The sequence below is a fragment of the Lysinibacillus zambalensis genome (assembly GCF_040183165.1).
GTDB classification, from domain to species: domain Bacteria; phylum Bacillota; class Bacilli; order Bacillales_A; family Planococcaceae; genus Lysinibacillus; species Lysinibacillus zambalensis.
Genome location: NZ_JBEGDG010000004.1, coordinates 115,344 through 173,014 on the forward strand (window position 1 = coordinate 115,344; position 57,671 = coordinate 173,014).

General features: G+C 37.0%; 51 protein-coding genes and 1 riboswitch (1 of these 52 only partly in view). Of the genes, 39 read left to right on the forward strand and 12 right to left on the reverse strand.

The window, feature by feature from the left end; translation table 11 throughout:
• Nucleotides 1-169 precede the first annotated feature (169 nt).
• Nucleotides 170-772 (reverse strand): 30S ribosomal protein S4, encoded by a 603-nt coding sequence (gene rpsD / locus ABNX05_RS07685; RefSeq protein WP_134021933.1) that lies wholly within the window; start codon nt 770-772, stop codon nt 170-172.
• A gap of 459 nt (nt 773-1,231) precedes the next feature.
• Between rpsD and ABNX05_RS07690 the strand changes: the two genes are divergently transcribed.
• Nucleotides 1,232-3,109, forward strand: coding sequence for a sensor domain-containing diguanylate cyclase (locus ABNX05_RS07690; RefSeq protein ID WP_349659186.1), 1,878 nt, complete (start codon nt 1,232-1,234; stop codon nt 3,107-3,109).
• Nucleotides 3,110-3,295: 186 nt separating this feature from the next.
• Here ABNX05_RS07690 and ABNX05_RS07695 read toward each other — a convergent pair whose 3' ends face one another.
• Together ABNX05_RS07695 and hisJ are read right to left on the reverse strand one after the other, a co-directional pair.
• On the reverse strand, nt 3,296-3,775 hold the full coding sequence (locus ABNX05_RS07695) for a GAF domain-containing protein (RefSeq protein ID WP_349659187.1): 480 nt from the start codon (nt 3,773-3,775) through the stop codon (nt 3,296-3,298).
• 20 nt (nt 3,776-3,795) lie between these two features.
• On the reverse strand, nt 3,796-4,593 hold the full coding sequence (gene hisJ / locus ABNX05_RS07700) for a histidinol-phosphatase HisJ (protein WP_349659188.1): 798 nt from the start codon (nt 4,591-4,593) through the stop codon (nt 3,796-3,798).
• 189 nt (nt 4,594-4,782) lie between these two features.
• Here hisJ and ezrA point away from each other — a divergent pair, with 189 nt between their 5' ends.
• The 5 genes from ezrA to ABNX05_RS07725 all read left to right on the forward strand — a co-directional run bounded on the left by ezrA (nt 4,783) and on the right by ABNX05_RS07725 (nt 10,503).
• On the forward strand, nt 4,783-6,483 hold the full coding sequence (gene ezrA / locus ABNX05_RS07705; RefSeq protein WP_349659189.1) for a septation ring formation regulator EzrA: 1,701 nt from the start codon (nt 4,783-4,785) through the stop codon (nt 6,481-6,483).
• A gap of 206 nt (nt 6,484-6,689) precedes the next feature.
• Nucleotides 6,690-7,163 carry a GNAT family N-acetyltransferase gene (locus ABNX05_RS07710; RefSeq protein WP_349659190.1) on the forward strand — a complete coding sequence of 158 codons (474 nt, stop codon included), beginning with the start codon at nt 6,690-6,692 and terminating at the stop codon, nt 7,161-7,163.
• Nucleotides 7,164-7,773: 610 nt separating this feature from the next.
• The gene (locus ABNX05_RS07715) at nt 7,774-8,928 is read left to right on the forward strand and encodes a cysteine desulfurase family protein (protein ID WP_349659191.1); all 1,155 of its coding nucleotides are present in this window, start codon (nt 7,774-7,776) and stop codon (nt 8,926-8,928) included.
• 2 nt (nt 8,929-8,930) lie between these two features.
• Nucleotides 8,931-10,139: a tRNA uracil 4-sulfurtransferase ThiI gene (gene thiI, locus ABNX05_RS07720; RefSeq protein WP_349659192.1), complete on the forward strand. Its 1,209-nt coding sequence runs from the start codon at nt 8,931-8,933 to the stop codon at nt 10,137-10,139.
• A gap of 148 nt (nt 10,140-10,287) precedes the next feature.
• Complete coding sequence (locus ABNX05_RS07725; RefSeq protein ID WP_079561613.1) at nt 10,288-10,503, forward strand: alpha/beta-type small acid-soluble spore protein; 216 nt, start codon at nt 10,288-10,290, stop codon at nt 10,501-10,503.
• Between the two features lie 148 nt (nt 10,504-10,651).
• On the opposite strand, the gene thiE is transcribed toward ABNX05_RS07725, so the two are convergent.
• From thiE to thiM, 3 genes are read right to left on the reverse strand one after another with little or no spacing between them, the layout of a single operon-like run.
• Entirely contained in the window at nt 10,652-11,284 is a 633-nt protein-coding gene (gene thiE, locus ABNX05_RS07730) for a thiamine phosphate synthase (RefSeq protein WP_349659193.1), read from the reverse strand.
• Nucleotides 11,274-12,098, reverse strand: a complete 825-nt coding sequence (gene thiD, locus ABNX05_RS07735) for a bifunctional hydroxymethylpyrimidine kinase/phosphomethylpyrimidine kinase (protein WP_349659194.1) — start codon at nt 12,096-12,098, stop codon at nt 11,274-11,276. Before thiD ends, thiE begins: the two co-directional genes overlap by 11 nt.
• Nucleotides 12,098-12,853: a hydroxyethylthiazole kinase gene (thiM, locus tag ABNX05_RS07740; protein WP_349659195.1), complete on the reverse strand. Its 756-nt coding sequence runs from the start codon at nt 12,851-12,853 to the stop codon at nt 12,098-12,100. Before thiM ends, thiD begins: the two co-directional genes overlap by 1 nt.
• A gap of 85 nt (nt 12,854-12,938) precedes the next feature.
• Nucleotides 12,939-13,037, reverse strand: a riboswitch (TPP riboswitch).
• A 243-nt stretch (nt 13,038-13,280) separates the two neighbouring features.
• Here thiM and mbcS point away from each other — a divergent pair.
• The 5 genes from mbcS (at nt 13,281) to ABNX05_RS07765 (ending at nt 18,479) form a co-directional block, all read left to right on the forward strand.
• A complete protein-coding gene (gene mbcS / locus ABNX05_RS07745) occupies nt 13,281-14,870 on the forward strand; it encodes an acyl-CoA synthetase MbcS (RefSeq protein WP_349659196.1) in 1,590 nt (529 codons plus the stop codon).
• 204 nt (nt 14,871-15,074) lie between these two features.
• Nucleotides 15,075-16,088: a signal peptide peptidase SppA gene (sppA, locus tag ABNX05_RS07750; protein ID WP_349659197.1), complete on the forward strand. Its 1,014-nt coding sequence runs from the start codon at nt 15,075-15,077 to the stop codon at nt 16,086-16,088.
• Nucleotides 16,089-16,100: 12 nt separating this feature from the next.
• Nucleotides 16,101-16,718 carry an RDD family protein gene (locus ABNX05_RS07755; RefSeq protein WP_349659198.1) on the forward strand — a complete coding sequence of 206 codons (618 nt, stop codon included), beginning with the start codon at nt 16,101-16,103 and terminating at the stop codon, nt 16,716-16,718.
• Between the two features lie 238 nt (nt 16,719-16,956).
• On the forward strand, nt 16,957-17,460 hold the full coding sequence (gene tpx, locus ABNX05_RS07760; protein ID WP_349659199.1) for a thiol peroxidase: 504 nt from the start codon (nt 16,957-16,959) through the stop codon (nt 17,458-17,460).
• 89 nt (nt 17,461-17,549) lie between these two features.
• Nucleotides 17,550-18,479: a class I SAM-dependent methyltransferase gene (locus ABNX05_RS07765; RefSeq protein WP_349659200.1), complete on the forward strand. Its 930-nt coding sequence runs from the start codon at nt 17,550-17,552 to the stop codon at nt 18,477-18,479.
• A 755-nt stretch (nt 18,480-19,234) separates the two neighbouring features.
• Here ABNX05_RS07765 and ABNX05_RS07770 read toward each other — a convergent pair.
• Nucleotides 19,235-19,684 carry a universal stress protein gene (locus ABNX05_RS07770; protein ID WP_079561606.1) on the reverse strand — a complete coding sequence of 150 codons (450 nt, stop codon included), beginning with the start codon at nt 19,682-19,684 and terminating at the stop codon, nt 19,235-19,237.
• A 436-nt stretch (nt 19,685-20,120) separates the two neighbouring features.
• Between ABNX05_RS07770 and ald the strand changes: the two genes are divergently transcribed.
• Nucleotides 20,121-21,236: an alanine dehydrogenase gene (gene ald / locus ABNX05_RS07775; protein ID WP_349659201.1), complete on the forward strand. Its 1,116-nt coding sequence runs from the start codon at nt 20,121-20,123 to the stop codon at nt 21,234-21,236.
• A 57-nt stretch (nt 21,237-21,293) separates the two neighbouring features.
• Here ald and ABNX05_RS07780 read toward each other — a convergent pair whose 3' ends face one another.
• Nucleotides 21,294-22,382 (reverse strand): M24 family metallopeptidase, encoded by a 1,089-nt coding sequence (locus tag ABNX05_RS07780; RefSeq protein ID WP_349659202.1) that lies wholly within the window; start codon nt 22,380-22,382, stop codon nt 21,294-21,296.
• A 160-nt stretch (nt 22,383-22,542) separates the two neighbouring features.
• Between ABNX05_RS07780 and ABNX05_RS07785 the strand changes: the two genes are divergently transcribed.
• The 3 genes from ABNX05_RS07785 (at nt 22,543) to ABNX05_RS07795 (ending at nt 24,798) form a co-directional block, all read left to right on the forward strand.
• Nucleotides 22,543-22,665 (forward strand): hypothetical protein, encoded by a 123-nt coding sequence (locus ABNX05_RS07785; protein ID WP_349659203.1) that lies wholly within the window; start codon nt 22,543-22,545, stop codon nt 22,663-22,665.
• A complete protein-coding gene (locus tag ABNX05_RS07790; RefSeq protein ID WP_349659204.1) occupies nt 22,655-23,338 on the forward strand; it encodes a metal-dependent hydrolase in 684 nt (227 codons plus the stop codon). Before ABNX05_RS07785 ends, ABNX05_RS07790 begins: the two co-directional genes overlap by 11 nt.
• Nucleotides 23,339-23,490: 152 nt before the next feature.
• Nucleotides 23,491-24,798, forward strand: coding sequence for a DRTGG domain-containing protein (locus tag ABNX05_RS07795; protein ID WP_079561602.1), 1,308 nt, complete (start codon nt 23,491-23,493; stop codon nt 24,796-24,798).
• Between the two features lie 400 nt (nt 24,799-25,198).
• Here ABNX05_RS07795 and ABNX05_RS07800 read toward each other — a convergent pair whose 3' ends face one another.
• Nucleotides 25,199-25,504: a YtpI family protein gene (locus tag ABNX05_RS07800; protein ID WP_349659205.1), complete on the reverse strand. Its 306-nt coding sequence runs from the start codon at nt 25,502-25,504 to the stop codon at nt 25,199-25,201.
• A gap of 90 nt (nt 25,505-25,594) precedes the next feature.
• Between ABNX05_RS07800 and ABNX05_RS07805 the strand changes: the two genes are divergently transcribed.
• On the forward strand, nt 25,595-26,539 hold the full coding sequence (locus ABNX05_RS07805) for a DHH family phosphoesterase (protein WP_349659206.1): 945 nt from the start codon (nt 25,595-25,597) through the stop codon (nt 26,537-26,539).
• On the opposite strand, the gene ABNX05_RS07810 is transcribed toward ABNX05_RS07805, so the two are convergent.
• A complete protein-coding gene (locus ABNX05_RS07810) occupies nt 26,533-26,793 on the reverse strand; it encodes a hypothetical protein (protein ID WP_349659207.1) in 261 nt (86 codons plus the stop codon). The two genes, ABNX05_RS07805 and ABNX05_RS07810, sit on opposite strands and share 7 nt — an antisense overlap.
• 209 nt (nt 26,794-27,002) lie before the next feature.
• Here ABNX05_RS07810 and dnaE point away from each other — a divergent pair, with 209 nt between their 5' ends.
• From dnaE to ABNX05_RS07855, 9 genes are all read left to right on the forward strand, one after another.
• On the forward strand, nt 27,003-28,973 hold the full coding sequence (gene dnaE, locus ABNX05_RS07815) for a DNA polymerase III subunit alpha (protein ID WP_349659208.1): 1,971 nt from the start codon (nt 27,003-27,005) through the stop codon (nt 28,971-28,973).
• A 751-nt stretch (nt 28,974-29,724) separates the two neighbouring features.
• Complete coding sequence (ltrA, locus tag ABNX05_RS07820) at nt 29,725-31,578, forward strand: group II intron reverse transcriptase/maturase (protein WP_349659310.1); 1,854 nt, start codon at nt 29,725-29,727, stop codon at nt 31,576-31,578.
• Nucleotides 31,579-31,685: 107 nt separating this feature from the next.
• Nucleotides 31,686-32,864, forward strand: coding sequence for a helix-hairpin-helix domain-containing protein (locus ABNX05_RS07825; RefSeq protein WP_349659209.1), 1,179 nt, complete (start codon nt 31,686-31,688; stop codon nt 32,862-32,864).
• A 176-nt stretch (nt 32,865-33,040) separates the two neighbouring features.
• Nucleotides 33,041-33,682, forward strand: coding sequence for a FadR/GntR family transcriptional regulator (locus ABNX05_RS07830; RefSeq protein WP_197144690.1), 642 nt, complete (start codon nt 33,041-33,043; stop codon nt 33,680-33,682).
• A gap of 21 nt (nt 33,683-33,703) precedes the next feature.
• Entirely contained in the window at nt 33,704-34,552 is an 849-nt protein-coding gene (accD, locus tag ABNX05_RS07835; RefSeq protein WP_349659210.1) for an acetyl-CoA carboxylase, carboxyltransferase subunit beta, read from the forward strand.
• Entirely contained in the window at nt 34,545-35,501 is a 957-nt protein-coding gene (locus tag ABNX05_RS07840; protein ID WP_349659211.1) for an acetyl-CoA carboxylase carboxyltransferase subunit alpha, read from the forward strand. The genes accD and ABNX05_RS07840 overlap by 8 nt, the downstream gene beginning before the upstream one ends.
• Nucleotides 35,502-35,767: 266 nt before the next feature.
• Complete coding sequence (pfkA, locus tag ABNX05_RS07845; protein WP_349659212.1) at nt 35,768-36,727, forward strand: 6-phosphofructokinase; 960 nt, start codon at nt 35,768-35,770, stop codon at nt 36,725-36,727.
• Nucleotides 36,728-36,755: 28 nt separating this feature from the next.
• Nucleotides 36,756-38,516: a pyruvate kinase gene (pyk, locus tag ABNX05_RS07850; RefSeq protein ID WP_349659213.1), complete on the forward strand. Its 1,761-nt coding sequence runs from the start codon at nt 36,756-36,758 to the stop codon at nt 38,514-38,516.
• Between the two features lie 296 nt (nt 38,517-38,812).
• Nucleotides 38,813-39,202, forward strand: coding sequence for an FxsA family protein (locus ABNX05_RS07855; RefSeq protein ID WP_079561593.1), 390 nt, complete (start codon nt 38,813-38,815; stop codon nt 39,200-39,202).
• On the opposite strand, the gene ABNX05_RS07860 is transcribed toward ABNX05_RS07855, so the two are convergent.
• Nucleotides 39,186-40,151, reverse strand: coding sequence for an AI-2E family transporter (locus tag ABNX05_RS07860; RefSeq protein WP_432760130.1), 966 nt, complete (start codon nt 40,149-40,151; stop codon nt 39,186-39,188). The two genes, ABNX05_RS07855 and ABNX05_RS07860, sit on opposite strands and share 17 nt — an antisense overlap.
• Before the next feature lie 253 nt (nt 40,152-40,404).
• Between ABNX05_RS07860 and citZ the strand changes: the two genes are divergently transcribed.
• The 4 genes from citZ (at nt 40,405) to ABNX05_RS07880 (ending at nt 44,978) form a co-directional block, all read left to right on the forward strand.
• The gene (gene citZ / locus ABNX05_RS07865) at nt 40,405-41,520 is read left to right on the forward strand and encodes a citrate synthase (protein WP_079561591.1); all 1,116 of its coding nucleotides are present in this window, start codon (nt 40,405-40,407) and stop codon (nt 41,518-41,520) included.
• A gap of 80 nt (nt 41,521-41,600) precedes the next feature.
• Nucleotides 41,601-42,863, forward strand: coding sequence for an NADP-dependent isocitrate dehydrogenase (gene icd, locus ABNX05_RS07870; RefSeq protein ID WP_349659215.1), 1,263 nt, complete (start codon nt 41,601-41,603; stop codon nt 42,861-42,863).
• Nucleotides 42,864-43,179: 316 nt separating this feature from the next.
• Nucleotides 43,180-44,118: a malate dehydrogenase gene (gene mdh / locus ABNX05_RS07875; protein WP_349659216.1), complete on the forward strand. Its 939-nt coding sequence runs from the start codon at nt 43,180-43,182 to the stop codon at nt 44,116-44,118.
• Nucleotides 44,119-44,393: 275 nt separating this feature from the next.
• Nucleotides 44,394-44,978: an SMI1/KNR4 family protein gene (locus ABNX05_RS07880; protein ID WP_349659217.1), complete on the forward strand. Its 585-nt coding sequence runs from the start codon at nt 44,394-44,396 to the stop codon at nt 44,976-44,978.
• Between the two features lie 317 nt (nt 44,979-45,295).
• Here ABNX05_RS07880 and ABNX05_RS07885 read toward each other — a convergent pair whose 3' ends face one another.
• Nucleotides 45,296-46,120 carry an MBL fold metallo-hydrolase gene (locus ABNX05_RS07885; protein WP_349659218.1) on the reverse strand — a complete coding sequence of 275 codons (825 nt, stop codon included), beginning with the start codon at nt 46,118-46,120 and terminating at the stop codon, nt 45,296-45,298.
• 443 nt (nt 46,121-46,563) lie between these two features.
• On the opposite strand from ABNX05_RS07885, the gene ABNX05_RS07890 reads away from it, so the two are divergent.
• From ABNX05_RS07890 to mutM, 10 genes are all read left to right on the forward strand, one after another.
• Nucleotides 46,564-47,004: a MaoC/PaaZ C-terminal domain-containing protein gene (locus tag ABNX05_RS07890; protein WP_349659311.1), complete on the forward strand. Its 441-nt coding sequence runs from the start codon at nt 46,564-46,566 to the stop codon at nt 47,002-47,004.
• A 52-nt stretch (nt 47,005-47,056) separates the two neighbouring features.
• Complete coding sequence (locus tag ABNX05_RS07895; protein WP_079561585.1) at nt 47,057-47,773, forward strand: response regulator transcription factor; 717 nt, start codon at nt 47,057-47,059, stop codon at nt 47,771-47,773.
• Nucleotides 47,770-49,305: a two-component system histidine kinase PnpS gene (gene pnpS, locus ABNX05_RS07900; RefSeq protein ID WP_349659219.1), complete on the forward strand. Its 1,536-nt coding sequence runs from the start codon at nt 47,770-47,772 to the stop codon at nt 49,303-49,305. The genes ABNX05_RS07895 and pnpS overlap by 4 nt, the downstream gene beginning before the upstream one ends.
• A gap of 379 nt (nt 49,306-49,684) precedes the next feature.
• Nucleotides 49,685-50,053 carry a CidA/LrgA family holin-like protein gene (locus ABNX05_RS07905; RefSeq protein WP_349659220.1) on the forward strand — a complete coding sequence of 123 codons (369 nt, stop codon included), beginning with the start codon at nt 49,685-49,687 and terminating at the stop codon, nt 50,051-50,053.
• On the forward strand, nt 50,050-50,763 hold the full coding sequence (locus ABNX05_RS07910; RefSeq protein ID WP_349659221.1) for an LrgB family protein: 714 nt from the start codon (nt 50,050-50,052) through the stop codon (nt 50,761-50,763). The genes ABNX05_RS07905 and ABNX05_RS07910 overlap by 4 nt, the downstream gene beginning before the upstream one ends.
• Before the next feature lie 180 nt (nt 50,764-50,943).
• Entirely contained in the window at nt 50,944-51,948 is a 1,005-nt protein-coding gene (gene hflK / locus ABNX05_RS07915) for an FtsH protease activity modulator HflK (RefSeq protein WP_349659222.1), read from the forward strand.
• Nucleotides 51,948-52,958, forward strand: coding sequence for a protease modulator HflC (gene hflC, locus ABNX05_RS07920; RefSeq protein ID WP_349659223.1), 1,011 nt, complete (start codon nt 51,948-51,950; stop codon nt 52,956-52,958). The genes hflK and hflC overlap by 1 nt, the downstream gene beginning before the upstream one ends.
• 659 nt (nt 52,959-53,617) lie before the next feature.
• Nucleotides 53,618-54,049, forward strand: coding sequence for a DNA polymerase I (locus ABNX05_RS07925; RefSeq protein ID WP_349659224.1), 432 nt, complete (start codon nt 53,618-53,620; stop codon nt 54,047-54,049).
• A 207-nt stretch (nt 54,050-54,256) separates the two neighbouring features.
• Complete coding sequence (gene polA, locus ABNX05_RS07930; RefSeq protein WP_349659225.1) at nt 54,257-56,884, forward strand: DNA polymerase I; 2,628 nt, start codon at nt 54,257-54,259, stop codon at nt 56,882-56,884.
• A gap of 12 nt (nt 56,885-56,896) precedes the next feature.
• Nucleotides 56,897-57,671, forward strand: the 5' portion of a protein-coding gene (gene mutM / locus ABNX05_RS07935) for a bifunctional DNA-formamidopyrimidine glycosylase/DNA-(apurinic or apyrimidinic site) lyase (protein ID WP_349659226.1). Its footprint extends 98 nt past the window's final position; the window shows 775 of its 873 coding nt (coding positions 1-775); the start codon lies at nt 56,897-56,899; its stop codon lies off the right edge, out of view.

Below are 57,671 nucleotides of genomic sequence, written 5' to 3' on the forward strand. Positions count from 1 at the left end.
AATGTATAACCATGAGTATGCTCCAGTCATGCGGACACTAAAATAACCCTAACCAAAAGGGGTTATATATTTAATTGCAAAGTTTTACAAAAGAAAAAAGCCTTGGAATCCTTGAATTAACAAGGTTTCTAAGGCTTTTTGTGTTGTTGCTAAATGCAACGAAGTTTTATTAACGAGAGTAGAACTCTACGATGAATGCTTCGTTGATTTCAGCTGATAATTCAGAACGCTCTGGAAGGCGAGTGAATGTACCTTCTTTTTTGTCAGCGTCAAATGTTAAGTAGTCAGGTACGAAGTTGTTTACTTCGATTGCTTCTGTTACTACAGCAAGGTTTTGAGATTTTTCACGAAGAGAAATCGTTTGACCTGGTTTTACGCTGTATGAAGGGATATCAACGCGTTTGCCATCTACTAAGATGTGGCCGTGGTTTACTAATTGACGAGATCCACGACGAGTACGAGCTAAACCTAAACGGTAAACTAGGTTGTCAAGGCGAGTTTCAAGAAGAACCATGAAGTTTTCACCGTGAACACCTTTCATTTTACCAGCGCGGTCGAATAGAGTACGGAATTGACGTTCGTTCATGCCGTACATGTGACGAAGTTTTTGTTTTTCTTGAAGTTGTAAACCGTATTCTGATAATTTTTTACGTTGGTTTGGACCGTGTTGACCTGGTGCGTAAGGGCGTTTTTCGATTTCTTTACCTGTACCGCTTAGTGAGATACCAAGACGACGTGATAATTTCCAAGATGGACCTGTATAACGAGACATATTGTTGTCTCCTCCTTTAAATTTGGTTTTTTTGTTGTAAAACAAAAACCAGTAGTACCCATTCTTATACGCATTTTATTTTCATGTATTTTCGCCTATGCAGCCGTTAGGTTACACAATACACCATCTATTTGAATCTGTTTAGTTATCCTAAATAAAATAGAGGAATAAAATACAGTAATAAGCTCATACCACTGCTGCGTTTATTTTACACAAATTTCATTGTAACTGCTTATTACATAGACGTCAATTATAACACAAACTATTTTCAAAAAAAGAACTATAGTAAATATTTCCTTTCAGGACACAGTGCGAAATTTTGGAATAGTTAATGATACAGTGTGCGGTGTAAAATGTAAAAGTAAAGCAGAATAACATAGTCAAAATGACACAAATTATGTATAATATACAATAAGTTAATAGTAATTGATTTGTACGTTATATAGAAAAGGTGATTTCATGACAGACCATTTACAAACGCTAAAATATATAAAATCAGATGTTTTGAGCATTTGGGTGAGTTCTAAAGAACAAACTGGTTTAAATGAGTATTTTCACCCATTAGAACAGTGTCTAAAGAAGCGTTTTGGGATTGTAAATATGGCATTCCTCAGTTTTGAAGGTAATTCTTTAATACCTGTAGAAGAGATGGCTACTTTAACAATTGAAACGAAACTAAATGCTGTGTCATGGTTAATGATTGAAGCTAGTTTTTATCAACAGAGAATGGTGGAAATTCCTTATATACTGAAAGAAAAAGAAGCCTATTCGAAGATGACAGATATGGTTCTTTTCCAAGTAGAAGGCAAAAATCCAATAGGTGTGCTACTTGTAGAGGCAACAGATGCTTGGACAGACTTTATGACTTCTAATTACGGAGAAGAAAGTATAGAAACGCTTACGAAAGTTCTTCAGTTGATGAGAGAAAATTATGAAGTAAAAGTGAATGAAGATCAATATAGAAAATTGTATAACATGACAGATTTATTTCATTCAACAATGGATATTGATTTAATTTTAGAAAACGTCTTAAAAAATATTAAGGATAATTTCCCCGAATTTAATGTGGAGCTTATACTATCGAATGATCAAGACCGCCATACGACTATCGATATTAAGCTTTTTGATTACTTATCTGAAAGGCCTGCGACTATTGAGGCTTTTGTCTCAGGAGAGCTGACGACGGAGCTTGCTAGCGATTTGAATTGCCGAGTTTTAAACGCCCCTATTAAAGGAAGACAAGCTATTTATGGCATTTTACAAGTAAGTGCACCTACAACGTATCTTTTTTCAACGACTGAAAAAGATTTTGTACGAATGCTAGCGCAAACATCAGGAAATGCGCTTGAAAATGCAAAATTATATCATCAGTCACATCGCCTTGTGAGTGATTTGCAACTCATCAATGAAACATCACATCGTTTAAATATGAGGATAGGCATTAATGAAATGTTACTTTTCCTTCAAAAGCAGTTAATGAAATCATTTCAACCAATGGAAGTTTGTTTCGCTTTTAAGCATAATGACACATTTGAAGTGACGGATGCTAGTACGGCCTTATTTAATACAGAAAAGGGTCAAACATTTATAAAACATGTTGAACAACATTTTAAAAGTACCAACGATCCACTATTTATTGCAGATTTCAGCCGTTTAACCCCTACTCATATTGAATATCGTTCAATTATGGCAATCCCGATTTTAATGGAAGAAAAAATTAATGGCTTTAGTATTGTGTTACACAAGGAGCCATATTTCTTTTCGTTTGATAGCTTTAAGTTAATGCAATCATTAATTCATCACTCTTCTTTAGCAATTGCAAACTCAATATTACGACACCAACTCCAGGAAATGGTAGATTTAGATCATTTAACAAAATTGTATGCAAGAAGTTATTTAGACAAGTATGTAGAAAAGTCACTTATTAATGATCAATCAGGGATGTTCCTACTCATTGATATAGATAATTTCAAACGTGTGAATGATACGTATGGTCATCAAATTGGTGATAAGATTCTTATGCAAATTGCGGTGCAGTTAAAAGAAATGATTGGGGCTCGTGGTATTTGTGCACGCTGGGGTGGAGAGGAAATGTCTGTGTATGTTCCGAATATTGATGAGAAAGAAGCAATCGAATTGGCTGAAGAAATTGTTGCAGTAATTCCAAATACAACAGATCCTCGGGTGACAATTTCAGCAGGTCTCATAACGTGGGATGAACTGTATCGTCCAGCGTTCCAATCTGTTTTCCTGCATGCAGATACAGCGCTCTATGAAGCGAAAAATAGTGGTAAAAATCGATTTTGTATGCATGATCGACCGTATAAAATAAATTAATAACTCGCTCCTAAAATTAGGGATGACATCTCGGTGGAGGGTGGACAACTCTTTCGGAATTGTGGCTCATCGGACGCCACAAGGAAAGTGCTTAGAATGAAAATCGACTTCACGAAATAAAACGTTAGTCATCTTTTTACAATGAAATACCCTGAAATGATAATAAATCATTTCAGGGTATTTTTTTTATAAATGGGAGAGTAAGGTTTCTACGAATAACTCTAATCCATCTTGATCTTCCTTAGAAAAGCGATTAACGATTGGACTATCGATATCAAGAACACCGATGACCTCTCCTTCTTTTTTCAAGGGAATCACGATTTCGGATTGAGAAGCGGCGTCGCAGGCAATATGGCCAGGGAAGTCGTGTACGTCTTTTACGACCATTGTTTCTTCTTTACTTACTGCTGTTCCACATACACCACGTCCAATTGGTATTCTGACGCATGCAGGTAAGCCTTGGAATGGCCCTAATACAAGTTGATCTCCTTGTAATACATAAAAACCAACCCAGTTAATGTTCGGCAGAAACTGATTTAGTAATGCAGAAGCGTTACTTAAATTAGCAATGCGATCACTTTCTCCTGTAAGTAGGGCATCTAATTGTTTGGCCAACGTATTATATTGCTCGGCAATTGGCCCTTCATAATTGATTTGAGAAAACATAAAAGCACCTCGTTTGAAAATTATTTTTTGGGATATATAACATTATAATGTTGATGCAAATCAGCAACAGTATGAGCATCTGAACCGAAAACAACTGGAAGCCCAATAGATTTACTATAATTTATGAAGGAAAATGGTGGATAAGTTTCCTGACAATGTGTTTTACTTAATCCAGCGCTATTTAAATCTAGCTCATAACCTTCTTCCTTCATTACATCTAAAACTTTTCGAATCTGCGCAGAATCATCAATCTTCACCGTATGTGCTAATTGGAATTTGTGAATAAGTGAAGGATGCCCAATGCGCTTAGGCTTGTATTGTCCTAAATCTGCTTTAATGGATTGTAGGACGGTATCGTAATATAAATTATACACTTGTTCAATAGAGCCGACTTTCTTTGAAAAAGACATGAAACTTTCTGGAGAAAAGTCTATGCATTCAAAGGTATTGTCCCATTGTAAAAAATGAACTGATAAAATAGAGTCATCTAAAAAGTGTCCGTATGTATCAAGAAATTGACGAGTTTCTTGTTCAAAGCCTTGAATATAGTCGACCTCTAGACCTATATGAATGCGAATGTCTTGTGCGTACTCTTTTTGAAGGCATTGTAATTCTTCAAAATAAGGCATTAAAAATTCTGGATTCATACCACTGTCTTGCTGTGGTGTAGGGTCTACAAAATTCAATGGTAATGGTGCATGTTCTGTAAAGCTAAGATCTGTGAAATCATGAGAGATTGCTTTTTCTATATACTGCTTAAATGAATCAGAGGTACCATGTGGACAATATGGGCTATGAACATGGCCGTCCCATTTCATAAATACCACTCCTTTATATTTTTGGATAATACACCTATATTTGTGCATATTGTTCAAAAATTAAGTTATTGTTATTCTTAAAAGGCGTAATTACATAAAAAACACTCAAATTTTAGTACAAAAGGCGATAACATAGTATATAATAAATACAACTAGCCAATTCGTTTATTGTAGAATAGGAGGCTTACGATGGAGTATATCATCATTCCAGTTATCCTACTATTAATTTTAGCGATAGTAGGATTTATGATGCGACGAAAACATACAACAATCATTGCTAAACTTGAAAATGAAAAATCACAAATACAAAACAATCCCATAAATGAGGAAATTTCAAAAGTTAAATCTTTAAACATGAACGGTGAAACGGAAGAAATGTTTGAACGATGGCGTAATAGTTGGGATGAAGTCATCGATGTACATATGACAAAAATTGATTCACTTTTATTTGATGCAGAGGATCAAATCAATAGACTTCGTTTTAATAAAGCAACATTAATTGAACGTGAGATAGAAGATTACATTAAAAAATGTGAGCAAGATAAAGATAAAATTTTAGAAGAACTAAATGAATTAATTGGCAGCGAAGAAAAAAATCGTATTGAAATTGAACAATTAAAAGAATACTATCGCTCTGCACGTAAAACATTGTTAGCGCACCAACATTCATTTGGGGTAGCATTACTAGCTCTGGAGAAAAAACTGGAGACGTTTGTTCAAAAGTTTGAGGAATTCGATGTGTTAACGAGTGAAGGGAATTATTTGCAGGCGCGGGAAATTGTTATTGGTTTAAACCAAGAATCACAACAGACATTTGAATATATCAATGATGTCCCATCAATTTTGACTGAATTGCAAGTGAAGCTTCCAGGCGCGGTACAAGAATTACGAAGTGGCCAGCGTGAAATGGAAGATCAATCTTATTATTTACAACATTTAGAGCTAACTGAAGAGCTTAATAAATTTGAAGAAGAATTTGTAACATTAAAAAGTGAGTTAGCAGAGCTTAACTTAAATGTTGTTAAACCACGTGTTACGGATATAAATGAAGAAATTGATCATTTTTATGATCTTCTTGAAAAAGAGGTTATTGCTAAAAATTATGTTGACCAAAATTGTGATCGTTTACTAAGCTCAATCACCAATGTTATTAGTTCAACAAGATTAGTAAGTGATGAAGCAACCTTTGTGCAGCAAAGTTATCGCTTAAATGAAAAAGATGCTGAAATTCCAAAAGCTGCATTAAAGCAATTAGAAGCTTTACAACGTCGCTATGACTTATTGGCGATGCGTGTTAGAGAGGAAAAATCTGCATATTCAAGTTTGCAGGAAGAATTGATTGAAATTAGTGATGAGCTAGAACGGATTCATGAGGAGCAAGGTCATTTGTCGAATACGATGAAGAAGCTACGAATTGATGAAAACAAGGCTCGCACGCAAGTAGAAAGCTTAAAGAAAACATTACAAGAAACAGATCGTCTTTTGAATAAGGCTAATATTCCGGGTATCCCTGAAGAGATGGATGCCCGTCTCGATGAGGCAGCAGAGCATATTTATTTAGTTATGCAAAGCCTGCAAGAGGTGCCTCTCAACATGGGAACAGTTCATAATAATTTAAATGCCGCAACACTTTGTGTAGAAGATGTAAAAGCGAAGTCGCATGAATTAATTGAAAATGTAATGCTGATTGAGCGCATTATTCAGTACGGTAATCGTCATCGTGCAACAAATCCAAAATTGAATTCTCGTTTAAAAGAAGCAGAAGGATCTTTCAATCAATTCCGTTATTCCAAAGCATTAGAAGAGGCTGGAACAGCAGTTGAAGAAATGGAGCCTGGTGCTTTAAAGCGAATTCAAGAACTTGTGGCAGAAGAAACAATGTCAAAATAGTCAAGTATAATAAGAAATTACAGCAGCTGTCTAAAAGGTATAGTATTACTTTTTAGACAGCTTTTTATTAAGGTGCGAAGTAAGCGCCCTGCCGGAATGGAAATCAACCCCTCGTCGTAGATATAAAAGCTAAAGATGGAACATCAAATGAGGAGGAAACTTTAATTATTTTTGATTAGAAATGATGAAAAATAGAGGTGTTAAACATGCAATTTTATAGTCGGAAAATGAATGAAATGTATGCGACTGAAATATTAAATTGGAAATATGAAGAACCATATGATTTTTACAACAATGAACTTTGCGACGAATCTCTAAAAGAATTTCTTGAAAGTCCGTATTATTCTATTGTCAATGATCAAGAAGAGCTAGTCGGTTACTTCTGTACAGGAACATCTGCACAAGTACCAAAAGGACATGACTATGGTGTATATATAGATGAATGTATTGATGTTGGAATAGGAATGAAGCCCGAGTTAACAGGAAAAGGTTATGGTGCAGAGTTTTTTTCATTTGTTTTAAATCATCTACAAAATCTACAACAAGAAAAAAATTGTCCTCTTCGTTTAACAGTAGCTACCTTTAATACAAGAGCCATTCACCTATATGAAAAATTAGGCTTTAAAAAAGTCATGGATTTCACAGCTTCAACTGAATTTATAACAATGAGGAAAGGTTAAAAATAAGCGGGTTGGACTTTTGCATTGTTGGGCTCTATTATAGCGTGGAGTTGATTTCCGCTCCGATTGGGGGCTTTGTTGCTGTCGCTTCGCTTGCGCACAGTTAAAACATTTGTTGCTGTCGCTTCGCTTTCGCACAGATAAAACAATTGCTGCCGCTACGTTAGCACTACGCTTTCGCACAGAAAACATCCGCTTCGCTCCAGGGTCTCGGGCCATTAGGATGTTGGTCACGAAGGCGTTATCACAGGATGTGATGCTTTTAGCCTTCGTTCCTCTAAATCGCTAATCCCCAAGGAGTCTTCCAATCTCCGCTATTCAAATTACATATTTTTCAAATAATATGTCATCCAAAACTGTGAAATCACTTGTATGATACATTATCGTATTGAAGGAGGATTTTATCATAATAAATCCTAGTCATTTTTTATACTAAGGAAACGATCATAGCAAGTCTTTAAGATGCCACTCTATAAAGGGTGGTTTTTCACATTAAAAGCAAACAAATAAGTGATTAAATTAGGATAATTGTTAAAGTTAGTAGTCAATCGCTGAAGATTGCGTTATGATAAATATCGTTAAATCAACGTTTTGAAAGTGTGTGATAATAATGGAAGTTAATACAATTTATTTAGACAACAGTGCAACAACAAAACCTATAAAAGAGGTTATGCAAGCATTTATGGTAGTGAATGAGCAGTATTATGCTAATCCTGCTTCCATTCATGCAATGGGTGTTGAATCAAACGAATTATTAATGCGTGCACGTGAGCAAGTAGCAGATATTTTGCATACAGAAGCAAAAAATGTGCTATTTACATCAGGTGGTACTGAATCCAATAACACGGCTATATTTGGTTTAGCACGTAGCAACACACATAAAGGAAATCATATTCTAACAACTGAAATTGAACATCCATCTGTCCTAGAATCTGTGAAGCAGCTTGAGCAAGACGGTTTTGATGTGGAATACTTGCAAGTAGATGAAAACGGAGTTATTTCTTTAGAGGAGCTTCGCACAAAAGTGCGGAAGGATACCATTTTAGTAAGTATGATGCATGTAAATAATGAAATGGGTGCAATTCAACCGATTTTTGAAGCTGCAAAAATTATTCATGAATCGAGTCGTGCAGCTTTTCACGTAGACGCTATTCAAAGCTTCGGGAAGTTACCGATATCATTTAACGATGACGATGGTCCAGACTGTATTTCAATTTCTGGTCATAAAATTCATGGCTTTAAAGGTTCGGGTGTACTCGCATTCCGTAAAAAAATGAAATGGCAACCGTATGCACTTGGCGGAGGGCAGGAATTTGGTTTGCGTAGCGGAACAGTAGCTGTACCGCAAGCTGTAGCATTATCAAAAGCAGCCCGGATAGCGATAGAGACGATGAATGACCGTGCAAAAAAATATCGTCAATGGTATGAAGAAATATGCACTCAATTACGTGGATATGGAGATGAAGTGCATATTTTATCAACACCAAAAGGAGCAGCACATATTTTATCTTTTAGTATTCGCGACTTAAAAGGTGAAGTCATTATCAATGCATTGCAAAAACGCAATGTAATTGTATCGACATCGAGTGCATGTTCATCGAAACAGACAAAAACAAGTCATGTTGTTGAAGCTCTAAATATCGATGAGCATTTTAAAAATGGTGTTATTCGTATAAGCTTTGGCGCGCATGTAACAGATGAAGATATTGTAAAGTTTAAACAAGTATTAGATGAAGTATTGACGGAACTTAAAGGAGAATTTTAAAAATGATTTGGAAAGAAATTTTAATTCGATATGGAGAGCTTTCTACAAAAGGCCGCAACAAGATGGATTTTATTCGTCGTTTAAGAGAGAACATTCGTCATGCGTTTGCGGATTTAGGACATTTACACATTCGCACAGAGCGTGATCGAATGTTTATAGCCATTCAAGATGAAGCACAAATGGACGTACTATTAAAAGGATTACCTAAAATTTTTGGTATTCAATCATTTAGTCCCGTGGCTGCATGTGAAAAAGATATCGAAGCCATGAAAAAACTAGCCATAACAATTATGGATACATTTAAAAATGAACAGCTTACATTTAAAGTAGAAGTAAAGCGCACAGATAAAACATTCCCGTTAGAATCACATGCCATTCAACGCGAAATTGGTGGTTATGTATTACCACAATATCAAAATTTATCTGTAAAGGTGAAGAAGCCTGATATCGAACTTCGTGTAGAGGTGCGTCATGATGCAACATATATGATGGCACAAGTTATTCCGGGTGCAGGTGGAATGCCTGTAGGCTCGAATGGTAAATCTTTATTAATGCTTTCAGGTGGTATCGATAGTCCAGTTGCCGGTTATTTAATGATGAAACGAGGAGTGCGCTTAGAAGCGATTCACTTCTTTAGCCCACCATACACAAGCCAAAACTCATTGGAAAAAGTAAAGGTACTTGCTAATGAATTAACGAAATTCGGAGCGAGTATACGTTTACACGTTATTCCGTTCACTGAAATTCAAGTTCTTATTAAAGAAAAAGTACCATCTAATGTATCGATGACAACTACTCGTCGTATGATGCTAAAAGTGGCTGACAAAGTACGTGAAGACATTGGCGCACTAGCTATTGTTACAGGTGAAAGTCTTGGGCAAGTAGCGAGTCAAACTCTTGAAAGCCTTACAGCTATTAATGCAGTAACGAACACACCGATTTTACGTCCATTAATTTCATCAGATAAATTAGAAATTATCGATATTGCAGAGAAGATTGGCACATACGAAACGTCTATTCAGCCATTTGAAGACTGCTGTACAATTTTTACTCCTGCAAGTCCAAAAACAAAGCCAAAGCTTGAAAAGGTTGAGCATTACGAAAGCTTTTCGGATTTTGATGAGCTCATCGAACGAGCAGTGAAAAACCGTGAAGTTTACATTTTCCCGAAAAAAGAACAAGAAGCCGATAAATTTGCGGATCTTCTATAGAAGAAACTTGCGATTTCATAAGAGCCGACTCAACATTTTGAGTCGGCTTTTTTAGTCTATTTCCTTCTGAGGTACAATTTACCTGAAATATTTTTGTATTAAAAATCTAAAATCGCACATTCTATATTCACAAGGAGGTGAGAAACACATGGCAAACAACAACAACCGCAGTTCAAATCAACTTGCTGTACCTGGTGTAGAGCGCGCACTTGATCAAATGAAATACGAAATTGCACAAGAATTTGGTGTTCAATTAGGAGCTGACGCTTCAGCTCGTGCTAACGGTTCCGTTGGCGGTGAAATCACTAAACGTCTTGTACAAATGGCAGAATCTCAATTAAAAGGTATGCCGAACAACCAATAATTGCTTAATTAGCAATTATTAAAATTAAAACCAGTGACCGTAAAAGGCACTGGTTTTAGTTTGTTTAAAATGTTTATTTTTTATCCCGTATTAAAGGGGCGTAATTAAAAATCCGGATTGAAAGACACCCACTGATTAAAGTTTCACTTTATCCTACAAATGCTTTAAATGTAGAGACTGTATTCGGAATATCCTCACTTTCGCAAATTGCGGAAATAACTGCTATTCCATCTGCACCTGCTTTAAATACCGTATGTGCATTCGAGCAGTTTATGCCTCCAATTGCAACGATAGGCAGCTCTGGATATTGTCTGCGAACTTGTTGTAAAAATTCAGTTCCACTAGGCGGTTTGGCATCACTTTTAGAAGTAGTTGAAAAAATAGGACCAATACCTACATAGTCAGCACCATATTGTAAAGCAGTTTTTAATTCCGCTTGAGAATGAACAGAAACACCTAGTAGTATGTTGCCAATTTTTTCACGTACCATTGACACAGGAAAATCTTCTTGGCCAATATGAACGCCATCTGCTCTAAGTTTTATAGCGAGCTCTACATCATCATTAATAATAAACGGAACATGATACTGTTGACAGAGCTTTTGACATTTACGAGCAAAATTTTCATAGGCTTGTCCAGTAAGGGGATTTGTCCCTTTTTCACGGTATTGAAACATAGTAATTCCGGATTGGAGAGCTTTCTCTAATACGGTTAGTGGCTCCTGATTGAAAACATTACCTGTACCCATAATAAAATATAGCTGTAAATCGTCACGTTTCATGAATGATCACCTCACAGGAATCCTTATACTGTTGATAAGCAAAATGATTTGTTGGACCATGGCCATTCCCAATAGATAAATCATGAGTTATTGCTAATTGAATAAATTTTTTAGCTTCCTCAATTGCCATTTCTATAGGTAGCCCAAGACCAAGAAAAGCAGTTAATGCAGCGGAAAATGTACAGCCTGTACCATGCGTGTTTTTTGTTGCAATACGAGTAGATTGCATAGAAAATGATCGACCATCTTGAAAAAATACATAATCAGTAGCATAACATTTATCCTCTAAATGACCGCCCTTCATAACGACGCATTGAACGCCTGTCTGTAATAAGATCTGGGCTACTTCGTTAATATCTGCTATAGAATTAATTTTTCTTCCGGAAAGGGTTTCGGCCTCAGGAATGTTTGGCGTTACAATTGTTGCTAAAGGTAGCAAATAATTTCGTAATGCCTCAATTGCTTCTTGCTGTAATAAACTCTCGCCACCTTTTGCGATCATAACAGGATCTACAATAAGTGGAATATTTACTTCGGCTAAAATATGTGCAATTGATTGGATGATTTCGGAGGAAAACAACATTCCTGTTTTAATAGCACTAATTGAAAAATCCTCGATTAGCGCTTTCAGTTGTTTTTCAACAAAACTCACTTCAATTGGTAAAACATCCGATACACCCAAAGTATTCTGGGCCGTTAAAGCTGTAATGACAGACGTTCCGAATACTTTTAATTCCTGGAATGTTTTTAAATCAGCTTGTATACCTGCACCGCCGCCACTATCTGAACCGGCAATTGTCGTTACAATATGCATTATTCTTCACCTTCCTTTGAAAGGCGATGTAGTTCATTCAATACAGCAATTTGAAAATCGCCAATGAATCGAGTAGAAGAAGCGGCTTTTTCTGCTAATTTTTTATAAAGCGATAATGTTTCTAGTAATTGGTCAAACGGTTGAGCTCCTGCGGTGAAGGAGGCACAACATAGTGCACTCAATAAGCAACCAGTTCCAGTAACTTCTGTCATTTGCGAATTTCCACCCGTAACCCATTGCTGATGTTTGCCATCAGTAATAAAATCCTTTTCACCGGTCACAATAACAATACAATTGTAAAGTTGGGCTATTTTCTGTGCCTCTAGTTCTATAGAAATTGAACCACTACCACTATCTACTCCTTTTTGTTGCCAGTCTACATTGGCAATTGCTGCAAGTTCTCCGATATTACATCGAATTGCCGCAAATTTAATTTCCTCCAAAAATTGCTGTACTGTTTGTTTCCGGTAAGTCGTTGCACCTGCTGCAACAGGATCTAAAACAACCGGAATGCCAAGAACATTTGCTTTTTTTCCTGCAAGTAACATGGATTCTTTCATTCGCTCATTAAGGGTCCCGATATTGATCAATAAGCCTGAGGCGATTGTGACCATTTCTTCAACTTCATGACCGTCATCAGCCATGACTGGTGAAGCGCCTATTGCTAATAAGCCATTTGCTTGGAAATTAGCAACAACATAATTCGTCATGCAATGAATAAGTGGATTTTGTTTACGAATCGTTTGGAATATCAATTTAAGTCCTCCTCGTTGGATGGACGTAAGCGTGCAAAAAAGGCTCTTTTCGTGCAAAAAACACGTAAAAGAGCCTTTCATCAGTAAGTCGATGTGAATTGCTCCCTACGTCAGTATTAACTAACAGGTTCAAAGGGTCAGGTTTTACCTTCTCAACTCTAAATGAGTCCCCCTGCAATTATGCTTTTAGTTGACCAAAATGTACCATATTATTCATTCGCGTTCAATAGGGAGTTTTTTATTTTCATTCAGCAATTCTGTGCGAAAGCGACGATTACGTCAAGTTGGAATGGATAGAAGTAATACGTGACTGATGCCATATAGCGGGGCATGATAGTTGTCACGACTTTAATGAATTAGAGTGAATTCCATTGAAAATGATAAAAATTGAGTTTTATAATGGGCATAACAAAAGGGGGCAATTGCCATGAAACGAGAAGATTTAATCGCACCAGAATGGTATAACATTTCAGAGGAAATTGAAAAGTATGCACAGGATCCTACCAAAAATGCATTATTAATTTATAGCGAAGACGAGGAAATTCAGTACGTATCATATACAACTTTACTTGAAAAGGCGAATCAGGCAGCACATGTATTTACCTCCCAAGGTTTAAAAAAAGGCGATGTTATTTTAGTCATGGTACCGAGATCAGTGGAAGCATATATCGTATATATTGCAGCTTTGAAGGTAGGGTTAACGATTATTCCTAGTTCAGAAATGCTGAGAACTAAAGATATTGAATATCGAATCAATCATGCCGATGCAAAAGGAGTTGTTGCATTTGAGCCTTATATTGAACAATTTGATAATGTGGGAAATTTACAAGCAATAAAGCAATTTGTCATTGGTCATGCACATGAGCCTTGGCAGCCGTTGCTTGAAAAAATGCAAGGCCAACCAACATCTTATATAAGCTCTACTCCAACTAAGAGTACAGACATTGCATTTTTAGCATATACAAGTGGTACAACAGGCAATCCAAAGGCAGTGGTACATACACATAGCTGGGGTTACGCACACTTGCGAACTACTGCGCCAAATTGGTTAGGTGTTCAAGAGGGTGACATTGTTTGGGCAACAGCAGCTCCAGGCTGGCAAAAGTGGATTTGGAGTCCGTTCCTCGCTACTTTAGGAAGTGGTGCAACAGCATTTGTATACAAAGGTCACTTTGATGCGGCAACTTACTTTGCACTGATTGAAAAATTCAATATTAATATTTTATGTTGCACACCAACCGAATATCGATTTATGGCGAGTCTAGAAAATTTACAAGATTTTAATGTAAGTACAATACATCAGGCTGTGTCAGCAGGTGAACCTTTAAATAGTGAAGTGATAAAAGTATTTTCCGAAGTTTATAATTTACAAGTACGAGATGGCTATGGACAAACAGAGAATACATTACTTGTTGGTACAATGGTAGGGATGGAGTCTAGAATGGGATCAATGGGCAAACCTACTCCGGGTAATACTGTTGAAATTATAAATGATATTGGAAATCCTGTTGCGGTTGGGGAAGTTGGAGATATTGCTGTACACTGCGAAACACCCGCGTTATTTAAAAAATATTTAAACGATCCAGAGCGAACAAATTTACAATTTAGAGGCGATTGGTATATTACCGGAGATCGTGCATACAAAGATAATGACGGTTATTTTTGGTTTGAAGGACGTGGGGATGATGTCATTATTTCTTCTGGGTATACGATTGGTCCATTTGAGGTAGAAGATGCGTTGTTAAAGCATCCGGCTGTGAAAGAAACTGCCGTTGTTGCAAGTCCAGATAAGATTCGTGGAAATATCGTGAAGGCGTTTGTTGTGCTCTGTGAAGGAGAAGTTGGTAATGAAACACTTATAAAAAAACTGCAAAGCCATGTAAAAACTTTAACAGCCCCATATAAATATCCTCGTGCAATTGAATTTGTTACTGAGCTGCCAAAGACTTCATCAGGCAAAATTCGTCGTGTCGAATTACGAGAGCAAGAAAAAATCCATTCTATCACTCATCATTAATTTCCTAGGAAATAATGTCGAAAATCAAAGTTCCTGCTTTTTTATGAACTTTGATTTTTTTTATAATATTAGGTAATGTATTATAGGTTGAATAAGTTAAAGCTTTTGCAAAGTGTTGGAGATCAACTTCGTGTTAAGGCGATAAGCCATATTATTGCAATAAGTATGAAACAAATTAGGATATTCATGAGGAGGCAGAAAAATATGAATGGTAAAAGGTGGGCTGCTTTAATAATTGCAGGTGTGCTTTTAGTATTTTCATTAGGAATGAACACTATTTTTGCAATATTTAAATCAGATTTCTTTAGCAGTTTTGATAGCTTGGTTGCTGGAGACGACTTGACGGTATTAGAAGAGGTAAAAGAAAGCGGCAATATGGATAAACGTATTGCATACTTAAAGGTTGATGGTACGATTCAAGATGTTGGATCAAGCACATTATGGCAACCAATTTCTTATGATCATCAATTTTTCTTAAATCAATTAGATAATATTTTATATGATGAGACTGTGGAAGGTATCGTCTTAAGTGTTAATACACCAGGTGGCGGTGTCAAGGAATCAGCAGAAATATATAAAAAGCTGTTGAAAATTAAAGAAGAGCGACAAATTCCAATCTATGTATCTATGGATTCGATGGCAGCTTCAGGTGGTTATTACATTTCAGCACCTGCAGATAAAATTTTTGCGCAACGCGATACAATTACAGGTTCGATTGGTGTCATTATGCAATCTATTAATTATCAGGCGTTAGCAGAAAAAGTTGGTGTGAAATATGAAACGTTTAAATCTGGTGAACATAAGGATATGCTTAGTCCAATGCGTGAAGTGACACCGGAAGAGCGTGCTATGATGCAAGACATGATTAATGAAACGTATCAAGAATTCGTTAGTATTGTTGCAAATGGACGTAATATGTCTGAACCAGATGTGAAAAAAGTGGCCGATGGTCGAATTCTTAGTGGTAAGAAGGCCCTTGAAGCAGGGTTAGTTGATGAGATTGGTGATGAGGAAGCAACAATTACTGCATTGCGTAAAGACTTTGGTTTAGAGGACGCAGAATTATTCGAGTATACATATGATGTGGGTGGCTGGCAATCATATGTTGGGATGAAAATTGGATCCATATTTGGTCCATCAGCAGAGGAAAAAATGCTGATGAAAATTATGGCGGACTATAAAGCACCTAAAATGATGTACTTATATGGCGAATACTAAGGAGGGAGTACAATGACAAACAATGAGATTGTTATGCAAGGGTCACCCTCTATGGAGAATGCTCACCTAATGGATGAGCCAATTACGAATAAGATTTATGCATTAAAAACGGCAGGCTTTTGGATACGTTTTTGGGCATTTTTAATAGATGGATTAATAATTTCAGCAGTAGGTGGGATTCTCGTTAACCCAATTTTTTATTTAATGGATTGGTCATTATCTGAAACAGTGTGGTATACACCAATTTCGATTATATCCGCTATTCTCTATTACAGTTATTTCGTATTAATGACGAGATTTTTTGGGCAAACATTAGGGAAAATGATATTTGGATTACGTGTTATTTCATTAAAACATGAGAATCTGACTTGGTCAGATGTATTATTCCGTGATTGGATCGGGCGCATCATCAACACCGTTTTTATGCCACTTTATATTCTTGTAGGCATCTTACCGAACAATCAAGGTTTACACGATTACTTCGCAGATACAACAGTTGTTCATGAAAAAATATATATAGAAAAAAATATTGTGGAACCTCCTTTGCCAATCAAAGAGGAAAAGACTGAACCAGTATCTTTAGAGGAAAAATCAGAACTTGAAAAGCTAGAAGAAAAAAACGAAGAATAATGGTTAGAGCTGTCTCATTGCAGAGGCAGCTCTTTAATTTGGTTGATTCATCATTAGTTAGTTGGGAAATCAACCCTACATTATGGTGATGAACTTGGAAAAAGGTGCAACGTTAAGTAAATATGGCTGAATAGGTGTGAAAGATTTTTCGAAACTATTTTTGATAAGCTGTCTCAGTTGCAATTAATTCCCTCCATTTAGTAATATTAAGTACATATGATGATTAGGAGGCGTTTACATGGCACAAGTAACATTTAAAAATGGTCCAGTAACACTTGTTGGGAACGAAGTAAAGGTTGGAGATCAAGCACCAGATTTCACTATATTAGCGAATGACCTGTCACCTGTTACATTAAAAGATTCAGAGGGTAAAATTCGTTTATTTAGCGTTGTACCATCATTAGATACTGGTGTATGCGATGCACAAACACGTCGTTTTAATGAAGCAGCAGCTGACTTAGGTGATAATGTAGTAATCTATACAGTATCTGTTGACCTTCCATTCGCTCAAAAACGTTGGTGTGGTGCAGCGGGTATTGATGCAGTTCAAACAGTTTCAGATCACCGTGACCTATCATTTGGTGAAGCATATGGTGTCTATATTCAAGAGTTACGTCTTCTAACACGCGCAGTATTTGTTGTGGATGCAAATGACAAAGTGACATATGTGGAATATGTTCCTGAAGCAACAGACCATCCAAACTATGAAGCGGCAATTGCGGCTGTCAAAGCACTAGCATAATTTATTGATTTTAGGCTAAGATATTACTAGACAAAGGAGCTGTGACAAGTTTTTGTCACGGCTCTTTTCTGCGTGAAAGGAAGTTGTGTATGGAAAATATCGAGAAGTTGTTTGGTATGCTAAATGAACATGCTGAAAAGATAGAAAAAGAACATAATATTACATTGCTTGAGGGTATTCTAGATGGCTTAGAGGCATGGCTAGATGGGGAAGTTGATTTTTCACAAGAAGGTGCTACAAAGGAAGATGTGCGCAAAGCAATTCAAATTGCTGTTTTAAAGGGAATGCGAAAAGGCTCTCAGCCGAATCATCAGATGACACCAGATACTCTTGGGTTATTAGTTGGTTATTTTGTGGAGCAACTATTTGCAGAACGTCTAAAAACCGAAAAAATTTCGATTTTAGATCCAGCAGTAGGTACAGGGAATTTACTCCTAACAGTTATGAACTTATTAGACGAGAAAATAGAGGCAACAGGTGTAGAGGTTGATGAACTACTTATTCGTATAGCTGCTGCAACAGCTGATTTGACAGAGCAGCCTGTTTCCTTATACCGTCAAGATGCGTTACAAGATTTATTAGTAAGTCCTGCAGATGCTATTGTTTGTGATTTACCCGTAGGATATTATCCGAATGAAGATATCGCATTAGACTATGAGCTGTGCCCTTCAGAAGGGTTGAGCTATGCGCATCATTTATTTATTGAGCAATCCATTAACTACACGAAGGATGGAGGCTATTTATTTTTCCTTGCACCAACGCATCTCTTTGAATCTGAGCAATCGAAACAACTGCATAAATACATTCAAAAGCACGCTTGGATTCAAGCAATTATTCAATTGCCAGATACAATGTTCGCCAATAAAGCACTAGAAAAGAGCATTGTCATTTTACAAAAGCAAGGTAATGATTTCAAAGCTCCAAAAGAGGTGCTATTAGCAAAAGTACCAAATATGCAAAATAAACAAGCTCTAGCTATGTTCTTTGAAAAAGTAAAGATGTGGCAAGAAGGGAAATAAGTAAAAAAAGGTATCCGAAATTGGATACCTTTTTGTTTGTTGAAAAAAATAAATATAAAATAATGAGTATCAATATAATTGTTGGTTTCACTTCGAGTCGCCGCAAAAACGAGAGGGTTGATTTCCGTTCCGACTGGACGCTTTGTTGCTGTCGCTTTGCTTTCGCACAGTTAAAACATTTGTTGCTGCAGCTACGCTTTCGCTACAGAAAACATTTGTTGCTGTCGCTTTGCTTTCGCACAGAGCAGAGCTTCCTGGGGGCGTCCAATGAGCCGCTTGGGCCAATAGATGTTTTTTGCGCGAAAGCGTAGTGCTAACGAAGCGGCGGCACCGATGTTGGTCACGAAGGCGTTATCACAGGACGTGATGCTTTTTGCCTCGCTCCTCTATATCGCTGAACCCCGAGGAGTCGCCCAGTCGTAACGAAGATCAACCAATCCACATAGGGTGTATCTTTTGGTATGCACTATAGAATGTTTTAAGTACAAAAGCGAAGTGTTAAAAAACTATATGAGACACTGCCATGTAACACTTTAAAGGAACGTCAAAACTTTCGAATTGCCTTATACAAAAAATAATCAAAACTATCGAAGAATCTTTTGGGTATTTGATTATTTTGGATTTAGATTGTCGACTCACTCCGTGGTGTGGAACCATTGATTTTAGCCTTACGACTCTTTAATCCCATTCACATAATAGTTTTTCAACAAAAGAAAAAGGTATCCAATATTGGATACCTTTTATGTAATACAAAATTAATTTTCAGGTGTGCGGATAACAAGTACGTCACATTTAGCTGAGCGTACAATCGCTTCAGATACTGAACCGATTAGGAAGCGTTCTACTGCATTTAGACCAGTTGCACCACAGATGATTAAGTCTGCGTCTACAATTTTAGAAAGCTCTTTTGTAATGATATTTTTTGGTGAGCCATATTCAATTACAAGGTTAATATTTGTTAAGCCTTCTTCTTCAGCTTGTTTTTTGTAACCATTTAGTAGCTCTTCAGAGAATGCTTGAGCACGCTCTGCAATTGAACGGTCATATGCTTCAATTGCAGCAAAAGAACGTGTATCAATAACATTTACTAAATTTAATACAGCACCATCGTTACGTTTTGCTACGTCAATTGATTTACGGAAAGCGTACTCAGCTTCCTTCGAACCGTCTACTGCAACTACAATGCTTTTATATTTATTAGCCATTTGTATTACCTCCCTGATTTGTATATGTTGATTATACCAAATGATTTTCTAAAGGAAATACTTTCCGGAAGAAAAAATGTGAAAAAATGAAGGCGTTTACAGTTGTTCTGTTTATCATCATAACATAGGGGATTCACATTCCTCTAAGGCGCTGTGAACTCCAAGGAGCTGTACAACCTTCACTCCTATCAACTAATAAAAGGTATATATTTTAATAAATGTCATACTGGAAGAAAGATAAGTGTTGGAAAATCACCACCTTATAGTTAGAAAATTTAATATTATAAAAATATTATTAATTTTTTCTATTGTTATTTTAATTAAAGCATTTTTTGTTTATGTTTGGTAATATGGAAATGCAAGGGGTGCATCAATACATCGAAGAGTATGTAACAAAATGTGCTTATTTTTTAGGTAATGGAAGGGGATAGGGAAGATGAAGATTGGTATTCCAAAAGAGATTAAAAACAATGAAAATCGTGTAGCTATGACACCAGCAGGGGTTGTTACATTAACAAATTCAGGTCATGAAGTGTACATTGAAACTGGAGCAGGTTTAGGCTCAAGCTTTACAGATGCAGACTACGTTGCTGCAGGCGCTCAAATTGTGGATACGGCAAAAGAAGCATGGGCGCAAGAAATGATAATGAAAGTAAAAGAACCTGTAGCGTCAGAATACGATTACTTCTATGAAGGTCAAATCTTATTTACTTATTTACATTTAGCGCCAGAGCTTGAATTAACACAGGCACTTTTAAATAAAAAAGTTGTAGGTATTGCTTATGAAACAGTGCAATTAACAAATGGTTCTTTACCGCTTTTAACACCAATGAGTGAAGTTGCTGGTAAAATGGCAACGCAAATTGGTGCTCAATTCTTAGAAAAAAACCATGAAGGTAAAGGTATTTTACTAGGCGGCGTATCAGGTGTACCACGTGGTAAAGTTACAGTGATCGGTGGCGGTATAGCTGGAACAAACGCGGCGAAAATAGCTGTCGGAATGGGTGCTGATGTAACGGTAATTGATTTAAGCCCAGAGCGTTTACGTCAATTAGAAGATTTATTTGGCCGTGATGTACAAACATTAATGTCCAATCCGTATAATATTGCAGAATCAGTGAAAAACTCAGATTTAGTAGTTGGAGCCGTTTTAATTCCTGGAGCGAAAGCACCAAAGCTAGTTTCTGAGGAAATGATTCAGTCAATGCAACCAGGCTCAGTAGTAGTCGATATTGCTATTGACCAAGGCGGTATTTTTGAGACATCTGATCGAGTGACGACACATGATAATCCAACTTATGTAAAACATGGAGTTGTGCATTATGCAGTAGCAAATATGCCAGGAGCTGTACCACGTACATCAACAATTGCTTTAACAAATAATACAATTCCTTATGCACTTCAAATTGCTAATAAGGGTTATAGACAAGCATGTGTTGAAAACGCAGCATTAAAATTGGGTGTTAATACTATTGATGGACATCTTGTTTACAAGGCTGTTGCAGATTCTCAAGGTTTGCCATATGTAAATGTTGATGAATTAATCCAATAAGTAAAATAACAAAAGGAAGCACCGTGTTTATGGTTGCTTCCTTTTTCTTGAATAAACTTACAGTACAATCAAGTCTTTCGGGAATTTTGTAAGTATTTCTACCCCGTCTTTTGTTACTACAACATCATCTTCAATACGGACACCTGTCACATCAGACTTATAGATGCCTGGCTCAATTGTGAAGACCATGCCTTCTTCCATAGTCATTTCATTTGCGCCTGTAACAGATGGGAATTCATGTACAGAAATGCCGAGCCCATGACCAAGTCGGTGTGTGAAGTATTCGCCATAGCCTGCTTCAGTAATAGTATCACGAGCAATTTTATCTAAATCCATTGCGCGAACACCTGGCTTCACGGCTGCAATAGCATTTGTGTTAGCAGCTAGTACTGTGTTGTATACTTCCTTTTGTGCTTCACTAGGTTCACCAAAGGCAACTGTACGTGTAATGTCAGAACAATAACCATCGTAAATTACGCCAAGGTCGAATAAGATCATATCGCCTTTTTCTATTTTTCGAGCACCTGGTTTACCATGTGGAGAGGCTGTTTTTGGACCACTCAATACCATTGTCTCAAAGGACATCTTGCAGCCTTTCTCCTGAATAGCACTTTCTATTGCTGTTAAGATTTCCATTTCTGTTTTACCTTCAGCAATTTCTTTACAGCCGATTTCGATAGCATAGTCAGCTAGTGCAGCGGCTTTACGTAATTTTTCTAATTCATTTTCCTCTTTAATTACGCGCATAGCATTGATTTTTTCATCAAGGCGGACGAAACTTGCCTGTGGAAATGATTGTTGTAGGGCTTCTAAACGCTCTACAATAAGTTGACCTTTTTCAATAGCAAACTTTTGTGGATTAACATTACGAGCTTTTATCGCTTGTGCAAGAACTTCCATTGAATTTTCAGTATCTTGGTGGCCGATGACTTCATAAGACCAACCTGCATCCTTCGCATCTGGGATCTCCATTTTTGGACAAATTAAAAAAGGTTCTGCCTCTTTAAAAATCATCACACCTAGCAATCTCTCATGTGGATCACTTTTAAAGCCTGAAACGTAAAAAACATTGTCTGGTGTCGTTACGAAAGCGGCATCAATTTGGTTTTGTTGTAAATAACTTTGAATTTCTTTAACCTTTGACATAAACAGTTCCTCCTCTTGTTGCACTGAAAAATTTCCATGTGCTTGGCTAAAGTAATAGCCTAACCGGGATGAGGCTTCGACTTTTGAGCGATTTATAACTCTAATTCGATGCTTCATTTTTGTACGAATGAATAATTGTCTACCTACAAGTTATACTTTGTTGGGAAAGAATCTATTATTCTCTGTACAAGCATATCAAAAAAAGGGAAAAATCGCATGGATAGCGAATAAAAATGGTGTAGAACAATATGTACCGCAGGGAGGAAACGTAAATGGAAATTAGTTATCATGGACATTCTGTTGTCAAAATTCAATCAAATGGGAAAACAATCTTGATAGATCCATTCATTAACGGGAATGGGCAAACAGATTTAAAGGTTGCTGAGGAAGCACCGGATATAATCTTACTTACACATGGCCATAATGATCATGTTGGTGATACAGTGGAGCTTGCAAAGAAAAAAGATGCACTTGTCATTGCGCCAAATGAGTTAGCCAATTGGATTTCTTGGCAAGGAGTGAAAGTGCACCCGATGCATATAGGGGGAGCCAAGGAATTTGATTTTGGTAAAGTGAAGTTTACGCAAGCTTTCCACGGCTCGTCATATGTAACTGAAAATAACGAAATTATTTATATGGGAATGCCTGCTGGAATTTTACTGTTTATCGAAGGATTAACAATTTATCATGCAGGGGATACAGCTTTGTTTAGTGATATGAAACTAATAGGAGAACGCCATCCTATTGACATTGCATTTTTACCAATTGGTGATAATTTTACGATGGGTCCAGAAGACGCAGCTTGTGCAGTGTCATTTTTGAAGCCGAAAATTGTCGTACCAGTTCATTACAATACATTCCCTCCAATCGAGCAGGATCCACAAATTTTTGCAGATTTAGTGCAAAATGCAGAGGTTCAAATTTTAAAAGCGGGTGAAAAAGTAAACTGTTCCTAATCAGTGACACTGCTGTACTATATGAGTTGGCACCGCGTGCGTAGTTGAAACGGTGGGAAAAGTATAACAAATTCATCACTTTATATTAAATATTTTTATAAAAAATATGGTACACTAAGAGCAGAATTGATGATTGAGAAATAGGTGATATTTTGTCTACAAAACATGAGAGAATTTTACAATACATCGAATCATTACCCGTTGGTGATAAAATTTCAGTACGTCAAATTGCAAAGGAAATGCAGGTGAGTGAAGGAACGGCATACCGTGCTATTAAAGAAGCGGAAAATCGTCGTTTAGTAAGCTCTATTGAACGTGTTGGAACAATTCGTATTGAGAAGAAAAAGAAAGAAAATATTGAGCGATTAACCTTCGCAGAAATCGTAAATATTGTAGATGGCCAAGTTTTAGGTGGAAAAACAGGTCTACATAAAACGTTAACGAAATTTGTTATTGGTGCCATGCAATTAGAAGATATGATGCGTTATACAGATGCAGGAAGCTTGCTTATCGTTGGTAACCGTTTTAAAGCACATGAAAATGCACTTCGAGCTGGTGCAGCTGTTTTAATCACAGGGGGCTTTGATACAACTGAGGAAAACAAATTACTTGCAGATTCCTTGGACTTACCGATCATTTCAACAAGCTATGATACCTTTACTGTGGCAACAATGATTAACCGCGCAATTTATGACCAATTAATTAAAAAAGATATTTTATTTATTGAAGATATTTTTGTGCCGATGACTGATACTTCTGTTCTTCGAAATGATGAAACAATTCAACATTTCCACAAGCTAAATGAACGAACAACTCATGGTGCATTTCCTGTTGTGACAGCAAACAATAAGCTTGTTGGGATGATTACAGTAAAAGACGTTATCGGTCGCGAAGAAAACGAGTTTATTGAAAAGGTTATGACGAAAAATCCGATTGCTGGATCGATGAAAATGAGTGTTGCTTCTGCAGGACATCGTATGATTTGGGAAGGGATTGACCTGTTACCAATTGTCGATGATGATAATATTTTGCAAGGTGTAATTAGTCGACAAGATGTATTAAAGGCGCTTCAGCTTGCTCAAAGACAACCTCAGCATGGTGAAACGATTGATGATTTAGTGAAAAATGAGATGAAGGTGCTTGGCGATGAAGAATTAATCGTAGAATTTAAAGTAACTCCTCAAATGACAAACCAATACGGGGCAATTTCTTATGGAGCATTTACAACTTTGTTAGCGGAAGTTGGTTCATTCTCATTAAAGCGTCGTAAACGTGGGGATGCAGTTGCCGAAAACATGACGATTTATTTCATCAAGCCTGTGCAAATGGAAAGCACACTTACTGTAAAGCCTCGAATATTAGACATGAGTCGTAAGTTTGTGAAAATGGACTTCGAAGTGTTTAATCAACAAATGCTTGTTGGGAAGGCAATGATGATGTTCCAACTACTGGAGCGTTAAGAAAACAGAAAAAGGGATGGTCTAGGGTAAATGCTAGACCATCCCTTTCGCTTCTTTCTGCGGGTGTCCATCAACTGCAGAAATAGAGGAACTCAGTCTAAGAACGCCACATCCTGTGGCAACGACTAAGTGACCAACTTCATGTTGTTGCTGACGCTTCGCTTTCGCACAGAAAACATTTGTTGGCCTAAAGCCTCTGGCGGATGTCGCGGGATCGGAAGGGAGTTCAATATTAGGATGTTAGCCTAAAATCATCGAATCCATGCGATAAATAACTGACCTGCATCGGTAAAAGCGCCACGTCCTGTGGCATTACCGAAATGACCAACATCGTGTCGGACTTCACGCAGGCCTAAGCACAAAGCCGATTCCAGACACAATTATGCCGAGGTATAATTGATTATTGGTTAATACGGTACTCTTCTTCAACAAATTGACCGTAGTGACGAACCTTTTTAGTATTTTCGACAATAACAAAGATGCCTAAAACGACAAGAATTGCTACAATAATAAATGTAAATAACCCTGGGAATAAATATGCTTGGTTAAAACCAAACAAAAGAATAAATGCACCGAAACTTACATTGGCTTTACTCTTATACCAATTTTTAGCAATTGGTAATGTAGAACGAAACTGTTTTGTTTTAAAATAAAAATAAAACACAAATGATATGATTATTGTAAACACAAATATTAAATTGAGCATAGTAAACCTCCTAGCATAACTAGTCATTATTGTAACGATTATTGAAGAAAAATGCTAACGGTTATTACTATCAAGTTGGGGGAAATAAATTTGAAAAGACAAATCATCGACACAATTGCTTCATATGAAACAATCATTATTCATCGCCATGTGCGACCAGATCCAGACGCTTATGGATCTCAGCAAGGCTTAAAAGAGCTTATTTTAGCAAATTATCCGGAAAAGAAAGTTTTTGCTGTAGGTGAGCATGATGAATCATTATCATTTTTAGCAAATCCCGATGACATTACAGATGAAAAATACGATAATGCCTTAGTTATTGTGACAGATACGGCAAATACAGAACGTGTGGACGATCAACGCTATATAAAAGGTAAAATGATTATTAAAATAGACCATCATCCAAATGACGATGCGTATGGTGATTTACTATGGGTAGATACGAATGCGAGTTCTTGTAGTGAAATGATTTATGAGCTTTTTGAGGAAGGAAAACAAGTAGCCGACTGGATTCTACCAGATGCCTCCGCAAGATTATTATTTGCTGGTATTGTAGGAGATACAGGACGTTTCCAATTCCCTAGCACGACCGCAAAAACGTTTAAAATTGCAGGGGAGCTTATTGCATATGATTTTGATCGAAATCAAATTTTCGATGGAATGTATGAAATGGAGCAAAAGCTATTAAATTTACAGGGCTATATTTATCAAAATTTCAAAATGGATGAGTACGGAGCAGCACATATCAAGCTGACAAAGGAATTGCTAGCAGAATTCAATGTTGTACCGTCAGAGGCGTCCCTGTTAGTTGGCTGTCTTGGAAGTGTGAAAGGTATTTGTGCATGGGTGGTCTTCATTGAAGAGCTCGATCAAATTCGTGTGCGTTTACGCTCAAAAGGCCCTATTATTAACACTTTGGCGAAGGAATTTAATGGTGGTGGACATCCGCTCGCTTCAGGAGCTACAGCCTATTCATGGGAAGAAGCAGAGCGTGTTATAACGAGATTACAAGAAATTTGTAAATCATATCAATAAACATGAAAATTGAGCTCAATCGCTAAATTTTGTGGATGACATTTGTTAAATGTATGCCATATATAAGTTAGTTGATCTTCGTTACGACTGGGCGACTCCTTGGGGATCAGCGATATTGAGGAACGAAGGCTAAAACCATCACATCCTGTGATAACGCCTTCGTGACCAACATCATGCTGTCGCTGCGCTTTCGCAACAAAACCAAAACCCTCTGCTGTCGCTACGTTAGCACTACGCTTTCGCGCAAAAAACATCTGTTGGCCCAAGCGGCTCATCGGACGCCCCTAGGAAGCTCTGCTCTGTGCGAAAGCGAAGCGTCAGCAACAAAGCGCCAGCCGGAACAGAAATCAACCACTCATTATGATTATACAATATTTGGTAATTATTTATAGAGTGTGCTTCTGCCATAATAATAAAGCTTTGAAATTAACATTTTTAAATACCTAGAAAGGAAGGGATTCATTTGACACATGTATATACGAAAATGCATACGAGTGCGGATTTATTGCAAAGTACGATTCGGCTTGAACAATTGATCCCTTTTTTACAAGAGCAAAATACTCAGGCCTGTGCAATCGTCAATTCAAAATTGTACGGGCTTTTGCCTTTTTGTAAAGCATTGCAGCAAGCGAATATTCATGCTGTATTAGGGCTCTCGATAAACGTACAGTGGCAAGATAGAAAAGTTCCACTTGTGCTGTATGCTCAGACGCAAGAAGGCTACCAGCATCTTTTAAAGATTAGTAGTGCAGTTTCGATAAGAGAGGATAATATGCTTCCGTGGAAATGGCTTGAAGGATATGCGGCGGGCTGTGTGGCATTACTTTCTTCGGATGATTTAGTAGAAACTGAGGATTGGACAGAAGTAGCAAGTGCTTTAAACAAGGTATTTGGCAATCATTTATTTATGGGGATCGCAAGACCAGCAGGAATGAAAGCCGAAAAAGAAGAAACGTTTGTGACGTGGTGTGAAACTATGAATATAACGCTAGTTGCCTCTCACAGCTGTTATTTTTTACGACCAGAAGATCATTTCGCCTTTGAGGTTGCAAGAGCGATAGATTCAGGTGAAAAGCATACAGACGCAATGCGATCAGCTCATTTACAAGGATATTTCGCTCCGACAGAAGAGGAATGGCGAAGCTGGTTTGCTGATCATCCAGAATGGCTTGCATCTAGTGCAACGATGCTAGCGAGCTGTACGGCGGAAATTCCTGAAATGCACGTACAAATGCCTAAGTTTCCTGTTCCTACAGGTGAAACAGCCGAAAGCTTGCTTGTAAAAGAGACTTTTGCAGGATTGGCAGAACGATTAAAGCAAGAAGAGATTCCTAAAGTTTATCAGGAGCGACTTCAATACGAGCTTGAGATTATTTGTTCAATGGGCTTTGCAGATTATTTTTTAATTGTTGCAGACTTTATGCACTTTGCTAAAGAAAATCGTATTTTAACAGGCCCTGGTCGTGGTTCATCAGCAAGTTCTCTTGTAGCTTATAGCTTATCTATTACGCAAGTAGATCCATTAGTTTACGGCTTATTATTCGAACGATTTTTAAACCCGGAACGTGTTACACTGCCTGATATCGATATCGACTTTGTCGACAGTAAAAGACAAAAAGTAATCCATTATGTTGCTCAGAAATATGGCAAGGCAAATGTGGCGCAAATTATTACGTTTGGCACTTTATCTGCAAAGGCAGTAGCTAGAGATGTGGCGCGTGTTTTTGGTTTTGACGCTGAAACGTTAGAGAAAATCTCGAAAATGATTCCAAATAAACCAGGAATAACATTGCAAAAAGCAGTGGCCGAATCACAAGGCTTACAAGGCTGGTTAGCTGAGGATGAAAAACATCGTCGCTGGTTAGAGGTGGCGTTAAAACTTGAAGGCGTGCCAAGAAATTCTTCCACTCATGCGGCAGGAATTGTGCTGTCACCTTCACCATTAGTTAATACGATACCGATTGAAGAAGGGCATGATGGAATTTATTGTACGCAATGGCCGATGGGAGATATAGAAGCTTGTGGACTTGTCAAAATGGATTTTTTAGGGTTGCGCAACCTAACAATTTTAGAGCAAGTGCGTTGGTCAATTTATAAAGCTGGTGGTCCTTGGATAGAGTTTGAGCTTATACCGATGCAAGATGAAAAAACATTTCAACTTCTTCAAATGGGAGATACATTAGGGATTTTCCAATTAGAATCGGAAGGTATGAAGCAAGCTTTACGTGATATTCAACCAACCCATTTTTTAGATATAGTAGCAGTCAATGCGTTGTATCGCCCTGGTCCAATGGATTTTATTCCGATGTATGCTAGACGGAAAGCGGGAAGGGAATCGGTTACTATGCCTCATCCGGCATTAGAGCCCATTTTACGAGAGACATTTGGTGTCATAGTTTATCAAGAACAAATCAGTGTGACACGTTCTGCATAAGGATACGTAATATCCGAAAAGCAGCATGCCTCTCATGTGAGGTAGAGAACTTATAATCTGAGGTTTGGAATGAAGGAGTAACGCCCGGAAACAAACCCTTTAATACTCCAACATGTGAATAAGGTTTAGGAGCCTTATTGATATGAAGCTTGGGGAAGTCGGCAGAAGTTAGCCTAAGTCTCGAAACAATTAAAGTAAGATTGGTACAAAAAGGCTAGAGCCTACCTGTTTGAAAAGATTGGAATAAAGATATGGAAAAATGATATGCCGGAAGTCTATAAAATACCCATGGTGAGAATGTTTATATAACTGACGAACTTCTGAATGTAAGTGTCTAGAGTTCTAAGTAGTCGAAAGGCTATTCCCATATAAAGGTGGGGCTAGTGAGGTAAAGTAAGAGTTGATTTTATGAAATACCTTATGATGTTATAGGCATCATCCAGCTAGCAGGCATAAAGGAAGCACCTAAAGGTATATGTACAGATAGGATTATAGGAACGTGGTAAGCTTGGAACGTTGAGGAAGCCTAATTCCAATGAAGCGTTAATAAGGAAAGTCTCATTTGATATAACTTATATTTTATCCAAGTGAAAGTAGTGCCACAGTACCAATGAAACCATGATAATAAATGGTGGAGGGATAGGCACAAGTCATATCAATTAAAAGGAAAAGTTATAACAGGATATTCAAAGGTTCGAGTATGACTAAAAGAGGTAATCCACTTCTGCAAAGGAGGGAGCCGACTTTGACAATGCAAAGCAATAAGACTTTGAAAAATGATTCACTTCGTTACAACGAATACTATGATGTGCAAAATTTGTATGATGAATTATACAGCCACGCAAAAAGCGGAGGTAAATTCTCCAATTTGATGGATAAAATTTTGCACAAGGAAAATATTCTTGTAGCTTACAGAAAGATTAAAACTAATAATGGCAGTCTCACAGCGGGACATAACAAACACACAATAAATGATTTGGAAAAACTAACACCTGATGAGTTAGTGTTGCAAGTCAGAAAAAGATTAGCCAACTATCATCCACACAAAGTTGAACGAGTAATGATACCTAAAGCAAATGGAAAACTAAGACCTTTAGGCATTCCAACAATTGAAGATAGATTAGTACAACAATGTATTAGACAAGTTCTAGAACCGATATGTGAAGCGAAGTTTTATGACTATTCGTTTGGATTCCGACCTAATCGGAGTACGACACACGCTATGGCAAGATGTTATCACCTAATGCAACGCAATAACCTACACTTCGTTGTAGATATTGATATTAAAGGCTTTTTTGATAACGTCAACCATGGAAAGTTAATGAAACAATTATGGCACCTTGGGATTAGAGATAAGACATTATTAAAGCTAATATCTAAGATGTTAAAAGCTGAAATTATCGGGGAAGGAATTCCAACTAAAGGAACACCTCAAGGAGGGATATTATCTCCCCTCCTATCAAACGTTGTACTAAACGAATTAGATTGGTGGATTCACTCACAATGGAATGGGATGAAAACGCGACACAAATACAGTGAAGGTATTAGTGTGAATCGTGCGCTCAAATCAACCAAATTAAAAGAAATGCATATTGTCCGATATGCAGATGATTTTAAAATATTTTGTCGAACACTTAAAGAAGCAAAAAACATTAAAATCGCTGTTACTCAATGGCTTCAAGAACGTTTACATCTTGAAGTGAGTGAAGAGAAGTCTAAAATCGTTAATTTAAAGAAAAAGTATTCCGACTTCCTAGGATTTAAAATGAAAGTTGTTCGCAAAGGGATTAAATGGAGCGCACACAAAGCAAGTTGTAAAGATAAATTTACAGTTAGGTCACATATGAACCAAAAAGCATTTGACCAAACTGTAAACAAAATCAAAACCGCTGTCAAACAAATTCAACATGGTAAACCCAACGAATTGCCGAAAAATATCGGTATTTACAACGCAACAATCGCTGGGCTCCATAATTATTACGATACAGCCACACACATTAGTAAAGACTTTCATAAAGTGGATTACCTTACAATAAAAATTAGGAAAAATCGTTTCAAGGATTTAAAAACAAAAACGGGTACAATAAGTAAATTCATTGAAGAGAAATATGGCGATAGCAAAGGGATTCATTATCTTTGTAAAATGGCAATAATTCCATTAGCAAAGATTTCACATAAAGCCCCAATGCAATTCACCCAAGAAATTTCTAGTTATAGTGAAAGTGGCAGACAACTTATACACAAAAAGTTGAATTCCAATATTGAATTTAAAATTACACTATTAATGAGAAATCCAGTCATGGGTGAAACCGTTGAATATAACGATAATCGTCTCTCTCGTTTCTCAGCCCAAAAAGGTAAATGTGCAGTAACGAAAATGGAATTAGAGGTTAATGAAGTGCATTGTCATCACCAAATACCTAGACACCTAGGTGGGGATGACAAATATAGTAACTTGATAATCGTTCATGAAAAAGTACACCAATTAATACACGTGGTGAAAAACGAAGTGATTGAACGATTAGTTACAGAGTTAAATCTCAACGATGACATGATTAAGAAAGTAAACACATTACGCCGAAAATGTAAATTAGAAACGATTTAATAAATTTTAAAGTCTAAAGAAAAGCATTGGAAATTCTGTTAGATAATAAATTCAATTTTGATATGATGGAACGCCGTATGAGGTGAAAGTCTCATGTACGGTGTGGAGTGGGGGAAAAGCTGGAGATAATATCAAAGGCTTACCTATCACTATTGCAAATTGCCTCGGTGATGGCTGGATTTACGATGGGACAAGCGGATTTATTGCGTCGAGCGGTAAGTAAGAAAAATCGTCAAGTATTAGAAGAGCAACGTACCGCATTTGTAGATGGAGCAATGAAGCAAGGCTTTGACGTCCATGTGGCAGAAGAAGTGTATGCATTAATTGTACGCTTTGCAGACTACGGTTTCCCTAAAAGCCATGCTGTCGCATATAGCGTTATTTCCTACCAAATGGCCTATTTAAAGGCACATTTCCCGCAAAGTTTTTATTCTGCGTTATTATCAAACGCAACAGGAAATGTGGAAAAAATTCTGCAACTTGAGAATGAAGCAAAAGAGAAAGGAATTTCGTTTTACCCGCCATCATTAAAACAAAGTACAAAATTCTTTACTGTTGAGAAGGATGGAATTCGCTACAGCTTATCCGGAATAAAGGGTGTTCCCTATACATTTATAGAAAAAGTATACGCCTTACGCCAGGCGAAGCCAGAAGCATTGGATAATATTTTTGACATGGCAGTTGCATTAAGCGCACAGCATTTTAAACCAAAAGTAATGGAGTCTTTAATTTTTGCAGGGGCTCTCGATTATTTAGATAAAGATCGTGCGGTACTGATAGCGACATTGGAGGCAGCTTTGAAGCATGCAGAACTGCTAAGGCCAACTGAGGATATTGATATTGAATCGACTACTACCTTTAGCTTTGGTAAGCCAAAGTATATGGAAGCGGAAGCGATGCCACAAAAGGAAAAATTGCTACACGAAAAGGAAAGTCTTGGATTTTATATATCAGCCCATCCGGTTACAGAGGAAAGAGCTTTTTGGAATGAAGTAAATAGTACGTGCAGAGAGTTAAAACAAGCGCGTGATGGAACGTATGTCAAAATGATTGGCATGATAGAAGAAGTAAAAAAAATACGCACAAAAAAAGGTGAGCAAATGGCCTTTGTTCAGCTTCAAGATGAGTTTGGAACAGTATCTGTAACCTTATTCCCTCAGGTTTTTCATCTTGTTCAAGGGCTGTTACTTGAAGATGAATTGCTTTACATTGAGGGGACACTTGAAAGACGCTTTGGTAAACCTCAAGTGAAAGTAAAACATGCGCAAGCGACGAAAAGAATATGAAATTGAAGAAAATATTAGAAACTGCATAAATTTTTTATGCAGTTTTTTCTTTACTTTTTAACAGTTATTTTGTAAGCTAGAGTCAATGTTCAAAAGTGGCCAGACCACTTTCGATGTGTTTATGTAGCTACAGAAACAATTACGCCAAGGCGGAATTGATAAGAGGAGTTGATCGTATGGATAAAAAAACCGAACAAAAGAAAGTGTTTTTGGATATCGTCCAACAATTACGACAACTTATTAAAATGGAAGAAATACAGGCTGGAGAAAAACTACCTTCTGAACGAGTCCTTTCAGAGCGTCTAGGTGTCGGGCGATCCTCTGTGAGAGAGGCATTGCGAAGCTTAGAATTGTTAGGTCTTATTGAAACGAAACATGGGGGAGGTACGTTCCTAGCTTCCACACATAAGCATCAGCTCGTAGAAATACTGTCGATGTTTATATTAGAAGATGAAAAATCGAAAAAGGATGTCGAATTAACACGACAAATTCATGAAAAGGAAGCCATTCGCGTAATAAGTTGTACAGGGACTCTGCGAACACTACCGGTGTGGGACAGTTTTTTTGTAAAGCTAGAAATAGAGGATACGATTAATTGTCGAGATGTATTACGAGAAATAATCATCACGGCGGGAAATCGTCTTTCACTAAAAGTCTGGTTTCAGTTAGCAGCTTATGATGGTGACCGTTTAAATCGAAACTCAACAGAAGAAGAAAAATTAATCATTCAAACTATGTTGAAATCGATGCAGCTTGGCTATGAAAAAGAAGCATTAAAAGCTTACGAGCAGTGGATGAAGACTTTACGAAGTAATTAGACAACAAAGGGGGAGTCAAACATGGCAATTCGCAGCATATTTAGTAAAAAGAAAGAAGACGGACAAGAAAAGGGATTTCCGGAAGGACTTATGACAAAATGTCCAGAATGCCGTCACATTCAATTAACGAAAGAATTAGAAAAAAATAACAAAGTATGTACCAAATGTGACCATCATTTCAAAATGACTGCACAGGAGCGCGTAGCATGTTTTTTAGATGAAGGTTCATTTGTTTCAATGGACGATCATTTACAAACAAGTAATCCGCTTAATTTCCCAGCTTATGTTGAAAAAATTTCAGCGGACCAACAAAAAACGGGATTAAACGAAGCAGTACTGACAGGTGTGGGCACCCTTGATGGAGAAGAAATTGTTGTAGCAATTATGGATTCTCATTTCCGTATGGGTTCAATGGGTTCAGTCGTTGGAGAAAAAATCACAAGTGCCGTAGAAAAAGCTACGGAATTACGAGTACCGTTTATTATCTTTACTGCAAGTGGTGGCGCGCGCATGCAAGAAGGCGTACTATCATTAATGCAAATGGCGAAAACGAGTGTGGCATTAAAACGTCATAGTGATCATGGACTATTGTTTATTTCAATACTAACTCATCCTACAACAGGTGGCGTTTCTGCAAGCTTTGCCTCTGTTGGAGATATTAATATTGCGGAGCCACAAGCATTGATTGGCTTTGCTGGTCGTCGAGTAATCGAAGAAACAGTAAGAGAAAAACTACCAAATGATTTCCAAACAGCGGAATTTTTATTAGCACATGGGCAGCTTGATGCAATCTTCCATCGAAAAGATTTACGAAACCAAGTAGCGTTGCTTGTAAAAATGCATACAAAAGGAGGCGTGCAACATGTCTAAAAATTTAGCTTTTGAAGAACCAGTAGTACAATTACGTGAAAAAATTGATGAATTAAAAACGATTGCTACCGAGGCAGATGTAGATATGACAGGCGAAATTGAAAAGCTTGAAACACGTCTAACTCAGCTAGAACAATCTATTTATGCCAATATGAAGCCATGGGATCGTGTACAGGTTGCTAGACATCCAGAACGACCAACAACTTTACAATATATAGAAGCTATGTGTGAAAACTTTATTGAGTTACATGGAGATCGTACGTTTGGTGATGATGCGGCTATTCTTGGAGGGATTGCTCTTTTTGAAGGTCAACCAGTAACAATTGTTGGACACCAACGAGGAAAATCAACGAAAGAAAACATTCGTCGGAATTTTGGTATGCCACACCCTGAAGGATATCGTAAGGCATTACGTTTAATGAAGCAGGCGGAGAAATTTAAACGACCAATTATTTGTTTTATTGATACGAAAGGTGCTTATCCCGGTAAGGCAGCGGAGGAACGTGGTCAAAGTGAAGCGATTGCCAGAAATCTCGTCGAAATGGCAGGCTTAACAGTACCAGTTATTTCAATCGTTATTGGGGAAGGCGGAAGCGGTGGTGCACTTGCATTAGGTGTGGCAAATCGTGTCTTTATGCTAGAAAACTCAACGTACTCTGTAATCTCGCCAGAAGGGGCAGCGTCGATTTTATGGCGTGATGGTAGCCTTGCAAAGCAAGCGGCAGAAGCAATGCGTATAACAGCACCTGACTTAAAAGAGCTTAACGTTATTGATGGAATTATCCCTGAAATAACAGGTGGAGCTCATCGCAATGTAGCAAAGCAAGCACTTTATCTAAAAGAATGTTTAAGCGACACACTAAAAACATTGAATTCTTTAAATGGCGAGCAATTAATTGAAGACCGTTATGAGAAATTCAGAAAGATTGGACAATATACAGAAGCTTAAATCCATTTTTAGGTTTTTGGACATATAAATTTGCTCGTAAAGAGTTAAAAATTGTTTCTTTAAAAAATAAATAACCTAATGATGGGAATTACCAAACACTTTATAAAATTGTTAAATTTAGGATGTTTTTGAATAGAAAGAGTGTGTGAAAGCGCATTCTTTTTATTTTTTATGTAAAAGTTATGTTTTTGTAGCCTCAGAACACTTACATAGTTTGTTTTTTCATGTTAATGTGAATAATAATAGTATCTGCAGGAGGTTCGACAATGAAAAAAATTGCCGTATTAACAAGTGGTGGAGATGCACCAGGAATGAATGCAGCTATTCGTGCGGTCGTTCGTAAGGCAGCATATCATGGAATTGATGTTGTCGGAATTAAGCACGGCTATGATGGCTTAATAAAAGGAAGTATGGAAAATCTTGATTTAGGTTCAGTAGGTGGTATTATTCAACGCGGTGGTACACATTTAAATTCAGCAAGATGTCCTGAATTTAAAGAAGCCGCTGTTCAGCAACGAGGTATAGACAATATGCGTGAAGCTGGTATTGAAGGACTAGTTGTGATTGGCGGAGACGGTTCATACCGTGGAGCTATGGATTTAGTGAAAAAAGGCTTTCCTGTTGTGGGCGTTCCAGGAACTATTGATAATGACGTACCAGGAACCGAGTATACGATAGGATTTGATACTGCGCTAAATACGGTCGTGGAATCCATTGATAAAATCCGCGATACAGCAACTTCTCATGAAAATTCCTTTATCGTTGAGGTAATGGGGCGAGATGCAGGAGACATTGCTTTATGGGCAGGTCTTGCAGCCGGTGCTGAAACAGTTTTAATTCCAGAAGAAGATTATAATTTGGATGATATTGTGGCACGCTTAGACCGTGGTGCAGCGCGTGGGAAAAAGCATAGCATTATTATTGTCGCTGAAGGCGTTATGTCAGGTAGTGAGTTGGCAAAGCTATTATATGAAAAAACAGGAAAAGAGACACGTGTTTCTGTTCTTGGACATATCCAACGCGGTGGTTCACCTACTGCGCGTGATCGTGTTCTAGCGAGTCAATTCGGTGCACATGCAGTTGAATTGCTAATGGAAGGAAAGTCTGGCAGGGCGGTAGGTATTCGTAATCATCAAGTGATTGACTATGATATGCCTGAGGCTTTCGAAAAAAATCATGAGGCAGATGTAAGCTTATATACTTTAATGAAAGAACTATCCATATAATTTGATATAAAAACGGAGTGGGCAGAAAATGAGAAAAACAAAAATCGTATGTACAATTGGTCCAGCAAGTGAGTCACCAGAAGTTTTAGAGAAACTAATTGAAGCAGGTATGAATGTAGCCCGCTTAAACTTTTCGCATGGTTCTCATGAAGAACACGAAGTACGCATTAATTTAATTCGCGAAGTAGCACAAAAATTAGGGAAACCAGTTGGAATTTTGCTGGACACAAAAGGTCCTGAAATTCGTACGCATAATATGAAAAACGGAGAATTGCATTTAGCAGCTGGGCAAGTTATTGATATTTCAATGACGGAAGTTGAAGGAACAGAAACTAGCTTCTCTGTAACGTACGAACGTTTAATCGAGGATGTTGAGCAAAACGCCATTATTTTATTAGATGATGGACTTATTCAACTACGTGTATTAGCAAAAGATATGGAAAAAGGTCTTATTCATACGATTGTTGAAAATGCAGGTGTTTTAAAAAATAAAAAGGGTGTTAACGTGCCGGGCGTTTCTGTACAACTTCCTGGAATTACAGAAAAAGATGCACAGGACATTTTATTCGGTATTAAGCAAGGTGTTGATTTTATTGCAGCCTCGTTCGTTCGTCGAGCAAAGGATGTACTTGAAATTCGAGAATTACTTGAACAAAATGGCGGTAACCACATTCAAATTATCCCGAAAATCGAGAATCAAGAGGGTGTCGATAATATCGATGAAATCATCTTAGTCTCAGATGGATTAATGGTAGCGCGTGGTGATCTTGGTGTAGAAATCCCGGCAGAAGAAGTACCGCTTGTACAAAAGAAATTAATTTTAAAATGTAATCAAGTAGGTAAACCAGTTATTACAGCTACACAAATGCTAGATTCGATGCAACGTAATCCACGTCCGACAAGAGCAGAGGCTAGTGACGTAGCAAACGCAATTATCGATGGTACAGATGCAATTATGCTTTCTGGTGAAACTGCAGCAGGACTATATCCAATAGAGTCTGTACAAACAATGAATAAAATCGCACAGCGTACAGAAAATTCATTAGACTATAAGGCAATCGTCTCTACTCGTAGTCGTGAAAAAGAAGCAAATATGACGGAGGCAATTTCTCAGGCAGTAGCTTACACTTCGATTAACTTAGGTGTAAAGGCCGTACTTGCACCAACAGAAAGTGGTAATACAGCTAGAATGATTGCAAAATATCGCCCAGGTGTACAAATTGTCGCGGTAACGGGTTCTACCAATACAGCTCACGCATTAACACTAGTTTGGGGGGTATTCCCAGTTGTTTGCCAACGTGTTACGACAACAGATGAAATTTTAGAGCTAGCTGTTGATGAAAGCTTGAAACATGGCTTTGTAACGCATGGTGATGCAGTTGTTATTACAGCAGGTGTACCAGTAGGTGAAGCAGGTACTACTAACTTAATGAAGGTACACATCATCGGAGATTTATTAGCTCGTGGTCAAGGAATCGGTAAAGCTTCAGTAGTAGGTAAAACAGTTGTTGCTAAAAATGCAGCAGAGGCACTAGCTTATGATACAGACGGATGCATTATAGTAACGGTTGGTTCAGATCGTGACATGATGCCAGCACTTGAAAATTGTATCGGTCTGATTACGGAAGAGGGCGGGCTTACAAGTCATGCAGCAGTTGTAGGACTAAGCCTTGGCATCCCTGTTATCGTTGGAGTAAAAGAAGCTACTACACTGATTCGTCACGGTCAAGAAATTACAATGGATGCTGAAACGGGAGTTATTTACAAAGGGCATGCAAGTGTTCTTTAATTTCTTTCAGTGGTTGTCCCCGAAAGAAATTAAATCTCCGGTCGATTGTGAACGCAAAATGATGCCGAGACAAAATTGAATCTATAATAAAAAGCTCTAGTGCAACATAGTTGTACTGGAGCTTTTCTAATATTAAAGAAGAAAATAGCATTTTGTGAGCTAATTTTGCTTAGTTTTAACTATAAAAAGAGTAGCTTCGGCTTGTCTTTAAATAGTACCTTTGTTTTTTTATGAAACTTAATGGGCTATAATAACGTATATAAGGTATAGTGTTTTCAGCTAGAAAGGAGAAAAATATGAGAAAAATTTTTCTTGGTTTCATTGTCTATGCATTAGCCGAGTTGGCGTTATTAATAGTAGTTGGTCAAAATATTGGTATTTTAAATACATTACTGCTTATAGTCGCTACGAGCATTATAGGTATTTATGTAGTGAAAAATAAAGGTATGAATTCTGTGCAAAAGGTTAAAAATACGATAGCACGAGGAGAGGCTCCAGGGCCAGCACTAGTTAACACAGTTTTAAATTTCAGTGGTGGTGTACTTCTAGTATTACCAGGTTTTATAACAGATCTTGTTGGTTTATTATTGTTACTGCCTTTTTCTCGCAAAATGTTCCAACCAATCTTTTATTATTGGATGCGGAAAAAAATGAAAAAGGGTCAATTTATCATCGTTCAAAAATAGCATTTTCCTTTAGTTTAACAGCCAAAAATAAAAATACGGGGCTAAGTAAAATGCCGTAAAAACCAAATAATAAAATAGAGGCAGCACTGATGAAAAAGGTGTGGAAAGTCCGTAATTGTAATGTGTTTGACCAAAGCATGGAATCAGCTAGCTGCCTTGTTAATTGAACGAAGAGATATAAAAGTAAAATAGCTACACATAAAAAGGTATTGCCTTTTAAGTAAAAATAAATGCTCATGGGTACAAGAAATACGCCAATCCCAAAGAACGGAAGTACATCTGCAAATGCAACTATAAAAGCTTTGATGATGGCTTGTTCAAATTGAAGAATCATGAAGCCCGCACAAAGGATGAGTAGAGTAATTGTGAATAACTGAAACTCCACATACAAAAAGTAATGAAATAGCTGCATCATTTTAGAAAAATGAGACTGCCACTCATTGCGAAATTTTTTTGGCACATATTGAAAAAACCAATATCGGGATTTGCGAGTTTCCAATAGGGCAAAATAGTAAGCGACAAGGAATATAAATACTTCAATTACATGTTTCATTAATAGTTGGAAAATATTAGCCATGTATAAAAAGATTGAATCGAAAATGGAAAGCGATTTTTCCTTTAAAACTTGGATAAACATTGATTCATATTCGTTGAAAAGTGGGAAATTTTGTAGTGTATCTCGAATTTCAGGGAAGATAAGAATAATGCTGTTTATAGAAATGATAACGAGAAGGAAAATGCAAGTTAGAATAAGTGCTTCCACGATAATTGCTGCTAGCCAATAGGCGATCCTACAATAAGAATGAAGGAATTTTATGATAGGATACGTAGAAAAAGACAAAAAAATCGCAAGGGATACAGGTAATACGAACCACAATATTGTTAAGTAGAATATAAAAAACAAAACACTTATAGTTCTTTCGTATGAAAAATATTTAATATTCCTCATTTTTACAAATTCACCCCGTTTCAATTGATAAATTAATGTCAAAATGCAAAAAAGAATCTCTTTCAGGCGTATATATAATCGCTCATGCACCTTTTTCTTTATTCGGAGGTTTTTCATTCACAAAGCTGTCAAAAATGATTATAATAGCAATTGTAAGCGATTTACTTAATGGTTCATATGAGCAAAAAACGTAAATGCGACCTAATAACTGCATTTACAACTAAAAAATATAAATATGAGGGAGCGATAATTTATGTCAGCAACTAAAGGTTTAGAAGGTATCGTAGCAGCGGAATCTAAAATCAGTTCAATTATCGATGACACACTTACATATGTTGGTTACAACATTGATGATTTAGCAGTGAACGCGTCATTCGAAGAGGTAATTTATTTATTATGGCATACTCGTTTACCAAAAGCAGACGAGCTAGCTGAATTAAAACAACAATTGGCAGACAACATGTCTATTCCGCAAGCAATTGTAGACCAATTCAAAACATACCCACTTTCAACTGTACATCCAATGGCTGCACTACGTACTGCAGTATCTTTACTTGGTGTATTCGATGAAGAAGCGGATGTTATGGATACAGAAGCTAACTATCGTAAAGCTATCCGTTTACAAGCTAAAATTGCAACAGTAGTTACTGCATTTGCGCGTGTTCGTAAAGGTTTAGAGCCAGTTGCTCCAAAACCAGAATTAGGATATGCTGCAAACTTCTTATACATGCTTAAAGGTGAAGAACCAGCAGCAATCGAAGTTGAAGCATTCGACAAAGCGTTAGTATTACATGCTGACCACGAATTAAATGCATCTACTTTCACTGCACGTGTATGTGTAGCTACATTATCAGATGTTTATTCTGGTGTAACTTCAGCTATCGGTGCATTAAAAGGACCACTTCATGGTGGTGCAAATGAGCAAGTTATGAAAATGTTAACTGAAATCGGCTCACTTGAAAACGTTGAATCTTATATTCAAAATAAATTAGATAACAAAGAAAAAATCATGGGCTTCGGTCACCGCGTATACCGCAAAGGCGACCCACGTGCACCACACTTACGTGTAATGTCACAAAAATTAACTGAGCTAACTGGTAAACCAGAGCTTTATGAAATGTCAGTTAAAATCCATGACATGATCGTAGAACAAAAGAAATTACCTGCAAACGTAGACTTCTTCTCTGCGTCAGTGTATGATTCTTTAGGTATTGATCATGACCTATTCACACCAATTTTCGCAGTATCACGTACTTCTGGTTGGGTAGCTCATATTCTTGAGCAATATGCTAACAACCGCCTAATCCGTCCACGTGCAGAGTATGTTGGACCAGGTATGCAAAAATATGTTCCAATCAGCGAGCGCTAATTTGGAAAATATGCTAGAATATTTGGGACTGTGTTAGCTATAACACAGTCCTATGATTATGAATTTAGGAGGCAACATCAATGTCAAACAAAATTGTAGTTGAAAATGGCGTACTTAATGTACCAAACAATCCAGTGATTCCATTCATCGAAGGTGACGGAATCGGTCCTGATATTTGGGCTGCAGCATCACGCGTAATCGACGCAGCAGTAGAAAAAGCTTACAACGGTGAAAAGAAAATCGAATGGTTAGAAGTTTTAGCTGGTGAAAAAGCATTCAACCAAACTGGTGAATGGTTACCACAAGAAACTTTAGACAAAATTAACGAATACCTAATCGCAATCAAAGGTCCTCTTACTACTCCAATCGGTGGTGGTATCCGCTCTCTAAACGTAGCATTACGTCAACAACTTGACCTATATGTATGCTTACGTCCAGTACGTCACTTTGATGGAGTACCTTCTCCAGTTAAACGTCCAGAAGACGTTGATATGGTTATCTTCCGCGAAAACACAGAAGACATCTATGCTGGTATTGAATTCGAATCTGGTTCTGAACAAGCACAAAAAATCATCAACTTCTTACAAACTGAATTTGGTGTTAACAAAATCCGCTTCCCAGAAACTTCTGGTATCGGTGTAAAACCTGTATCTAAAGAAGGTACTGAGCGTTTAGTACGTTCTGCTATCGAATATGCTATTAATCATAAACGCCCATCTGTTACTTTAGTACACAAAGGTAACATCATGAAATTCACTGAAGGTGGATTCAAAAAATGGGGTTATGAATTAGCTGAAAAAGAATTTGCTGATCAAACTTTCACTTGGAACCAATATGATGCTATTAAAGCTGAACAAGGTGAAGAAGCAGCAAACAAAGCACAAGCTGACGCTTTAGCAGCTGGTAAAATCTTAGTTAAAGATTCTATCGCTGATATCTTCTTACAACAAATCTTAACTCGTCCAAATGAGTTCGACGTAGTTGCTACAATGAACTTAAACGGTGACTATATCTCTGATGCATTAGCTGCACAAGTTGGTGGTATCGGTATCGCTCCAGGTGCAAACATTAACTATGTAACTGGACACGCGATCTTCGAAGCTACTCACGGTACAGCTCCAAAATATGCTGGTCAAGATAAAGTAAACCCATCTTCAGTATTACTTTCAGGCGTATTAATGCTTGAGCACTTAGGATGGCAAGAAGCAGCTGACATGGTTACTAAATCTGTAGAGAAAACAATCTCTTCTAAAGTTGTAACTTACGACTTTGCTCGTTTAATGGACGGCGCTAAAGAAGTAAAATGTTCAGAATTCGCTACTGAATTAATCAAAAACCTTTAATTTTCTATTTTAAATAGAAATTATAGTTAAAGCGGATGTTATTCTGCCGATATAATTAGGGTGAAATGTAAATTTCTATTGAACTTAGCTTAATAAAATATTTACGATGAACTTGTTTAATCGAGGGAGGAGAATTTATTCTCCTCCCTTTTTTAAATTCATTCAGCGGGTGTTTAAACACCTGCTGAATGAAGCCTCCGGCCGGATGTCACGGAATCAGAAAGGAGTTCTTTGTGCTTGCACAAAGCTGATTCCTGACGCAATTATGCCGAGGCATAATTGATTATATAACCTAATTTTAAAGGAGCGTATTCGAATGTCTCTGAAACGAAAAAAAATCTCAGTAATCGGTAGTGGTTTTACTGGCGCTACTGCAGCATTTTTAGCAGCTCAAAAAGAACTTGGTGATGTAGTGTTAGTGGATATCCCTCAAGCTGAAAACCCAACAAAAGGTAAAGCTCTAGATATGTGGGAAGCTGCACCAGTGCAAGGCTATGATTCTTATGTTAAAGGTACTTCTAATTATGCGGATACTGCAGATTCTGATGTAGTAATTATCACTGCTGGTGTTGCTCGTAAACCAGGTATGAGCCGTGACGATCTTGTTCAAATTAACCAAGATGTAATGAAAGCTGTTTCCAAAGAAATTGCTAAGTACTCACCAAATGCAACAATCCTTGTTCTTACAAACCCAGTTGATGCAATGACTTACACAGTATTCAAAGAAACTGGTTTCCCTAAAAATCGTGTAATAGGTCAATCAGGTGTACTCGATACGGCTCGTTTCTGTGCGTTTGTAGCTGAAGAACTTAATATCTCCGTAAAAGACATCACAGGTTTTGTTTTAGGTGGGCATGGTGATACAATGGTGCCACTAACTCGCTACTCATTCGCTGGTGGTATTCCATTAGAATCATTAATCCCAGCAGAGCGTCTTGAAGAGATTGTTGACCGTACACGAAAAGGTGGCGCTGAAATCGTTAACCTTCTTGGAAACGGTTCTGCATATTATGCTCCTTCAGCGGCGCTTATTGAAATGGCGGAAGCTATCATTAAAGACCAAAAACGTATACTTCCATCTATTGCATACTTAGAAGGCGAATATGGCTACAATGATTTATACCTAGGTGTTCCGACATTATTAGGTGCAAATGGTGTAGAAAAAATCTTTGAACTTGAATTAACAGACAATGAAAAAGCAGCTTTAGATAAATCGGCAGAAGCAGTCCGCGATGTTATGAAAGTTTTAGCTTAATAAAAGTTTATGAAATCGAGTAGGATTCATTCCTACTCGGTTTTTTTAAGTATTTAGGTATCAAAAAGTAGAGTAAAAATGTACGGACATATGTGCAAGAGTAGAAATATGCTAAAATTATCCTATCAATAAGTACATCGAGGTTTATCTGCCTACATTTGTTTGAACAAAGAGACAAAATAAAGTTTTTGAGAAAAATGAAAAATCCTTCTGTACTGGCAGGCGTATAACCTAACAAATAAATTTTTATATTTTATTATTGGGAGGACGAAATAATGGATATAGTAAATCAATTTTTAAACGGCTTGAGAGGGGCATTATCAACAGAGGAGCTAGAGGAACTAAATACCGCTAGTGGTGCTACAAAAGAAAATATTGAAACGCTAAAGTCAGAATATCCAAATTGTCCAGAATCACTAATCTGTCTACTTGATAATATTGATGGTACATATTGGCGGAAATATGGAGAAAGCGAAATTGCGGTTTGTATTTTGGGTTCAGATGTTGAAGAAGGTAAATATCCTTACTATTTGCTGTCTACACAGCAGATGCTCGAAAGTTCAAAAGAAGAAGAAGACGTCTCTTATCTTTTAGAATATGACGAGGAGGCTGTTGACTCTAAGATAAATCCGGAGGGACTTCTCCCAGGTATGTATATCCATTTTTCAGACTGTATGAATAATGGTGGATCATCGAGACTCTATATTGATTTTAACCCATCAGATGAAGGTGTATGCGGTCAAATAATTCGCTTTTTGCACGACCCTGATGAATATGAGGTGATAGCGAACAGCTTTGATGAGTATTTACAGGATCTTATTGACTGTGGTTTTATTTTTCTGGAAAACGAAGAACAGTAATCTCTTGTATTTTAGATATTAAAAATATTCAACAAACGGGCGACGAATGTTGAAAAGCTTGAATGATGTATCCATTTCATACACTTATTTTACCCAAAAATATATTGTCTGACATAATAGTTTACCAGGCAAAATGATTCGAAGCGTCTCACAGCGAAAAATATAGCAGCTTACGTATTGTTTTATATGAAAATATTAGATATTAGCGTCTTGCATCGTAATGAAATACGATAGCAGGACGCTTTTTGATTCCGCAAAAATTGGAGGCAACAACTTTGAAAATATTAACAGAACACTTCCAATAAAGTGGAGTTAACTTAAGTAGTGAAAAGCTTACCCTCTATAGCATTTATATACCTTACAGCAGAGTTATGAACAGATTGCTTTGCATCTTTTTTCACAATACGGAGAAAAGCATCATATATCCGTTCAAAATGTAAATTCTCTACTTGACTTAAGATTCTTTCCACTGTTTCAACAGGAAGAGGAATGAAATTAGGGAAACTATACATAAATGTTACCCAATTGCGATCAGCCACTACACGAATGATATCTCCAACTAGTAATATGCCTTTTTGTTGATAACCATTTTTCCATTCTAGTACAGTGGCTCCTTTAAAATGACCACCCATACGATAAAGAGTTAACCCATTCTGTAAAGTAAGGGATTCACCAGACCAAAAAATAATCTTGTCACTAGTCCTTGTAACCCATTTTTTATCATCCTCATGAATATAAATAGGTGCGTTAAAAGTTTCTGCCCACTCCACTTGACTTGAATAATAATGAGGATGAGATAATGCGATGGCATCAATTCCCCCTAATCTCTCAATTTTATCAATAGTTTCTTGATCAATATATGAAATACAATCCCATAACAAATTAAAACCCTGTTCTTGAATTAAATAAGTTGTTTGTCCAATTCCAAATGTCGGGCTAGTTGTAATACTGAATAATCCATCTTCTTCAAGATTGAAGTTATTTTTATAGATTTCAGAAGAAATCATTTTGTCCAAAGTTGTCCAAGTTTGCCCATTTACACTGACATATTGTCTTTCTTCTGAACAAATAGTACATTGCTTCGGCTCTTCCATTGATTTTTTATACTGCGCCCCACATGTTTCACAAATATAGTAATTCAAAATTACTCCTCCTTTAAAATCCTTGACCTCAATTCATTACACACCATATATTACCAACGTCATCCAGAAAAGTATTTACAACTTTAGTCTGAACTTCATAATTATGTTAATTAAATAGTTCGTTAATTTTTAGTTCATTCGGCGATTCTCTAATTTAGGAATTTTTGAAATCCGTAAATATGAAGAGGAGATGTCCTTTGTATTTTTTTCAGCTACGCTTTGGAGAATCTGGTCGTTCAACATTCATCGGCTAAATATTAAAAAGAATGGCTACACAATTCTCGATTAAAGACAAAGGACCGATAAACAATGTTGCTGCCGCTTCGCTTTCGCACAGAAAACATTGCTGAATGAAGATAAAATGGTTACTCTGCTTTTCGTTGTACTTTTGGAATAAAATTGATACTATGAAGGTATATGATAGAAAAGGGGTTGGCGTATTTTTGCTTCAAAAAAACAGTAAGCTTGGTCTCTCTATTGATGAAATTACAGTTGGCGAGAAGATTCATATAACCGAAAAGATAGAAGATAAGGATTTATTGCTTTATTTAGGACTTACGAATGATAATAATCCACTTTATATTCAACATGATTATGCTGCAATGACACCTTTTCAAAAGCCAATCGTACCAACAATCATGTTAAATGGCATTATTACTTCAGCTGTGTCAAAGTATATTCCCGGACCAGGTGCACGAATTATTGAGCAACATATAAAATATTTAGGACCGCTCTATCATTATGAATTATTTGATACTCTTTTAGAAGTAACAGAAGTAAATAAATTACAAAATACGATTACAGTATCAGTACACTCATATAATGAGCAAAAGGAACTTGTGATTGAAGGTACTTTACTAGTAACACCACCATTTACTTTATAAACGTCTTGAGATTTGAAATGGGGGTTTCAAATCACTAACGGAGGCATTACACATGACAAAAACGATTTTAGTTGTAGAAGATGAATTTTCTATTGCGACATTATTGAAATATAATTTAGAGCAGGCTGGATATGTTGTCGAAACAGCTGCAGATGGGCAAGAGGGTCTGGATAAGGCAATTGACTTACAGCCAGATTTAATTTTATTAGATTTGATGCTTCCAAGACTTGATGGTATGGAGGTTTGTAAACAAATTCGTCAACAACGTATGAATACACCTATTATTATGCTAACAGCAAAGGATGACGAGTTCGATAAAGTACTTGGTCTAGAGCTAGGAGCAGATGATTATATGACGAAACCCTTTAGTCCACGCGAAGTATTAGCGCGGGTAAAGGCTGTTTTAAGACGTTTTACACAAAATGTAGTGGCTGAAGATAAGAATGGGTCACAAGAGAAAATGTATGAATTTGGACAATTACGTGTTTTTCCAGAGCGTTTTGAAGTGTTTTTACAGGATGAAGCACTGGAATTTACACCAAAAGAATTTGAACTACTCATTTATTTACTTGAAAATAAAAACCGTGTTTTAACACGTGATCAGCTATTAAGTGCTGTATGGAAGTATGACTTTGCTGGCGATACTCGAATTGTAGATGTGCATATAAGCCACCTTCGCGATAAAATCGAGGAAAATAGCCGTAAGCCGATATTCATCAAAACAATTCGCGGCCTTGGCTATAAATTCGAGGAGCCCAAAACGACATGAAATCAATGAGCAATCGCTTATTCTTGACATTCATGCTATTGCTTGGAACGATATTAGCTGTCCTAATGATTGTAATAGGTCAGCTTTTTCCTGTTTATATAGAACAGTACAACGAACAGGCTAATGTAGAGATGCAAGAATCTATTAACCGAGTATTAGACGAACGAATGATTGAACTATCTAAGGAAGATAAAGAGGCACTATATACTGCGCAAAACATTGAGGTAAAAGATTCTTTATTATCGACTGTTCATGCGCGACTTTATGTAGTGCTAGCGATTCTTTTTATCATAGCACTGATGTTAATGGCTATTGTAAGTCGCTATATGATTCGAAATTTCACTGCTCCTATTGATAACGTGACAGATACTGCACTTGAGCTGGCGAAAGGAAATTATCGTGCTCGTGCCCATGAAAATGAGCATGAACGCATGATGCCGCTTAGTCACTCCATCAATATTTTAGCGCGTAATTTACAGGATATTACGACGATTCGTGAGGTAGAAGAGGAACGGCTTAAAACGTTAATTGAAAACATGGGAAGCTCCCTCATGATGATAGGACGTGAAGGAAATATATCCATTGTGAACCGTGTATTTTTAGAGCGTTTCGGTATGCAAATTGACGATGTACAAGGGAAAGTTTTTCGTACAATTGGTTTACCAAAATCACTAGAGCAATTTATTGATCATGTGTTTCTAACGGAAATGCCTTATCGACAACAAATTAAAATGGAGGTCCAACAGGAGCTGTATAATAAGGAAGTGTACGGAGCACCTGTTATAGGGGATCATGGTCGTTGGCTTGGTGTCGTTATCGTTATGCATGATATTACGGAGCTTGTTCGTTTAGAGCAAATTCGTAAGGACTTTGTAGCAAACGTATCTCATGAATTGCGTACACCTATTACATCTATTAAAGGCTTTTCTGAAACATTACTGGATGGTGCGTATAAGGATGAAAAAATGCTCCTATCTTTTTTAGAAATCATTTATAAAGAAAGTAACCGTCTGCAGATGCTTATACAGGATTTACTAGAGTTATCGAAAATTGAACAGCATGGTTTTACCGTTAATATTATGCCGATGGGCTTGCAAGATGTGCTTATACGTGGGGCAGAGCTGACAGGTCCTCGTCTGGATGAAAAAAATATGAGCTTTTATGTTGATATAGAGCGTGATGTTCAAGTTATGGGTGATGCCAATCGCATTATTCAAATTGTCACTAATTTAATTACCAATGCTATTACGTACTCTCCAGAAAATACAACCGTTACGATTCGTTTAAAGGAAAATGAAACGTACGGCATTCTTGAAATAGAAGATCAAGGTATAGGAATTGAAAAACATGAAATTGCTCGTGTCTTTGAACGCTTTTACCGTGTGGATCGTGCGCGAAGCAGGAATTCTGGGGGAACCGGTTTAGGACTTGCTATTGTGAAGCACTTAGTAGAGGCGCACCATGGTCGCATTCAGGTAGAAAGTGAAGTTGGTGTAGGAACAAAAATGATTGTTATGATTCCGAAAAATTAACGAATTCTTTACAATAGCATAATTTTAGATTCACAATGGGGTCTTATACTTGTTAGTAGAAACCCCCCTTATAAAATTGTTAAGACTATAAAATAGCCAAAAAATCTTTATTTAAATATAAATTAGATTTTTTATTTGTTGCTTAATTATCGCCACAATAGTAAGAATCTATTGCCAAACTTTTTGGTAATAGATTCTTTTTCTGTTTTACACGTAACACAAATAGGTGTAAAGTATAGTAGCATAATGTTCAACTAATAAGAAGTGTCTTTTTAGTTGAACCAATCGGGCTTGTACGGTCAGCTAATTAGCACACTTTATCTAGATGTAATCTATATTAGTGAGCGTTACAAGATAAAAAATTGAAAGAAGGATGACCATGAAAATCGTCAAAAGTATCGTGCAAATCGGCTATCTTTATGTAATTTTATTTGTTGGGAATAGTATTGCACGCCTACTTCACTTGCCGATTCCAGGGAGCATAATTGGACTAGTCTTATTGTTTTTACTATTGCAGTTTCATTTTATTAAGCTTGAATGGATTGAGCTAGGTGCAGGTTTATTACTTAGTGAACTATTACTATTTTTCATTCCATCTGCTATCGGAGTAATCGATTATACTGCATTATTCGGTGTGCAAGGTGTGAAAGCTGTGCTTGTAATTGTATTGAGTGCCATCGTTGTTATGTTTGCAACAGGTTTCACAGCACAATTGTTAGGGCAACGAAAGAAAGGTGATACTGCATGAGCTTTTTAACCGCTATAGTAAGTCTACTAGGTACTATCGCAGTTTTTTATATTTGTAAAATGTTTTATAAAAAGTATCAGAAGGAATGGTTATCACCTATATTGATTACACCGTTAGTGGTCATTATCATTTTGTTACTAACGGGTACATCTTATAAATCCTATACTGCAGGAGCCGGTATTTTATCAAATTTACTTGGACCAGCAACAGTTGCATTTGCGGTACCAATTTATAAAAATTTTAATCTATTAAAGAAACATGCTTTTGAAATTTTTCTAAGTATTGCAGTAGGCTCAGCCGTTGCCATTACATCTTCATTTATCATTGCTGTAGTAATTGGTTTAAATAATGAACTTGTGCATAGCTTAGTTCCACGTTCAGTTACGACACCAATAGCAATGGATATTTCCAACATGATTGGTGGCTCTCCTACACTTACCGCTGTTTTCGTTATGGTAACTGGTATTTTAGGGAGTCTAATAGCACCGTTAGTGATTAAAGTATGTCGTTTCCATCGACCATCCTCTAGAGGTCTAATGTTAGGAATGGGGGCGCATGGCACAGGTACTTCTAAAGCATTTGAACTTGGTGAGTTGGAAGGTACTTTTGCAAGTCTGGCCATGATTGTAGCCGCATTAATTAGCATTGTATTATCGACAACCTTTTTCCCAGCGTTTGAACATCTAGTTGTCAATATCCTGTTACCTTAAATGGTAACGGGATATTTTTTTGCGGATTAAAGATAGAGACTGCGCAAAAAAAATGGATGATCTTTACATTGTTCCTTATGTAAAACTGCCTAAAATAAAAAAGTAGTTTATTAAAATATTTTGAAACTTTTAAGTAAGTGTCCCGTATACAATAGTACTAAGTTTAAGGGAGGATTAGACATGAGTGTGAAAAGGTCACTAATGATGGTGGGACTTGGCATTTTCGGCATTGTTGCAATTATTGCGGTATTTACATCGTGGTACACGGTTGATGAATCAGAACAAGCCGTTGTCATTACGTTCGGTCGTGCTGATAATACAGTTACAGAACCAGGTTTACATTTTAAATTACCTTGGCCCGTACAATCGGTTCAGGTTTTATCAAAGGAAACATTTAGTTTAAAGTTTGGCTATAAGCAAAATGAAGATGGGGAATTGGAAACTTATGATGCTGAAACGAAAATGATTACAGGGGATGAACATATTGTATTAACAGACCTTGTCGTTCAATGGAAAATTACAGAACCGAAAAAGTATTTATTCAGCTCACAAGATCCAGAAAAAATATTACATAGCGCTACGTCGAGTGCGATTCGATCCATTATCGGAAGTTCCAACATCGACGCTGCGTTAACTGAAGGGAAAGCGGACATAGAAGCCAAATCACGAGATTTACTCGTTTCTCTTGTTGAAAAATACGATATTGGTATAAGTGTTTTAGGGGTAAAACTACAGGATGTTGAGTTACCGAATGCAGATGTGCGAGCAGCCTTTACAGCTGTTACAGACGCACGTGAAATGAAAAATACAAAAATTAATCAAGCAGAAAAATATAAGAATCAGCGACTTAGCGAGGCTGAAGGTGAGAAGGATGCAATTATGTCGAAGGCTCAAGGTGAAAAAACAGCACGTATTGAGCAGGCTCAAGGGGATGTTGCTGTCTTTAATAAAATGTATGAGCAATATAAAGGTAATCAACAAATTACTCGCGAACGTTTAATTTTGGAAACACTTGAAAATGTATTACCTAAAGCACAAATTTATATTATGAATGATGATGGTAATACAATGAAATACTTGCCTCTTCAAGCATTGCAACCTGCAAAACAGGAGACACCTGCAACACAAGAAACACCTGCGACACAAGAAACATCAAAAGAGAAAAAAGAAGGGAGCGGTAACTAATGGATCAAAAAAATAAGGATCTTGAAAAATTCCTGAATTTTTTATCGGGTAAATCCAAAAATACTGCTCCAAAAGAAGGGGATACTATAGATAATGTGGTCAAAATGTCGAAAAAAGGCCCGATGAATCCGAAAAAATATATTTCTCTTGCTGTAACATTAACATCCGTTATTGCTATTGCCATTATATTATTTGCTAATGTTTATATAGTTAAAGAATCTGAATACGCAGTTGTTAGACAGTTTGGAGAAGTAGTGAAATTTCAGAGTGAGCCCGGCTTGAAAATAAAGGTTCCGTTTATTCAAAGCGTAACGAGGCTACCAAAAAACCAAATGACATATGAAGTTTCTGAAGAAGAAATTAATACAAAGGATAAAAAACGAATTATTATTGATAATTATGCAGTTTGGCATATAACTGATCCAAAGCAATTAATCTCAAATGCAGGAACAATAGAAAAAGTTGAATCACGTATGGAAGAGTTTATTTATTCAGTTATTCGTTCAGAGCTTGGTCGAATAGAATATAAGGCGATTATTAATGATGAAGGTTCTTCACGTGGGAGTATCAATGATCAGGTAACTGCACGTGTCAATGAGTTACTTTCAAATGATAAATATGGAATAGAAGTAGTAGATGTTCGTATTCGTCGTATTGACTTGCCCACTGAGAATGAGCAATCCGTGTTTACGAATATGATTTCGGATCGTGAATCAATCGCACAGAAATATTTATCTGAAGGTGACGCTGAGAAACGTCGTGTTGAAGCTCAAACAGATCAGCAGGTTCAAGAAATGCTCGCAACAGCGAAAAAGGATGGAGCATTGATTCAAGCGGAAGGTGAAGCAGAAGCTGCGAAAATTTACAATAAATCATTCTCTCAAGACCCTGAATTCTATTCATTGTACCGGACATTAGAATCATATAAGAAAACTATAGGTGAAGAAACGGTCATTATTTTGCCATCCACTTCACCGTATGCAAAAATATTATCTGGCTATATAAAGTGAAACTTTAATCAGTGGGGTAGTTTCTTCACCCCCACTGATTATTAGTCTTCATCAATCGGGCTTTATTGGCAGTTAATCTCCCGCTTAATTTCTTTGCTTTCGTGAATTTTGAGGTGGGAGTCTTGTACCTGACGCTTCGCTTTTGGTATAGATAAATTACTGCCCGTTAATAATATTATTATCCTTGCAGGGATAAATATATGAAGTCGTCTCAATTTTTTGAGACGGCTTTTTTACTCCTTACATAAAACTAGCAATACATTTTGTATGATATTTTTAAATACTGGTTACGAGTTTTTACAAGGATTATTTAATGAATGGCAATTTTAATATAAGTTGATTGAAGTGGAGACTGAGCGACTCTTTGGGGATCAACAATCGAGGAACGAAGGCTAAAAGCATCATATCCTGTGATAACGCCTTCGTGACCAACATCGGTAAAGCGCCCAGGCGGAACGGAATTCAACCCGACTTTACGGTGATAGGCAGTTATGATCTGGTTTTGAGGTTTTGAATTTTGTATCGTATTTTTTATAAAAATCTATCATTTATCGATGGTATGTTATGAAAATGATAGAAATTTATAATTTTGTATTTCGTATATGACTATTATCTGATAGAATGATAATGTTGAAAAATAAAAAATGGGGGTAATAGTTGTGAAGTTGCAAATTAGTAAGTGGCTCCAAAATTTAGGAATAGCTTGTAGTATTGCATCGTTATTTACACTTTTCTTCCGTCTATCAGATTTTGCATGGATCACAAAAAGTGTTTATCATATACCAGTATTTTTTGTTATTTTGTTTTTATTAAGTTTAGTCATTGCTGAGGATGTACGAAAAATATTTAAAAAAATATTTTTGTATGAAAAGCGAAAAGTTAAGCGTCCTATTTGGCAAGTAGGGATTGGCTTCATTTTCTTTTTAGCACAAATCAGCGCTGTAATGGTTTTCGATACAGAGCTTACACATCCAAAGCTGGGCGGTATGCCAATGTTTTTAGTGTTTGCCTTTATGAATGCCTTTATTTTGACTGTCATATATGAAGAAATTTTCTATCGTAAAGAAAAAACAAATAAAGTTGGTAAATAACGACGGGGAAGTCAATTACAATAAGTGATTGGCTTTTTTTGTGTGTAGTCAAACATACGTTTATCTATTGCTGTAGAAAATTTGGTGATTTACAACGTTATGATTGGTAAAATAACCGTTTTCTCGATAAAGTAAAAGGAAGAGGCATTTTCAAACATACGTTTTCGTTTTACAATTAAGAAGACGAAAACGCAGGAGGATAAAATCATGACAAAGGAAAAATTGCTATTATTGGACGGCAATAGTTTAGCATATCGCGCTTTTTTTGCGTTACCATTATTGACGAATGAAAGTGGAATTCATACGAATGCAGTGTACGGCTTTACAACGATGCTACAAAGAATATTGGAGGAAGAGCAACCAACGAAAATTTTGGTTGCCTTTGATGCGGGTAAGACAACCTTCCGTCATGAAACATATACGGAATATAAGGGTGGTCGACAAAAGACTCCATCAGAATTATCTGAGCAGTTCCCTTATATACGTAAGCTTATCGATGCTTATGGTATTAAGCGATATGAGCTTGAAATGTACGAAGCGGACGACATTATAGGGACACTTGCCAATGAAGCTTCGACTCAGGATATGGATGTCATCGTTGTATCAGGAGATCGTGACTTAACACAGCTCGCGACTGAGCAAGTAACAGTATACATTACGAAAAAAGGTATTACTGAAATTGAAAAAAATACACCTGCTTTTATTGCAGAAAAATATGGCTTAACGCCGCAACAAATTATTGATATGAAAGGTTTAATGGGGGATTCTTCAGATAATATCCCTGGTGTACCAGGTGTCGGTGAAAAAACGGCTGTTAAATTACTTAAAGAGCATGGTTCAGTAGAGTCGCTTTATGCGGCAATGGATACAGTGAAGGCTTCTAAAATGAAAGAAAAATTAGTTGCCAATGAAGAACAGGCACTAATGAGTAAAAAGCTAGCTACTATTTTTACAAAAGCGCCGATTGATATAACACTTTCTGATCTTGCTTACAATGGTCCGAATGAGGAAGAATTAATTAGTGTGTGGCAAGAGCTTGGTTTTAAATCACTACTAGAAAAAAGTGATTTTACTGTCCAAGAAGAGGAACAGGCACCTTTTGACTATGAAATTTTGGAAGAAGTAAAGCAAGAGCATTTAAAAGATGTAATGGCAGTGCACTTGGAGTTAGAGGACGAGCATTATCATACTTGCCAGCAACTAGGTATTGCATTAACAGATGGAGCGAAAACAATGTACGTGCCATTTGATCTTGCGGCTAAATCAGATGTTCTGCGTCTCTGGTTAGAAGATGCTACTAAAATAAAGTATATGTCTGATTCAAAAGCATCTCAAGCTGCGTTAAAACGTGCGGGAATACGTTTAGCTGGTGTGGAATTTGACTTATTGCTTGCTTCTTATATTAATAACCCTGCCCTAAGTGGGGATGATGTGGCAACTCTTGCAAAAGAACTAGGCTATCGTAATGTGCAGGCAAATGAGGCCGTTTATGGTAAAGGGGTAAAACGAGCTATACCAGCTATAGATGCACTTTCTGAGCATGCTAGCCGCAAAGCCTTTGCTGTGTGGTCTTTACAGCCAAAGCTTGAGACATTGTTAAAGGAAAATGAACAGTTCGAGCTCTATAAGAACTTAGAACTTCCGCTTGCTTCTATTTTAGGAGAAATGGAAAGTGAAGGGATTACGGTCAATCGTGCCACATTAGAGAAAATGGGTCAGGAATTAAATGACAAACTAATTGTTATTGAACAAGCAATTTATGCTGAAGCTGGAGAAACCTTCAATATTAATTCACCAAAGCAATTAGGCGTTATCCTCTTTGATAAGCTTGGTCTCCCTGTTATTAAAAAGACGAAAACAGGTTATTCCACTGCAGCGGATGTATTGGAAAAATTAAAACCAGAGCATGCGATTATTGAGCATATTCTTTTATATCGCCAGCTAGGAAAATTACAGTCAACTTATATCGAAGGCTTATTAAAGGAAATCCATAAAGAGGATGGAAAGGTGCATACGCGATTCCAGCAAGCATTAACAGCTACAGGGCGTTTAAGCTCTACGGATCCGAATTTACAGAACATCCCGATTCGTTTAGAAGAAGGGCGAAAAATTCGTCAGGCATTTGTGCCATCGAAAGAAGATTGGATATTATTTTCTGCCGATTATTCGCAAATCGAATTGCGTGTATTAGCCCATATGTCGAATGATAAAAATTTAGTCGAAGCTTTCCGTGAAGGTATGGATGTTCATACACGTACAGCAATGGATGTATTCCATGTTTCAGCAGATGAGGTCGATAGTAATATGCGCCGCGCTGCAAAAGCGGTGAACTTTGGTATTGTTTATGGGATTAGTGATTATGGCTTATCGCAAAACTTGGATATTACTCGTAAGGAAGCTGCTACATTTATTGAGAAATATTTTGCAAGTTTCCCAGGTGTAAAACAATACATGGATGATATCGTCCAAGATGCGAAGTTTAATGGTTATGTGACAACGATTTTAAATAGACGTCGATATTTACCTGACATTACGAGCTCGAATTTCAATCTACGAAGCTTTGCAGAGCGTACTGCGATGAATACACCAATTCAGGGAAGCGCAGCTGATATTATTAAAAAAGCAATGATTGATATGGATGCTCGTTTGAAAAAAGAAAATATGCAGGCAAAAATCCTTTTACAAGTGCATGATGAATTAATATTTGAAGCACCTAAAGAGGAGATTGCATTGCTTGAAAAAATAGTACCAGAAGTTATGGAGAACGCAATCGAGCTTTCAGTACCATTAAAAGTAGATTTTAACTACGGTGCAACTTGGTACGAAGCAAAATAAGGAGAGGTTAAAATGCCTGAATTACCAGAGGTTGAAGGTGTCGTCCAGGCATTAAAACCTAAAATTGAAGGGCGGACAATTCAACAAGTTCAACTATCTGAAATTATTCGTTTTTCCTTTGGGGAAGGAAAGCAATGTATCGTGAAGCAAGCTGAGCCTGATGCATTTGAAATAACGTTGTCTCAAATGACGATTACAACAATTGAACGAAGAGCTAAATACATCTTCTTTCATTTACTGAAGGAAGATGTCCCTTATGTGCTTGTTAGCCATTTAGGGATGACAGGTGCTTGGTTTGTGGTAAATTCGCCTGAGGAAATCCAAGAGGTGAAATTTAAAAAGCATATCCATGCTACATTTCAAATGGTAGATGGTGGCTATTTAATTTATTCAGATATACGCCGCTTTGGTGAACTACGTTTTTTAACAAAAATTGAGGATCATGCACCATTAACAAAAATGGCACCAGAGCCATTCGATGAAATAGCATGTGATTATTTTATTGCGAAATCAAAGTTGCCGAAATATGAGAAAAAGGCCGTTAAAGATGTAATTATGGATGGGCAAGTCATTTCGGGCTGTGGTAATATTTACGCAACTGAAGCATTATTTGCGCAAAAAATTCATCCGGCCCGTACAATGAACCGCATTAGTGAAAAGCGTAAACGTGAATTGTTCGAGGCGATTGTCGCTATTTTAAGCCAAAGCATTGAGGCAGGAGGTTCAACAATTTCAGATTATCGTAATATAAATGGTGAGGCAGGAAGTATGCAGAATCGACTGCAAA

Excerpts from the sequence above, each read along its gene's own strand:
- pnpS (WP_349659219.1), top strand. The coding sequence starts at position 47,770 with ATGAAATCAATGAGCAATCGCTTATTCTTGACATTCATGCTATTGCTT.
- ABNX05_RS07770 (WP_079561606.1), bottom strand. The coding sequence starts at position 19,684 with ATGGCTAATAAATATAAAAGCATTGTAGTTGCAGTAGACGGTTCGAAG.
- hisJ (WP_349659188.1), bottom strand. The coding sequence starts at position 4,593 with ATGAAATGGGACGGCCATGTTCATAGCCCATATTGTCCACATGGTACC.
- ABNX05_RS07790 (WP_349659204.1), top strand. The coding sequence starts at position 22,655 with ATGGAAATTAGTTATCATGGACATTCTGTTGTCAAAATTCAATCAAAT.
- ABNX05_RS07725 (WP_079561613.1), top strand. The coding sequence starts at position 10,288 with ATGGCAAACAACAACAACCGCAGTTCAAATCAACTTGCTGTACCTGGT.
- ABNX05_RS07755 (WP_349659198.1), top strand. The coding sequence starts at position 16,101 with ATGACAAACAATGAGATTGTTATGCAAGGGTCACCCTCTATGGAGAAT.
- thiE (WP_349659193.1), bottom strand. The coding sequence starts at position 11,284 with ATGAAACGTGACGATTTACAGCTATATTTTATTATGGGTACAGGTAAT.
- ezrA (WP_349659189.1), top strand. The coding sequence starts at position 4,783 with ATGGAGTATATCATCATTCCAGTTATCCTACTATTAATTTTAGCGATA.
- ald (WP_349659201.1), top strand. The coding sequence starts at position 20,121 with ATGAAGATTGGTATTCCAAAAGAGATTAAAAACAATGAAAATCGTGTA.
- accD (WP_349659210.1), top strand. The coding sequence starts at position 33,704 with ATGGCAATTCGCAGCATATTTAGTAAAAAGAAAGAAGACGGACAAGAA.
- ABNX05_RS07910 (WP_349659221.1), top strand. The coding sequence starts at position 50,050 with ATGAGCTTTTTAACCGCTATAGTAAGTCTACTAGGTACTATCGCAGTT.
- ABNX05_RS07880 (WP_349659217.1), top strand. The coding sequence starts at position 44,394 with ATGGATATAGTAAATCAATTTTTAAACGGCTTGAGAGGGGCATTATCA.
- thiI (WP_349659192.1), top strand. The coding sequence starts at position 8,931 with ATGATTTGGAAAGAAATTTTAATTCGATATGGAGAGCTTTCTACAAAA.
- ABNX05_RS07690 (WP_349659186.1), top strand. The coding sequence starts at position 1,232 with ATGACAGACCATTTACAAACGCTAAAATATATAAAATCAGATGTTTTG.
- mbcS (WP_349659196.1), top strand. The coding sequence starts at position 13,281 with ATGAAACGAGAAGATTTAATCGCACCAGAATGGTATAACATTTCAGAG.
- ABNX05_RS07855 (WP_079561593.1), top strand. The coding sequence starts at position 38,813 with ATGAGAAAAATTTTTCTTGGTTTCATTGTCTATGCATTAGCCGAGTTG.
- pfkA (WP_349659212.1), top strand. The coding sequence starts at position 35,768 with ATGAAAAAAATTGCCGTATTAACAAGTGGTGGAGATGCACCAGGAATG.
- ABNX05_RS07780 (WP_349659202.1), bottom strand. The coding sequence starts at position 22,382 with ATGTCAAAGGTTAAAGAAATTCAAAGTTATTTACAACAAAACCAAATT.
- ABNX05_RS07695 (WP_349659187.1), bottom strand. The coding sequence starts at position 3,775 with ATGTTTTCTCAAATCAATTATGAAGGGCCAATTGCCGAGCAATATAAT.
- sppA (WP_349659197.1), top strand. The coding sequence starts at position 15,075 with ATGAATGGTAAAAGGTGGGCTGCTTTAATAATTGCAGGTGTGCTTTTA.
- ABNX05_RS07895 (WP_079561585.1), top strand. The coding sequence starts at position 47,057 with ATGACAAAAACGATTTTAGTTGTAGAAGATGAATTTTCTATTGCGACA.
- hflC (WP_349659223.1), top strand. The coding sequence starts at position 51,948 with ATGGATCAAAAAAATAAGGATCTTGAAAAATTCCTGAATTTTTTATCG.
- ABNX05_RS07905 (WP_349659220.1), top strand. The coding sequence starts at position 49,685 with ATGAAAATCGTCAAAAGTATCGTGCAAATCGGCTATCTTTATGTAATT.
- polA (WP_349659225.1), top strand. The coding sequence starts at position 54,257 with ATGACAAAGGAAAAATTGCTATTATTGGACGGCAATAGTTTAGCATAT.
- ABNX05_RS07765 (WP_349659200.1), top strand. The coding sequence starts at position 17,550 with ATGGAAAATATCGAGAAGTTGTTTGGTATGCTAAATGAACATGCTGAA.
- ABNX05_RS07830 (WP_197144690.1), top strand. The coding sequence starts at position 33,041 with ATGGATAAAAAAACCGAACAAAAGAAAGTGTTTTTGGATATCGTCCAA.
- ABNX05_RS07840 (WP_349659211.1), top strand. The coding sequence starts at position 34,545 with ATGTCTAAAAATTTAGCTTTTGAAGAACCAGTAGTACAATTACGTGAA.
- ABNX05_RS07715 (WP_349659191.1), top strand. The coding sequence starts at position 7,774 with ATGGAAGTTAATACAATTTATTTAGACAACAGTGCAACAACAAAACCT.
- citZ (WP_079561591.1), top strand. The coding sequence starts at position 40,405 with ATGTCAGCAACTAAAGGTTTAGAAGGTATCGTAGCAGCGGAATCTAAA.
- ABNX05_RS07800 (WP_349659205.1), bottom strand. The coding sequence starts at position 25,504 with ATGCTCAATTTAATATTTGTGTTTACAATAATCATATCATTTGTGTTT.
- ltrA (WP_349659310.1), top strand. The coding sequence starts at position 29,725 with ATGCAAAGCAATAAGACTTTGAAAAATGATTCACTTCGTTACAACGAA.
- pyk (WP_349659213.1), top strand. The coding sequence starts at position 36,756 with ATGAGAAAAACAAAAATCGTATGTACAATTGGTCCAGCAAGTGAGTCA.
- ABNX05_RS07710 (WP_349659190.1), top strand. The coding sequence starts at position 6,690 with ATGCAATTTTATAGTCGGAAAATGAATGAAATGTATGCGACTGAAATA.
- icd (WP_349659215.1), top strand. The coding sequence starts at position 41,601 with ATGTCAAACAAAATTGTAGTTGAAAATGGCGTACTTAATGTACCAAAC.
- ABNX05_RS07860 (WP_432760130.1), bottom strand. The coding sequence starts at position 40,151 with ATGAGGAATATTAAATATTTTTCATACGAAAGAACTATAAGTGTTTTG.
- hflK (WP_349659222.1), top strand. The coding sequence starts at position 50,944 with ATGAGTGTGAAAAGGTCACTAATGATGGTGGGACTTGGCATTTTCGGC.
- mdh (WP_349659216.1), top strand. The coding sequence starts at position 43,180 with ATGTCTCTGAAACGAAAAAAAATCTCAGTAATCGGTAGTGGTTTTACT.
- thiD (WP_349659194.1), bottom strand. The coding sequence starts at position 12,098 with ATGCATATTGTAACGACAATTGCCGGTTCAGATAGTGGCGGCGGTGCA.
- tpx (WP_349659199.1), top strand. The coding sequence starts at position 16,957 with ATGGCACAAGTAACATTTAAAAATGGTCCAGTAACACTTGTTGGGAAC.
- rpsD (WP_134021933.1), bottom strand. The coding sequence starts at position 772 with ATGTCTCGTTATACAGGTCCATCTTGGAAATTATCACGTCGTCTTGGT.
- ABNX05_RS07810 (WP_349659207.1), bottom strand. The coding sequence starts at position 26,793 with ATGTTTTTTGCGCGAAAGCGTAGTGCTAACGTAGCGACAGCAGAGGGT.